Genomic DNA, 44,239 nt, shown 5'->3' with positions numbered 1-44,239 from the left:
CCACGCCAACCTGGCGAGGAACCTACTAGGGCATACAGGGCAATACGCGTATATCAAACGCCCTCTGAAACTCGATCTCAGGCAGCCTCACCTTTGCCCCCGTGTGGTGCGTAATAACAAACCCCATCATTCATCTTCGGCCGTTGGATGACCACGGAATCCCACTGTCGGCTGGCCGGACCAAACAGACTCAAAGCGATCAAGCGGTGAGCGTACGGGCGGGTCCCGAATGTCAGGGGTACTCCTTATGGTGTTGAGATGGCAAATGGGGTGTGGCACACCGGATACGGCATAGAGATCAATCTGTCACTTCCTGATCTTGGTCACCCAGACCGTACTGATCTACTCCGGGAGATCACTTCGAGCGTCGCGGACCGGGACCCGCAACTCCTCGAATGTCTCGCTCACCATGACGGGCGCGAGTGCCTGTCCGAGTCCGGCGGAAAGTCGCCGTGGATGTTCATCCGCCGAGGGCGTATCGGCGGCCGTCGGCCGCTCGTGGCGTCACACCTGCCGATCACGCACAAGGCAACCCCTGCGGAGAGCGCACAGCACAAGGCCACGAAGGAACGGATCGTCGAGACGGCCTCGCGATGCGGGTTGGACGCAGAATCCGAAGTATCCACCGCGAACCGGCGGGCCGTCTCCGATGCCCTCATCACCGGCCCAGCGGGCATACGTATCGGCTGGGAGATCCAGTACCACCACATCAGCCCCAGCAGTGTCCACCGCAGGTCCGTCAATGCCGTACAGCACGAGATCACGCCCCTGTGGGTGGCGAAGGACCGCACGGCCTCGCTGATCGACCGGGTGCCATGGGCCCGCGTGGACGACATGCCGTGGAAAGAGATCTCCGACGGCAGGGAGATGCTGATCCGAGGCGGCTACCGCTACCTCCAGGTCTGGAAGTGTGTGCCCAGCAGCGACCGTCACTGCCCGCTCTCCGATGGAGCGGGCCACTGCGACGGCGTTCATGCCGAGTGGTTCCTGCCTGCGCTGTGTCAGCCGGAGAAGAAGGCGGTCCACCTCGAAGATCTCGTGCTGACGAGCGCCACGGGGGAGAGCGTTCCTGTCTACGTGCCCAACCGGCGAAGCGGCCGGGCTGGGCGGCACATGTGGGTGCCTGCGACCGATTGCGAGCGGTGGCGGGAGCTGGTTGGGGAGAAGGCGCCGCTTCCGGTCGTACCGGAGAAGGAAGAGGACGATGAGATCACCTTCGCCGAGCAGGAGATCGATCGGATGTGCCGCGCCGGCGAGGAGGGATGGTTCGTCAGCGACGCCAGGCCCATCCGCGATCTTGGGCAACCGACCGGCGACTTCACCCTGCCCCGGATGCCGCTGCAGAGGTCTGTGAAACCGACGCTGATCACGTCCGTCGAGCGGGCTGCCGCCTCCGCCGCGCTTGGGTGCCCACCGTGGGAGCTGGGGCTGTGCGCGGAGTGCGGTCAGTTGATGCGCCGATCCGGACGCTATGCGGCCATGTACTGCGCGGTGTGCCGCGTCACACTCAACGGCCTGTAGCCCGGAGTTGTCCTCCAGCGGCAACTGCAACCAAAACTGCAACCAAGAACGTCGAAGGGCCCCACCGCGAACGGTGGGGCCCTTCGACATCGTGCCCGGTGAGGCACTGGCGGAGGATACGAGATTCGAACTCGTGAGGGGTTGCCCCCAACACGCTTTCCAAGCGTGCGCCCTAGGCCTCTAGGCGAATCCTCCGCCGGAAACATTACATGACGGCGGAGGGTGCTTGCGAACTCGTTCGAGGGCGGGTGATCAAGGTGGGGAGGAGGTGGGGGAGGCGGGCGGAGGTGCCCGGGGGATCGGGTAGACTGGGGGCAGCCCCTCACGCGGCGCTATCTGACTGAACTCCCCCAGGGCCGGAAGGCAGCAAGGGTAGGTTGGCTCTGGCGGGTGCGTGGGGGGTCTTGTGCGTTCCCGGTGGCCCGCAAGGTCATGGCGGGGGCGGTCGCTCGGCGGTCCCTGTTGTCAGTGGGCGGCTATAACCTCGTATGCGTGTCGTCTCTCGCGCTGTACCGCCGCTATCGCCCGGAGTCGTTCGCCGAGGTCATCGGGCAGGAGCATGTCACCGACCCGCTGCAGCAGGCGCTGCGGAACAACCGGGTCAATCACGCGTACCTGTTCAGCGGGCCGCGTGGATGCGGTAAGACGACCAGCGCGCGGATTCTCGCCAGGTGTCTGAACTGCGAGCAGGGCCCTGCGCCGACGCCGTGCGGGGAGTGCCAGTCCTGTCAGGACCTCGCGCGGAACGGGCCGGGGTCCATCGACGTCATCGAGATCGACGCCGCTTCGCACGGTGGTGTGGACGACGCCCGTGAGCTGCGGGAGAAGGCCTTCTTCGGGCCTGCGGGCAGCCGGTACAAGATCTACATCATCGACGAGGCCCACATGGTCACGTCGGCCGGTTTCAACGCCCTGCTGAAGGTCGTCGAGGAGCCGCCGGAGCACCTCAAGTTCATCTTCGCGACGACGGAGCCCGAGAAGGTCATCGGGACCATTCGGTCGCGTACACATCATTATCCGTTCCGGCTCGTGCCGCCCGGCACGCTTCGGGACTATCTGGGCGAGGTCTGCGGCAAGGAGAACATCCCCGTCGAGGAGGGAGTTCTGCCGCTGGTCGTGCGCGCCGGGGCCGGCTCCGTGCGTGACTCGATGTCCGTCATGGACCAGCTGCTGGCGGGCGCGACCTCGGACGGTGTGACGTATGCCATGGCCACGTCCCTGCTCGGTTACACGGACGGGTCGTTGCTCGACTCCGTCGTCGAGGCCTTCGCCGCAGGCGACGGGGCCGCGGCCTTCGAGGTCGTGGACCGGGTCATCGAGGGCGGCAACGACCCGCGGCGGTTCGTCGCCGATCTGCTGGAGCGGCTACGGGACCTCGTGATCCTCGCCGCCGTGCCCGACGCCGTCGAGAAGGGGCTCTTCGACGCGCCCGCCGACGTCGTCGAGCGCATGCGGGCACAGGCCGGCGTCTTCGGCGCCGCCGAGCTCAGCCGGGCCGCCGACCTCGTAAATCAGGGATTGACGGAGATGCGGGGTGCCAACTCGCCCCGCCTCCAGCTCGAACTGATCTGCGCGCGCGTGCTGCTGCCCGCGACCTACGGCGACGAACGCTCCGTCATGGCCCGCCTGGACCGCCTGGAGCGAGGGGTGAACTTCTCCGCAGGCGCGGCCGCGCCCGCGATGGGGTACGTGCCCGGGCCTGACGCCCACGGGGCACATGAGGGAGGAGCGGCTGCTGCGGTTCAGCCGGGGAGCGGGCCCGCGGCGGCTCGGGCCGCGGTCCGGGGAGGCGGAGGTCCGGGGGCGCCCGGGGTTCCGGCCGCGGGGATGCCGGGTGCCCGTGGCGGATACGCGCCGGGTCCGGATGCGTACGGTGCCGGGGGCGCCGGTGGCGGAGCGGCGGGCCCGGCCGGGGCGGTGGCTCCCCCCGGGGCCGGTTCGCAAGAGGCGCCTCCGGTGGCCCCTGCCGCCACGCCCGCGCCCACTCCCGCGCAGACCAGCCCCAGCGCCGACACCTCGGCCTCCGCTCCTCCCGCCGCCCCCGGCTCCTGGCCCACCGCGGCTACCGCGGGCAGTGGTCGGCGACCCGGCGGATGGCCGACGGCCGCGCCCGCCGGTGGTGGACCCGCGCCCGGCGGCGGCCCGGGCGCCTCCGCGCCGCCGCCCCCGTCCGCGCATGCCGCCCCGCCCGGCCCGTCGGCGGCGTCGTCCGCCCCCGCCGCCTACAACCCCGCCCCCGGTGGCCTCGACCCGCGTGTGCTGTGGCCGAACGTCCTGGACGCGGTGAAGAACCGCCGCCGGTTCACCTGGATCCTGCTCAGCCAGAACGCGCATGTGGCCGGTTTCGACGGCACGACCCTGCAGATCGGCTTCGTCAACGCGGGCGCGCGGGACAACTTCGCGAGCAGCGGCAGTGAGGACGTACTGCGGGCGGCGCTGGCCGAGCAGTTCAACGTGCACTGGAAGATCGACGCGATCGTCGACACGTCGGGCGGCGGCTCGGCTCCCCCCGTGGGCGCCCCCGGCGGGTACGGGGCTCCCGCCCCGGCCGCCGGTGGCTACGGCGGCGGAGGCGGATACGGCGGCGGTGGGGGCGTCGGCCACGGAGGCGGCGGCGGTTACGGCGGTTCCCCGGCCCCGGCCTCGCATCCCGCCCAGCCCCAGCCATCGGCTCCGGCACCCCGCCCGGCGTCCACGGCACCGGCTGCGCCCCAGTCCGCTCCGGCACCTCCGCCCGTGGCCGCGCCGGCCCCGCCCCCGGCCCCCGAGCCGCCACCCGTCTCCCCCGAGGACGACATCGCCGAGGACGACGACCCCGACCTCGACGAGTCCGCCCTCTCCGGCCACGAACTGATCGTGCGGGAACTGGGGGCGACCGTGGTGGAGGAGATCGCGAACGAGTAGCGGGGCGGACACCCATCTTTCATGCGATCCCACAAATCCCCGCTGTCCCACTCCTCGGAAGCCCGCACAAAGGCACCCCGTCCCGCCGGTTAGGCTGGCTCCGTGAAGGTCCTCGTCATTGGTAGCGGTGCTCGTGAGCACGCGCTGTGCCGTTCCCTGTCCCTCGACTCCGACGTCACCGCGCTCCACTGCGCGCCCGGCAACGCGGGCATCGCGGAGGTGGCCGAGCTGCACTCGGCCGACGCGCTGGACGGCGCCGCCGTGACCGCGCTGGCCACCCGGCTGGAAGCCGACCTGGTGGTCGTGGGCCCGGAGGCCCCGCTGGTCGCGGGTGTCGCCGACGCCGTGCGCGCGGTGGGCATCCCGGTGTTCGGGCCGTCCGGGGAGGCCGCGCAGCTGGAAGGGTCCAAGGCCTTCGCCAAGGAGGTCATGGCCGGAGCGGGCGTGCCCACCGCGCGCTCGTACGTGTGCACGACCGCCGAGGAGATCGACGAGGCCCTGGACGCGTTCGGCGCCCCGTACGTCGTGAAGGACGACGGGCTGGCGGCCGGCAAGGGTGTCGTCGTGACGCCGGACCTCGCCAAGGCCCGTGAGCACGCGCTCGCCTGCGGCCGGGTCGTCATCGAGGAGTTCCTGGACGGCCCCGAGGTCTCCCTCTTCGCGATCACCGACGGCGAGACCGTCCTCCCGCTCCAGCCCGCCCAGGACTTCAAGCGCGCCCTCGACGGCGACGAGGGCCCCAACACCGGCGGCATGGGCGCGTACTCGCCGCTCCCGTGGGCCGACCCGAAGCTGGTCGAGGAGGTGTCGCAGACCGTGCTGCAGCCCACCGTCGACGAGATGCGGCGCCGGGGCACCCCCTTCTCCGGCCTCCTCTACGCGGGCCTGGCGATCACCAGTCGTGGTGTACGGGTCATCGAGTTCAACGCCCGGTTCGGCGACCCGGAGACCCAGGTCGTCCTCGCCCGCCTGAAGACCCCGCTGGCCGGTGTCCTGCTCGCCGCGGCCAACGGCACCCTCGCCGACCTCGAACCCCTCCGCTGGAGCGACGACGCGGCCGTCACCGTGGTCCTGGCCTCGCACAACTACCCCGGCACGCCGCGCACCGGCGACCCCATCACCGGGCTCGACGAGGTGGCCGCCGTGGACGCCCCGCACGCGTACGTCCTGCACGCCGGCACCAAGCGCGACGGCGACGACATCGTCAGCGCCGGTGGCCGCGTCCTGTCCGTCACGGCCACCGGCAAGGACCTCACCCAGGCCCGCGACCGCGCGTACACCGCCGTCGCCCGCATCAACCTCGACGGCTCCCAGCACCGTACGGACATCGCGGCGACGGCGGCAGCCGAGGCGTGACCACCTGACATCAACGGGTACGACCCTCAGGCCCCGGAATCCCTCGGAGGTCCCCAGAAACCCCTGGGAATCCCGGCGGAATCCGGGGCCCGATCCTTGCCCAGCGTCATCCACCTTTCCCCAAAGCCATTCCATCGAGTGAGCGATGGTCCATCCGGCTGACGAGGGTCGAAGCCCCAACTATGGTGCGGCGCAGGTGTTCCGGCACTTGGCCCATCGGCATTGCGATGTCAGTGGTGGGTGCCACAGTGGGGGAGTGAGCAACGCCAGGGCATTCGGCGGCGACCATCGTGACGCACAAGGTCGCGGAGCGCGCCGCACGGGACAGCAGGGGGTGACGTCGGGTCGTGACCGGTATGGCTGGTGGTGAGGAGGCGGGCGCGCAGGCCGCGCGTTCCCGGGCTCTCGCCGTGCTGCGCGTGCGCGGCAGGGCGCTGGCCGTGGCCCTGCTGCCCGCGGCCATCGCCGTGATCCTGCTGGCCGGCGATTCCACCGGGCATCTCACCGGCCCGGGCTGGTCCGCGGCGGGCTGGGCCGTCTCCGCCATCGCCGTCCTCGTCCTGCTCGCCGCCGTCGGCATCGCACTCGTCGTCGCCCGCGCCCGGCCCGCCGTCAGCCCCACCGTGTCGATCACCGAGGAGGCCGCGCCCGACCTCTACCGCCTGGTCCGCGACCTCGCTGACCGCCTCGACGTCCCGCCTCCCTCCGCGATAGCCCTCACCCCCGACTGCGACAGCTGGCTGGAGGACCGCACCCACCCGTCCCACGCCCCGCCGACCACGAGCCCACCGGCGTCCTCGGCCTCCGCGTCCGCCTCCGGAGACGAGATGGCGGGCGCCCGCGGGCTGCCGTCCGGCCTGTCGTCGGGCCCACGGCACCGCGCACCCACCGCACCCGTGCTGGTCATCGGTTCACCGTTCCTGTGGTGGATGCGGGTGGGCGAGCTGAGGGCGGTGCTGGCGCCGGTCGTCGCGGGCACGGGTCCGTCGGCGCACCCGGACATAGCCGCGGCCCGCCGTTTCGTACGGGGGCTGGACGCGGCCGTGGCCGTCACCTCGGCCCCGACCCACGGCCCTCTGGTCCGTACGGTGCTGGGCGGGGCCGGCTGGGTGACCCGGCTGTTGCTGCGCGGTTGCCGGGGGCACGCGGCCGAGATGGAGCGGGGGGTGGCCGCCGCCGCGGCCGAGCGTGCACAGGCTGTGGATTACGGTCTGCGGATCGTCGCCCAGGAGCAGGTGGGCCTGGCCTACGCGGGCTGGGACCGCCTCCTCACCCGGGTCGCGCTGCCCGCGTGGCGGATGGGCCGCTGGCCGTCCCGTCTCGACGCGGGTGTCGTCGCCGCGCTCACGGAGCTGTCCCGCCGCGATCGCCTCGCCGAGGGCTTCGCCTCCCGGCTCGGCGAGCGCCCCGCCTGCGACCTGCTAGAAGAGCCCGGCGCGGTCGACGAGGCCGCCTCTCTCCTCGCCGCGCGCCTCTTCCACGGCGGCCCCGCCGAGCCCGGCCCGGACTGGGCCCCGGTGGACTGGCACGAGTACCCGGACGACGTCGTCGACCGCAAGTGGCGCACCGACGCGGCCCGCCTCCACCGCGTCCTGGACGCGCTCGGCGTCCGCCACGCGACAGCCACGGGCCCGGACGGAACGGGCCCGGTCCCCACGGGCCCGACCCTGGCACAGGTACTGGACCACCTGACGGCCTCGCCGACAGCCGAGCCGACCGACGACGGCCCGCACCACACCGATACCGGCGGCCCCGACGCGGCCTCCGACCCCGACGACCTCGCCCAAGAGGCCGACCCGACGCGCCAAGGCATATCCACCCCCGGGGGCGACGACGACCACCGCAACCGCAGCCCAAGCGAAGAGGACGACGAACCCGTCCTCGCCCACGCCCAGTCCGCCGCGCTCGCCGCGGAGCTGACCGCCGAGTTGGCGCGGGAGGAGGCCTCGGCCCCGGCCGCCGTATCGACCGGACCCGGCGGAGCCGAACCGCAGGGTCCGGACCGGGCCTTGTGGGACGACGGCCTGCTGCCGCTGTTCCCGATGCAACCGCCCCGCACCGGCCGCGAACTCCTGACCGAACACGTCACCGCGATGGTCTGCTGCGCCGCGATGGACACGGCCGGCGCGACCCCCGGCCTCGACTGGCTGGACGGCCCCTCCCTCCTCGTCAACGGCGAACGGGCCGCCGACCTCACCCCCCGAGTCCTCACCCTCGTCGAAGAGGGCGACCCCACCCCCCTCCGCGACTGGCTCCGCCACCTCGGCGTCCGCCCGGAAAAGCCGGTCCGTCTCGTCTGACCCCCAACTCCCCATCCGGAGCCAGTTGTTCCATTCTCATCAATTCGCAACGAACGGTGACGGAGCGCGTGCGTAATGTGATGTGCTGGGACCGATCGCGTACGTAGCAAGGGCTTGCAAAGGCTCACGGGGGACGAGGGAGGGGAGAACTCATGGGCTCGGACCGCTCGAAACAGCCGGACCACACTGACCACACGGACCATGGGGCCCACGGGGACCAAACAGACGCTTCCGGCCGTTCCGATCCTTCCGACTCCTCCAACCCCTCGACCCCTCACATCCCCCGCTGGGAATCAGGCGCCCTCGCCCACGCCGTCACCGACCCCTTCGGTCAGGGCCCCGTCCCCTGGCTACGAGGCGCTGTGACGTACTTCGACGACACGGGCCAGGTCGTCCCCTGGTACGTGGACCAGGCCCTGCCCGAGCCGCAGGCCAAGGCCACCGGCCCGCGCACCCCGGCGAGCCCGCGCTCCGCGGACGACGTGCACCGCCAGATCAAAGGGTTCACATCGACCGGCGCCGCCGCGCCCGGCGAGTCCATCGACTTCCACATCACGGTGGACCCGCCCCAGGAATTCGGCGTCGACATCTACCGCGTCGGCCACTACGGCGGCGACGGCGCCGCGAAGATCACCACCAGCCCCCGCCTCGCCGGCATCGTCCAGCCGCCGCCGCTCACCGCCGACCGCACGGTCTCCTGCCACCACTGGTGGCTGTCCTGGCGCCTGCAGATCCCGAGCTTCTGGAACGTCGGCGCGTACGTGGCGGTCCTCACCACCGCCGACGGCCACCGCTCCCACGTTCCGTTCACCATCCGCGACGACCGCCCCGCCGACCTGCTGCTCCTGCTCCCGGACATCACCTGGCAGGCGTACAACCTGTACCCGGAGGACGGCCGCACGGGCGCCAGCCTCTACCACGCCTGGGACGACGAAGGCCGTCTCCTCGGTGAGTCCGAGGCCGCGACGACCGTCTCCTTCGACCGCCCGTACGCCGGTGCCGGCCTCCCCCTCCACGTCGGCCACGCCTACGACTTCATCCGCTGGGCCGAGCGCTACGGCTACGACCTCGCCTACGCCGACGCCCGTGACCTGCACTCCGGCCGCGTCGACCCCACCCGCTACCGAGGGCTGGTCTTCCCGGGCCACGACGAGTACTGGTCGGCGCCGATGCGCCGCACCGCCGAGCTCGCCCGCGACACCGGCACCTCACTCGTCTTCCTCTCCTCCAACACCATGTACTGGCAGGTGGAGTTGAGCCCGTCGCCGTCCGGAGCCTCCGACCGGCTCCTCACGTGCCGAAAACGCCGGGGTCCCGGAAAACCCGTACTGTGGCGCGAAATCGACCGCCCCGAGCAGCAGTTGATGGGCATCCAGTACGAGGGCCGGGTCCCCGAACCCCACCCCCTGGTCGTGCGCAACGCCGACCACTGGCTCTGGGACGCGACCGGCGCCCAGGAGAACGACGAGCTGAAGGGCATGGTCGCCGGCGAGGCCGACCGTTACTTCCCCCGCACCCCGCTTCCCGAGCACCAGGGCCGCAAACTCCTCGCCCACTCCCCGTACCGGGACACCCGCGGTGCAGTCCGCCACCAGGAGACCTCCCTCTACCGGGCCCCCTCCGGCGCCTGGGTCTTCGCATCCGGAACATTCGCCTGGTCCCCGGCTCTGGACCGCCCCGGCCACGTGGACGCTCGTATCCAACGAGCCACCGCGAACCTCCTGGACCGCATCTGCAAACGAGAGTGAGCCCCCAGCCCTCGCGACCTCCGCCACAATGCTCGCTGCGACACTCGCCACAGCCCCCTCCATGCCCCCTGGCCGGTATCGGTGCTCCCGATACGGGACAATCGAGCCACTTGGACATCACCACGGGGAGGAACCGTGTCCGGATTCGTAGAAAAGCCCGAGCCGATTCAGGTTCCGGGCCTGGTGCATCTGCACACCGGCAAGGTGCGCGAGCTGTACCAGAACGAGGCGGGCGACCTCGTGATGGTCGCCAGCGATCGAACGTCCGCGTTCGACTGGGTACTGCCGACGGAGATCCCCGACAAGGGGCGCGTCCTCACGCAGCTCTCCCTCTGGTGGTTCGACCAGCTCGCCGACCTGGTCCCGAATCACGTCCTGAGCACCGAACTCCCGCCGGGCGCCCCCGCCGACTGGGCGGGCCGCACGCTCGTCTGCAAGTCCCTGCGGATGGTCCCCGTGGAGGCGGTCGCCCGCGGCTATCTCACCGGCTCGGGCCTGCTGGAGTACAACGAGTCCCGTACGGTCTGCGGCCTCGCCCTCCCCGAGGGCCTGGTCGACGGCTCGGAACTCCCCGCGCCGATCTTCACCCCGGCCACCAAGGCCGCCGTCGGCGAGCACGACGAGAACGTGTCGTACGAGGAGGTCGCCCGCCAGGTCGGCGCGGAGACCGCCGCCCAGCTGCGCCAGACGACCCTCGCGGTGTACAGCCGCGCCCGTGACATCGCCCGCGACCGGGGCATCATCCTCGCCGACACCAAGTTCGAGTTCGGCTACGAGGACGACACCCTCGTCCTCGCCGACGAGGTCCTCACCCCCGACTCCTCCCGCTTCTGGCCGGCCGACCAGTGGGAGCCGGGCCACGCCCAGCCGTCCTTCGACAAGCAGTTCGTACGCGACTGGCTGACCTCCACCGCCTCCGGCTGGGACCGCAAGAGCGAGCAGCCCCCGCCGCCGCTCCCCGAGGAGATCATCGCCGCGACCCGCGCGAAGTATGTGGAGGCGTACGAGCGCCTGACGGGTACGAGCTGGGCGTAACGCGTAACGCGAAAAGCCCCCGGTGAGAACCGGGGGCAAGAGCGGCCACGACAAAGCCCCCGGCCGGAACCGGGGGCTCTGATCTGGAGCGGACGACCAGGTTCGAACTGGCGACCTCAACCTTGGCAAGGTTGCGCTCTACCAACTGAGCTACGTCCGCGTTGCGCCGTGGCGCGACGCCTACTATACCCAACCTCGCTCCCGTGCGAGCCGCACTGCCGCATGACGGTTCTCCGCGCCGAGCTTGGACACGGCCGAGGACAGATAGTTCCGTACGGTCCCCTGGGACAGCGCGGCCCGCTCGGCGATCTCCGCTACGGGCGCCCCGTCGGCGGCGAACTCCAGCACCTCGGCCTCCCGCGAGGTGAGCGGCGAGTCCCCGGAGGAGATCGCGTCGGCGGCCAACTCCGGGTCGACGTAACGGTTTCCCGCGTGCACGGTCCGGATGATCTCCGCGAGCTGCTGCGCGCTGACGGTCTTGGGCACGAACCCACGCACACCCGCCTCAAGCGCCCGCTTCAGATGCCCCGGCCGCCCGTGACCGGTGACGATCAGTACCCGGCAGCCGGGCAGCTCGGCGCGCAGCGATGTGGCCACCCTCACACCGTCCGCCCCCGGCATCTGCAGATCCAGCACCGCCACATCGGGCTCGTGCGCCCGAGCCATGGCCAATGCCTCCGGCCCACTGGCCGCCTCCGCGACGACCGCCAGGTCATCCTCCAACGCCAGCAACGCGGCCAGCGCCCCCCGGATCAGATGCTCATCATCAGCAAGCAACAACCGCACGGGTCTCCCGGCCTCCGGTACGGCGCTCATGAGGCGCCCCCAGGCACGACACCCACCACGGCCCCTGCCGCCTCCGCAGTCGAAGCCGAGCTTGAGGCCAAGACCGCCCCCGAACCCGCTCGGCCCCCCGACCCATCCCCCGAGGCCAGCGGCACCCGTGCCACCACCCGGAACGCCTCCCCGTCCACCGGCCCCGCCTCCAGGATCCCGTCCACGACCGCCAGCCGCTCCCGCAGCCCGGCGAGACCGGACCCGGCGCCGACGGAACGTTTCGCGTCGTCGCCCGCCATCGAACCGTCCCCGGCCACCGAACCGTCCCCGTCCCCGCCCCCGGCCACCCCCAGCCCGTCGTTCTCCACGGTCAGCACCACCTGCTCCTCCATCACCCGCAGCGTCACCGCACACTGCCCGGCGTTCCCATGCCGCAGCACATTCGTCGTCCCCTCCCGCACCACCCAGGCGAGCGCCGACTGCACCTCGCCCGGAAGGGCGGCGGCGTCCGCGCCGTCGACCGAGCAGGCGATGCCGGCGGCTTCCAACACGCCTTGCGCACCGGCGAGTTCGACTCCGAGGTCGGCCTCGCGGTACCCCCGTACGACCTCCCGCACCTCGCGCTGCGACTCCTGGGCGATCCGCTGGACCTCGATCATCTGCTCGACGGCCTCGGGGCGCTCCCGGCGGGCCAGCTGGACGGCCAGCTCGCTCTTGAGGGCGATCACCGCGAGGTTCCGGCCGATCACGTCGTGCAGGTCGCGCCCGAAGCGGAGCCGTTCCTCGGCGACGGCGAGCCGGGCGCGGGTCTCGCGGGCAGCGTCGAGTTCGTAGACGGCCTTGATGAGCCAGACGGAGAAGACGGCGGTGAAGGCGAAGAACGAGGTGCCGATCAGGGCGGCGACGGCTGTGGCCAGTGCGTCGGTCACGCCGGCCCCCAGGACGAGGGCCAGGACCCCGGAGCCCACCGAGAAACCCGCCACCAGGTACAGCACACTCCGCCGGCTGCGGATGCCGAGCGAGATCATCCCCACACCGAAGACCATCACGCCTCCGAACACCCCGCCGAGCGCGGTGGCCGTACTGTCGAGGGCTTCGCGATCAGCCAGCACGAACGAGACGATCCCGATCAGCACGCTGGCCGCCCCGACGGCCCACGTCAGCCGAAGCGGCTGTTCACGGCTGCCCCGCACCCAGTCGAGCGCCCGGGCGGCGGTCAGTGCGCCGAGCACGCCATGCGCGCACACCAGCGTGAACAGCCAGCCCGCCTGCGGCATCGGCACATTCCCGAAGAGCGGCACCCCGAACGCTCCGACCTCGATCAACGGGAAGGAGTGGAACGACCACCGCGTGTACGCCTCCACCTTCGCCGGCGTGCTCTTCTCCCGCCACCAGGCCCCCGGCCCCCGCATGGCCCAACTCCCCTCATCGGCGCGGTTCCCAGCGGAACCACCGACGTACAGCAAACACCGCGAGCACGGTCCAGGCCAGCGCGGTGGCGACGGCTCCGAGGGCCTCGTACGCCGTCAGGTCACCGGTCCAGGCGCCGCGCACCAGCGTGATCGCGGGGCTGAGCGGCAGCAGTTCGCAGACGGCGGCCACGCGGTCGGGCAGCACTTCGAGGGGGATGGTCATGCCCGAGCCGAGCACCGACACGAACATGAACGGCAGCGAGGTCACCTGGGCGCTCTCGGCGGTACGGCTGAAGCCGGCCGTGACCGCCGCCAGGGCGACGCACATCACGATCCCCAACAGCACGCCCAGCACGGCGAGTTGGGGCGCGGGCGGGGCCCCGATGTCGAGCAGGACCGTGCTGCCGATCGAGACGAGCACGCACTGCGCGAGCCCGATGCCGACCGCGGGCAGCGCGGCGCCGACCAGGATCTCCGGGTCGCGCAGCTCACCGGTCCGCAGCCGCTTGAGGACCAGTTCCTCGCGGCGTACGACATAGATGCTGGTCAGCGCGGTGTAGATCGCGAAGAGCAGCGAGAAGCCGACGGCCGCCGGCAGCAGCACCGTCCCGAGGCTCAGCCCCACCTTCTCCAGGTCCATCTCCTTCGTCGCCGACTGCACAGTGAGCGGCATCAGCAACGGCACGAGCAGCGCCGTGACCAGCGTGGCCCGGCTGCGCCCCAGCAGGGTCAGCTCGGCGCGGGCGAGGGCGGTCATACGGCTCTTGACGGTGGTCGTACCGGCCGTGGCGCCCGAAGCCGCGCCCGATCCCGTACCCGTCGCCGTACCCGTCTTCGTACCTGCGGTCGTGCTCATGCGGCCACCTCGTCCTTACGGCCCTTACGTCCCATACCGCCCGCTTCCCTACGCCCGGCCTCGGCGGCCGCCGTCTCCCGTGCGATCCGCAGAAACGCCTCCTCCAGCGAGGCCGACCGCACCTCAAGTCGCCCCAGTTCGACCCGGGCCCGCTCGGCCCACACCAGCAGCCCGGTGGCGGCCCGCTGGAGTTCGTTCGTGCGCAGCAGCACCGTGCGGCCGTCGACCTCGTGCCCCGTGACGCCCATCTCGCCCAGCGGCGGCAGGTCGCCGAGGAAGTACCCGTCGGGCAGGTCGAAGGAGATCCGGGACGGCTGGGAGGCGGTCACCTCGGCCGGAGTGCCGGTCGCGGCGACGCCGCCCTCGTGGAGGATGGCGAGCCGGTCGGCGAGGTCCTCCGCCTCTTCCAGGTAGTGCGTGGTGAGCAGCACGGTCGTACCCCCCTCGCGCAACTCCCGTACCAGCTCCCAGGTGTCCCGGCGGCCCTCCGCGTCGAGCCCGGTCGTCGGCTCGTCCAGGAAGAGGACCTCGGGGCGCCCGAGGAGCGCGAGCGCCAGGTCCAAGCGTCGCTTCTCACCCCCGGACAACTGCTTGACCCGTACGCCGGCCCGCCGCCCGAGCCCGACGAACTCCAGCGCCTCTCCTGCCGGCCGTGCCCCGCTCGTGCAGCCGGCCCACATCCGTACCGTCTCCGCGACGGTCAGCTCGGAGGGGAAGCCGCCCTCCTGGAGCATCACCCCGATCCGGGGGCGTACAGCCGCGCGCTCCCGGTAGGGGTCGTGCCCGAGGACCCGCACACGTCCGCCGGACGGCGGTGCGAGACCCTCCAACAGCTCGACCGTCGATGTCTTGCCCGCGCCATTGGTGCCCAGGAGCGCGAAGAGTTCTCCCCGGCCGACGGAGAACGTGATCCCCCGTACGGCCTCGAAACCGCCCCCGTACACGCGCCGCAGGTCGGTGACCTCGATCACGTTCTCGTGACCGTGAGTACTCACGCCGTCGTGCCCGTTCGTTTTCATGACCTCAGTGTCACGGCGGAACGGGCCGGGGGAGCAGTGCGCGCTGTCATCACTCGGCATGACAAATGTCAGGGCGGGAGCCGCAGGAACCCCCTGCACGGCAATGGCAACACGAAGAAGGCCCCGGTCCAGTGGACCGGGGCCTTCTTTCCAGAGCGGACGACGAGGCTCGAACTCGCGACCTCAACCTTGGCAAGGTTGCGCTCTACCAACTGAGCTACGTCCGCATTGCATCCGACCGGCTCCCACCGATCGGCGCGGAGACCACTTTACCTGATCCAGAAGGATACCCGGTAAGCGATCAGAGCGGGTGACAGGAATTGCACACTGCGCCTTCCCCCTGGAAGGGGGTTGTTCTGCTACTAAACTACACCCGCGTGACTCCGGTGAGCCGGGCCTTTCGGCCTTTGCCCCTCGGCGTGCTCCAGACTCTAGCTGACCGGGAGGGGTGCAGCGCAAGTCGGTTGTTCCGAGGGGCGGGTGACCGGCCGTCGAGCGTCAGCTCACTGCGCCTCGGCGAACGCCTCGTAGACCCTCTTCGGAATCCGGCCGCGGGCGGGGACCTCCATCTTGTTGGCCTGGGCCCAGGCGCGGACGGCCGCCGGGTCCGGGGCGACCTGGGTCTGCTTGTACGCCTTGCCCGACTTCGACCGCTTGCGGCCGGCCTCCACGTAGGGCGCGAGCGCCTTGCGTAGTTTCTTGGCATTGGCTTCGTTCAGGTCGATCTCGTACGACTTGCCGTCGAGTCCGAAGGCGATCGTCTCCGCCGCTTCCGAGCCGTCGATGTCGTCGGAGATGGTGACCACGACACGCTGCGCCACGAATATCGGTCCCTTCGTGCGACATCTCTCCCTTGACGTGCCCTTACGTCCAGGGGATGTCGGTTGTCCGGCTGTTATTTGGGCAAAGTATCGACTATTGCCAATTCATTTGTAAAGGGCCCGGCAATGCAAAGTGAAGACCCGACTTAATCCGTCCGTGTGTCCCTCGCGCAATAGGGTTCGGGGATCTTTCCCTGAACTTTTCGCGAGAGGATCACTCGATACCGGATCGTGACCGCCATCACGCGGATTCTCTGTAGTTTCCTACGAATCTACTCGCGTAGAAATTTTGTGCGGGTAGTCTGAAGGAACCTGCTCAGCACCACACACCGGGAGTGCCAGTGGCACGCGTCGTAGTCGACGTCATGCTCAAGCCGGAGATCCTCGACCCCCAGGGCCAGGCGGTGCAGCGCGCGCTGCCGCGTCTCGGTTTCGAGGGCGTCTCCGACGTACGTCAGGGAAAGCGATTCGAACTGGAAGTGGATGGACCGGTGGACGACGCCGCGCTCGCCCGCATCCATGAACTGGCGGAATCCTTCCTCGCCAACACTGTGATCGAGGACTTCACCGTGAAGGTGGAGGAAGTCGTGGAGGCGGGAAAGTGACCGCTCGTATTGGCGTCGTCACTTTTCCGGGCAGCCTCGACGACCGGGACACGCAACGCGCGATCAGGCTCGCCGGTGCGGAGCCCGTGGCGCTCTGGCACAAGGACAAGGACCTCAAGCAGGTCGACGCCGTGGTGCTGCCCGGTGGTTTCAGTTACGGCGACTATCTGCGCGCCGGTGCCATCTCCCGCTTCTCGCCGGTGATGGAGACGGTCATCGAGCAGGCGAAGGCCGGACTGCCGGTCCTCGGTATCTGCAACGGCTTCCAGATCCTCACCGAGGCCCACCTCCTCCCGGGCGGGATGCTCGGCAACGACCACCTCCACTTCATCTGCCGAGACCAGAAGCTGCGGGTGGAGAACGCGGAGACCTGCTGGACGAGTGACTACACCGCCGGCCAGGAGATCAGCATCCCGCTGAAGAACATGGACGGCCGGTACGTCGCCGACCAGTACACGCTGGACAAGCTGGAGGCCGAGGGCCGCGTCGCCTTCCGGTACCTGGCCCGCGGCGAAGCCGCTGATGGATACGGCAATCCGAACGGCTCGCTCAACGACATCGCCGGCATCACCAACGAGGCGGGCAACGTCGTCGGTCTGATGCCGCACCCGGAGCACGCCGTGGAGCCGCTCGTCGGCACCGGCCGCACCGACGGCCTCCCCTTCTTCACCTCGATCCTCAAGAAGCTGGTCAACGTATGAGCCGGACGCCTCTGGACACGGTCGAGCACGCGGCCGCGACCCCCGACGTCGAGCTGCCCTGGGCCGAACTCGGCCTGAAGAAGGACGAGTACGAGAAGGTCGTCGAGATCCTCGGCCGCCGGCCCACCGGTGCCGAGCTCGCCATGTACTCCGTCATGTGGTCCGAGCACTGCTCGTACAAGTCCTCGAAGGTCCACCTCCGCCAGTTCGGCGAGAAGGCGCCCCAATCAGATGCCCTTCTCGTCGGCATCGGCGAGAACGCCGGCGTCGTCGACGTCGGCCAGGGCTACGCCGTGACCTTCAAGGTCGAGTCGCACAACCACCCCTCCTACGTCGAGCCCTACCAGGGCGCGGCCACGGGTGTCGGCGGCATCGTCCGCGACATCATCGCGATGGGTGCGCGCCCGGTCGCCGTGGTTGACCCCCTGCGCTTCGGCGCGGCGGACCACCCGGACACCAAGCGCGTCCTCCCGGGTGTCGTCGCCGGCATCGGCGGCTACGGCAACTGCCTGGGCCTGCCCAACATCGGCGGCGAGGTCGTCTTCGACTCCTGCTACCAGGGGAACCCGCTGGTCAACGCCGGTGCCATCGGCGTCATGCGGCACGAGGACATTCACCTCGCGAAGGCCTCCGGCGCGGGCAACAAGGTCATCCTCTACGGGGCCCGCACGGGCGGCGACGGCATCGGCGGCGCGTCCATCCTGGCGAGTGAGACCTTCGACGACGCCAAGCCCTCCAAGCGTCCCGCCGTCCAGGTCGGCGACCCCTTCCAGGAGAAGCTCCTCATCGAGTGCACTCTGGAGGCGTTCCAGGAGAAGCTGGTCGTCGGCATCCAGGACCTGGGTGCGGCGGGCCTGTCGTGTGCCACGTCCGAGCTGGCCTCGAACGGCTCCGGCGGCATGCGCGTCACCCTCGACGACGTACCGCTGCGCGACTCCACGCTCTCGCCCGAGGAAATCCTCATGAGCGAGTCGCAGGAGCGCATGTGCGCGGTCGTGGAGCCGGAGAAGGTCGACCGGTTCCTGGAGATCTGCGCGAAGTGGGACGTCATCGCCACCGTGATCGGTGAGGTCACGGACGGCGACCGCCTGGAGATCTACTGGCACGGCGGCAAGATCGTCGACGTCGACCCGCGCACGGTCGCGCACGAGGGCCCGGTCTACGAGCGCCCGTACGCCCGCCCGTCCTGGCAGGACGAGCTCCAGGCGGACGACGCGAACAAGCTGCCGCGCCCGGAGACGTCCGCGGAGCTGAAGGACCAGGTCCTGAAGCTGGTGGCGTCCCCGAACCAGGCCTCCAAGTCCTGGATCACCTCCCAGTACGACCACTTCGTGCAGGGCAACACGGTCCTCGCCCAGCCCGAGGACTCCGGCATGATCCGCGTCGACGAGTCGACCGGCCTCGGTGTCGCCATCGCGACGGACGGCAACGGCCGCTACACCAAGCTCGATCCGTACGCGGGCGCGCAGCTGGCGCTGGCGGAGGCGTACCGGAACGTGGCGACGACCGGCGCCAAGCCGCTCGCCGTCTCCGACTGCCTGAACTTCGGCTCCCCCGAGGACCCGGCGGTGATGTGGCAGTTCGCGGAGGCCGTACGCGGTCTCGCGGACGCCTGCCAGCAGCTGGGCACCCCGGTGACCGGCGGCAATGTCTCGCTCTACAACCAGACGGGAGAGGTGGCCATCCACCCCACCCCGGTGGTGGCGGTCCTCGGCGTCATCGACGACGTTGCCCGCCGCACGCCGGTCGCCTTCCAGGAGGAGGGGCAGCTGCTCTACCTCCTGGGCGACACGCGTGAGGAGTTCGGCGGTTCGGCCTGGTCGCAGGTCGTCCACGACCACCTGGGCGGGCTGCCCCCGGCCGTCGATCTGGAGCGCGAGCGCCTGCTGGCCGAGATCCTGATCTCCGCCTCCCGCGACGGCATGATCGACTCCGCGCACGACCTGTCCGACGGCGGCCTCATCCAGGCGGTCGTCGAGTCGGCCCTGCTGGGCGGCAAGGGCGCGCGTCTGATCGTCCCGGACGGCCTGGACGCGTTCACCTTCCTCCTCTCGGAGTCGGCGGGCCGCGCGGTCGTGGCCGTGCCGCGCTCCGAGGAGGTCCGTTTCAACGACATGTGCGGCGCGAGGGGCCTGCCGGCCACGCGCATCGGTGTCGTGGACGGCACTGTGTCTGATTCAAATGCAGTGGTGGACGTCCAGGGCGAGTTCACGCTGACGCTGGATGAGCTGCGCGAGGCGCACGAGGGCACGATCCCGGCGCTGCTGGCGTAAAGCCCGGTCGTAAAACCGGTCGTACGACGGCGAAGGCCGCCGCTCCAGGTATCCCTCGTGTGCCTGGGGCGGCGGCCTCGCGTCATGTGCGGTGGGGCGTCAGCTGACGACCTTGAGTGTGCGGGGGAAGTTGACGCTCTTCGCCTTCTTGTAGACGCTCCGGATGTCCGACGGCTTCAGCTTGATGCAACCGGCCGACTTGTAGTCGCTGTTGCCGTCCCAGCGCGTCGCCTCGGTGTTGCCCGCGTTGCCGTCCTTCTTCATCTCGCTGTGGATGAAGAGTTCGTTGCGCAGGGTGCCGTTGCCGCACCTCTTGTCGGACAGCTGGAAGGCGTAGCCCTTGATGAGGGACCCGTTGTAGTTGGTGTTGTACCGCTTGATCTCGTACGTGCCGTTCGGCAGCCAGCCCTTGTTCTTCTTGCAGCTGTCCGTGCTGACCCCCGAGCCGGCCCGCCACGAGGCGACCTTCTTCGCGGGCTTGCCGGGCTGCGTCTTGACCAGGATGAGACGCGAGTTCGTGTTCGTGCCCTTGTCGAACACGAAGTGGTACTTGATCGCCTGAGCCCCGCTGGGCGCCGCCTGGGCGGGCGTCAGGCCGGCGATGAATCCACCGAGTGCGATGACGCTGCCCGCGACGGCAACTCGCTTGCCCATACGCATAGTTGTTCCTCCCGTTTTGTCGACCGTGTGCAGGTCCGTGCTCATCCGCTCAGCACGAGGTAACGGTCTCAGCGGCCGTGGAGGAGGGGCCACGACTTTCGACGCGCCTCAAAAGACCCTGCTCACCGCGGTCGGAGCCGAGCAGTGCCGCGCCGGTCGGGGTGAGGGTGTGCAGCATGGTGTTGGCGTTGCGGTGGCTGGTGACGAGGCCCGCGTCGCGCAGCACGGTCGTGTGGTGCGTGGCCGTGGCGGGTGAGATGCCCAGGATGCGGGCCAGCTCCGAGGTGGTGGCCCCGCAGGCGAGGGTGCGCAGTACGGCCGCCCTGGTCCGGCCGAGCAGCATGGCCAGGGGTGCGTCGGTTGGGTGTTGAGGTTCGGGCGCCGGTGTGTGGTGCAGCGGGTAGACCAGGACTGGTGGCAGTTCCGGGTTCGCCAGCGAGGTCGGGGTGCTCCAGCAGAAGTAAGAGGGCAGGAGGCGCAGTCCGCGCCCGTCGAGGTACAGGTCGCGGTCGCCGCGGTAGTCGACCTCCAGGACTGGGGGCCGCCAGCGGATTCCGGGCGCGAGGCCGGTGAGCAGGCCGTCGACGCCGCCGTCGAGGAACGCGCGGGTGCGCAGGGCGCGTTCGTTGTCCACGCGGGCCTGGATGGAGTCGAAGTGCGGGGCGAGTACCGCTTCGTAGTAGGCGCGGAGGGCCGCGGTGAACTCCTGGCGGGACTTCGGCTCCGCGAGCCGGGTGACCCACGCGGGCGCCCCGACGACTCGACGGAGGGTCTCCGTCTCGTCCCGCACACGGGAGGGCGGCGTGTCGAGGATGGCCGACAGACCGTCGTCGAGCTCCGCGCTCCCCGCGTGCGGGGTCAGGAAGTCGGGGAAGTAGGCCGCGCGTGGCAGTACGGGTACCAAGAGCTTCTTCACCACCGTCCCCAGCGGGGTGCCGGCCAGCGCGGACCGGGCGTCGTGGAACCAGTGGGCGTAGGCCCGGCGTCCTGTCCTGCTCTGCAGGCGGTGCAGGCTGTGCGTGATTTCCCAGAGCGGGTCGGGCCCCGCTGCCACGCGGAGCCGAGCCAGGTCCTCCGGGCCGAAGTGAATGCGTAGCACGTCGAACGTCCCCCGTCCGTCCCGTGCCGCATGCCTGTGATGTCGGCCAGCCCCCGTGACTGCCCATGCACACGACACCTGTTTCAGGACACAGCATGCGGGCGGCGACAGGGCGGACCAAAGCGGCGCGACAGAGGCCTCGGAACAACGGAACAGGCGTACGGGCGGTTCGTGGATCACAACCGGGTGGGGTTCGCGCTCCAGATGTGCACGGTCCGCTACCTCGGGTTGTTCCTGGAGGACCCCTGGACGTGCCACCCAGCCGACGCCCACGAGGACGCCGCGGAGGAGTGACGGCCGCATTCGTCGAGACCGTGGCCCGGCCTGGTGGTCGCACGGGAAGTGTCGACCACCGAGGTAGGGGCCTGGGCCGCGCTGTCAGCGCGGCCCAGGCCCCTATTTCATCACCGGGTTCAGTCGGCGTACCAGCCGAGAGACTTGGAACTGATGTCCTTGAAGTAGAACTTGTACAGGACGTTGTTCTTGACGTTGCTGGCGACGACCAGCCACTTGTTCGACTTCGGGAGCTTGTAGCTGCTCTGACAGTAGTTGAGGAGGACGTGCATGCCATCCGCGGACTTCTTGTAGAAGCAGACCTTCACTTCCTTGGGAGCCGACATCTTGATGTTGATGTCCGCGCAGTTGGGGCCCGTCAGGTGGTACTTGCCTCCGCCGGGGACGTAGTGCGTGGTGCTGCTCTTCTCATAGCTCGTGGCGCCGCTGTAACAGGTGGCCGCGCTCGCGGACGTGGCACCCACCAGCCCGCCGCCAACCAAAGCACCCGTCATCGCGAGCGTGACGAGCAAACGTGGCGTCCTCATGTTGTCTTCTCCCCCTGAGATCCGAATGGCACGAATGCCACATCGTGACAGCGGATGCCGGAGCGGCGTACCTGCAATCTTCCAGGTGGACACCTGGCCCCGTATGCCGTAGAGACACGCACGCAAGGAGGTTCCGGCGGCGCATACCCTCGCACGTATGACATCCCGCGCCGCCACCCGCCCAGTGGGCACGGTCACCGGCGGGACGGCCAACCCCAACCGGCTGCGCCGCATGGACCGCTGGATCGCGGCGGCCCACGGCGTCGGCCCCGGACTCCTACCTCTGACACCAGGGGACAAGCAACGGGCGAGTATCCCGTCGACCAGCACCGTTTCCGACATTGATCGCCGACACGGGTTGCCGACACTGCCGACCTGCGGAAACGCCGGGCAGGGGTAGTGTCGACAGACCCTCGTTGGTGACCCGGGCCAGGAACTACTCCTTCCCGACACTGGCCCGATCGCCCGCGTCCACGGCCCGCAGGGGTACTCCGCCGTTTCAAGATCGCCACGACGAGGCGGTACTGCGCCGCGTACTCGGTGGTCCGGAGGTGATGCGGGAGCAGTACGAGCACCTGGCGGAACTGGCCGCGCGCGACCATGTCACCGTACAAATCCTGCCGTTGAACCAGCCCGTCTACCGGTGCGGCCAGAACTTCATCCTCATGGAGTTCGAGCCACCGCTGCCCACCGTGGTGAGCGTCGACGGCTTCTCCTCGGTGAACGTCACGGACAAGGACACGGAGATCTGGGCCTACCGCCGCCGGTTCGACGCCATGCGGTCCGAGGCCGGCCGCCCCAGGGAAACCCCCGAATTTCTGAAGTGAGCAGCACGAGAGTTGGAACTGCCGTGAGCACACACCACCACGCCCTCGAACTGGCCGACGAGAGCGCCTGGTTCAAGTCCTCGTACAGCGACCAGACGGGCGGCGGTTGCGTCGAAGTCGCCAACCTCATCCCCACCCACACCCTGGTCGCCGTCCGCGACTCCAAGGTCCCCCAGGGCCCCGCCCTGCTCCTCCACCCCGCCGCCTTCGCCGCTCTCACCGAGCACCTGAAGACGGCCACGGACTGAACCAGCGCCCCAACCCTCCGGCACGGCTGCTAACTTCGGCAGGCCATCGGTGGGAACGGGGAAGGGAAAGCGGTGGAAGTCCCGGACGGGATACGCAAGTCCGTCAACGTGTTGTTGTGTCTGGTCGCTGTCGCTGTCGCTGTCGCTGTCGCTGTCGCTGTCGCCGGCATCGGCTGGAGCGGCAAGGAGATCTGGCAGGTCGGGAACAACCGACGCCAGATCGACGCCGGATGCGCGGGACTCGTCCCGGCCGGACGCGTGCCGGCGCTCTCCCCGGCGGGCGGCGGCATCAGGCACCGCCTGGGCGACGAGGGCACGATCGAACTGGACGCCGGGCTGCCCCAGGACTGCGAGATGTTCAGTACCGAGGCCGGCGAGAAGATCGGCACGCGTACCGGTGAGAGGTGGTTCTTCACAGCAGCGGTGGGCGTCTACCCGGATGAGGCCCCGACGGTTCCGGAGGGCCCCTGGGAGTTCCTCGTCGACCCCTTCGGCAAGCTCAGCTACCCCGCCGAGCCGCTCGGCGGCGGCATCACAGGGATGGTCACGGACTCGGGCGTCATCGTCGAACTTCCCTGCGCCGAGGACGAGTCGGACGGGCGGCCGGTCAAGTCGCTGTGGGCGAGGGCCTCGCTGATGGCCTCGGGTCGGCGTTCTACGACAACGGCCAGCTCACCGACCACGACCGGAACATCCTCGCCGAGACCGCCGTACTCACGGCAAACAACCTCACCGACCGGCTGGGCTGCGCCGACCGGCTGCCCGATCCACCGGAGGACATCCCGGCCCTGACGGAGGGCCCCACCCCGGCCTCCCGGGCGAACGGCACCTGCGCCTGGTACCGCGAGGCCGGCTTCGCCCGCCAGGACAACCTCGCCGACCAGGTGTTCGAGAGCCGTCGGAAGGGCGAGACCTGGGACGAGAGCTGCGCCCTGGTGCTCAGCCGGGGCGAGGCGAACGGCCTCTACCGGTCCCACGCGGACGAGAAGAAGTACGGCTACATCGTCAAGCCTGAGAACCCTGGCCAGTGGTTCGTCTCCTTCCACACCTACGCCGGCGAACTCGCGAAGAACGTCCAGCCCAAGGACGCCTCCGACGACACCCCGACCGTCGTGGCACCGGGCGAGGCGGGCCGCGACGAGCAGGGCCTGGCGGTCTGGTGGGCCTCCTCCGTCTGCGACGGCAAGCCCCGCATCCACACCATGACCATCGCCGTCGGCTACGACAAGCTGACGTCCCTCGCGTACGAGAAGGTCTTCCGCGCGTACGTCACCGACGCCGCCGAACGCCACGACTGCACGGACATCGAGTTCCCCGCGCACAGACGTTCACGGCCTCGTACGCCGAGAAGGCCACGTCATGAGCTTCCCGGACCGCGGCAGCCGCCCGCGCAACGCCTTCAACGAACTCGTGGCCGCCACCGCCGTGCTGGGCATCGGGGCGAGTGGCTGGGGAGTGTGGCTGGAGGTGGAGGAGTACCGGGACCGGCAGGCGAGCCGGGAGCGGATCACCGAGGCCTGTGGGGGGCTCGTCGATCCGGACCGGGTGCTCGGGCTCCACGGGGGGACGGCACGGGTCCGTCCGGGGCAGGGCAGCGAAGACACGTTCACGCTCGATTCGCTCCCCGGCGGCTGCGCCATCTACCGGGTCGAGGATCCCGGCACCGCATACGGGCATTTCGCGCTGTCGGTGTACACGAACCCCGGCGACGATCACCCCAACGTCGTGGACGACAGCCTGAACCCGTTCTTCGCACAGCATCGCGGCGGGGCCGAGGACGTGACCCGTGTGGCCGACCAGTCGCCTGACCATCCCCTCGATTACCCGGCCGAGGACGACGGCCGTCTCGGGCACTACAACGACGACAGCGCCACGTTCAAGGTCACCTGCAAGACTGCCAAGACCGCCAGGGACGATGTGACCTCGGTGAACGTCGTGACGAAGGCTCTCTACGACGACGTCTCGCTCCGGGACCTCCGGACTGTCATCGAGCTGGCCGCAGGCGCCGCCTACAAGGTCGCGGACCACCTCGGCTGCACTCCCGAGGACCAGCACGCCGCGTCCTTCCCCCGGCTCTGGATACCGGACGCCAAGCTCAAGAAGGCCACGGAGGCGAAAGGCTCCTGCCGCTGGTACGCCGAGTTCCTGGGCCAGGAGGGCCTCGGCAGCCTTCCCGACCGGGCCCGGGAGACACCACGCGAGGGCGAGCACAGCTTCAAGCGCTCCTGCCTGCTCGCCGCGAGTCCCGCCCAGGTGAAGCGGGTCTGGCCCGAGCTGCCCGAGCGCTACGGCAGGCTCGAAGGCGTCCTGGGCCACTCCCCGTGGTGGCTGCGGACCGAGTCCTACTTCGGCGACGAGGCCCGCAAGGTCGTCGGCGAGGCGTTCGGCGGCAAGCGGACCCCGCTGACGCCCGGTACGTCGGGCCGCGCCGAACGCGCCGACATCTGGTGGGCCTCCTCCACCTGCGACGGCGAGCCCGCGGTCCACACCCTCACCGTGAGCTACTCCTACGTCACGGCGATCGAACCCCGCCTACGCCCCCTCTTCAAGGCCTACGTCGACCACATCACCGCCGCCCACGACTGCACCGACATCACATTCCCCACCACCTCCGCCCTCCCCTCCGAATAGGCTCGCCCCCATGCCCCCGGCCAGGAAACGCCCCCGCACCTACGACCCCGCCAAGACCCGCAAGGCCGTCCTGGCCCAGTTCGGGAACGTACGGGACGCGGTCCGCACCCTCACCCCCGAGCAGCTCACGGGTCCCACGCGCCTCGGCGACTGGACCGTGCGGGAACTGGCCGCGCATATCGCCATGGCCGTCGAGAGCGTCAGCCGGACCATCGACCTGGAGCCACCCGCGAAGGCCGAACTCGCCCTGCTGGAGTGGCCGTTCGCGACCGCCGCTCTGGCAGCCGCGGGCGCCGGCCGCACCCGCGACTTCGCTCGCGAGCACCCTGACCTCGACGCGCTGTACGCCCGCACCGAGCAGCGGCTGACCGAGCGGCTGGCCGCCACCCCGGGCGAGCGGCTGCTCGCGACCCGTCCCGGTTTCATGACCCTCGCCGACTACCTGGTCACCCGCACCATCGAACTTGTCGTCCACACCGACGACCTGATCGCCGCCGTGCCGGGCCTCGACATCCCGTACGACCGTCAGGCCCTCGCCGCCTGCACCCGCCTGCTCGCGGACGCGCTCGCCGTGAAGGCGCCCGGCGCATCCACGGAGGTGCGGATCCCGCCGTACGCCGTCGTGCAGTGTGTGGAGGGGCCGAGGCACACCCGGGGCACCCCGCCCAACGTCGTCGAGACCGATCCGTTGACATGGATCCGGCTCGCCACGGGCCGCCTGGACTGGGCCACCGCACGGGACGAGGCGAAGGTCAGCGCGAGCGGCGAGCGGGCCGACCTGAGCAAGCTGCTCCCCCTCATGAGCTGAGCACCAGGCCCGAGAAAACCGGTGGAACCGCCCACGCACCCCACCCGTCCCACCGGCATGGACAAGCTGCGACTGACCCGCACCGCCCTCCCCCTGGCGGCCCTGACCCTGTTTCCGCTCCTCGCGGCCTGCGGCACCGAGTCGGCCGGTGGCTCCGGCAGCGGCAAGGTCGGCTCGGGTACGAACACGACGAAGTCATCCGTCACCGGCGTCCGCTGGGCCGTGGACAGCCTCACCGTCGACGGCAAGACCGCCGAGGCTCCCGACGGCGCCTACCTGAAGATCGACGACAAGGGCGAGGTCGACGGCAACTACGGCTGCAACACCTTCGGCTCGACCGCCACCTTCAAGGACGACGGCATCGACTTCGAAACCGTCCGGTCCACCCAGATGGCCTGCGGGGACGCCTCGATGAAGTTCGAGGAGACCTTCGCCCGCGCGCTCGGCACCGGGACCTTCACCCCCGAGAAGACCAACGGCAGGCTCACCCTCACCACCACCGAGGGCGACACCGTGAAACTCAGCGAGGAGAAGCCCGCCGAGCTGTACGGCACCAAGTGGCAGGTCGAGTCGCTCATGGACCACGACGTCGCCTCCTCGCTCCCCGAGGGCGCCGACGGCAAGGCCTGGTTCACCTTCGACGAGAAGGCCGGGACGGTCAGCGGCAGCGCCGGGTGCAACGAGGTCTCCGCGAAGGCGACGGTGAGCGACGGAGAGATCACCCTCGGTCCGCCGCGTACCACCCGGCGGATGTGCTCCGACTCACTCATGGCCGTCGAACGGAGCGTCCTGGAGCTCTTCAAGGGCACGGTGGAATATCGGATCGATCACCGCAGCATCACGCTGACCAGCGAAAACAACACGGGTATCGCCGCTGTCGCCGACAAGTGACGGGCGGCGTCCCGCAGTCGGGGACCGGGTCGGGCGAGATCGGCGGATTCGGACCGGTGCGCGATCTCGCCTACACTCGGTGGCGTGCCACGTGGTGACGGACGACTCAACCACGACCTTCTCCCCGGCGAGAAAGGCCCCCAGGACGCGTGTGGCGTCTTCGGTGTCTGGGCCCCGGGCGAAGAGGTCGCGAAGCTCACGTACTTCGGGCTCTACGCCCTCCAGCATCGGGGCCAGGAATCCGCGGGTATCGCGGTCAGCAACGGCTCCCAGATCCTCGTCTTCAAGGACATGGGCCTCGTTTCCCAGGTCTTCGACGAGACCTCCCTCGGCTCCCTCCAGGGTCACATCGCGGTCGGTCACGCCCGCTACTCGACCACCGGCGCCTCCACCTGGGAGAACGCCCAGCCCACCTTCCGTGCCACCGCGCACGGCTCGATCGCGCTCGGCCACAACGGCAACCTGGTCAACACGGCCCAGCTCGCCGAGATGGTCGCCGACCTGCCCAAGCAGGAGGGCCGTACGCCCCGCGTCGCGGCCACCAACGACACCGACCTGCTCACCGCGCTCCTCGCGGCCCAGGTCGACGAGGACGACAAGCCCCTGACCATCGAAGAGGCCGCCCACGCGGTCCTCCCGCAGGTGCGCGGCGCCTTCTCCCTCGTCTTCATGGACGAGCACACCCTCTACGCGGCCCGTGACCCGCAGGGCATCCGCCCGCTCGTCCTCGGCCGCCTGGAGCGCGGCTGGGTCGTCGCCTCCGAGTCCGCCGCCCTCGACATCTGCGGCGCCGCCTACGTCCGCGAGATCGAGCCGGGCGAGTTCATCGCCATCGATGAGAACGGTCTGCGCAGCTCCCGCTTCGCGGAAGCGAAGCCCAAGGGCTGTGTCTTCGAGTACGTGTACCTGGCCCGCCCGGACACCGACATCGCCGGCCGGAACGTGTACCTCTCCCGCGTGGAGATGGGCCGCAAGCTCGCCAAGGAGGCCCCTGTCGAGGCCGACCTGGTGATAGCGACCCCGGAGTCCGGCACCCCGGCCGCCATCGGCTACGCGGAGGCGTCCGGCATCCCGTTCGGTGCGGGTCTGGTGAAGAACGCCTACGTCGGACGTACGTTCATCCAGCCCTCCCAGACGATCCGCCAGCTCGGCATCCGCCTGAAGCTGAACCCGCTGAAGGAAGTCATCAAGGGCAAGCGCCTGGTGGTCGTCGACGACTCGATCGTCCGCGGCAACACCCAGCGCGCCCTGGTCCGCATGCTCCGCGAGGCGGGCGCGGCGGAGGTCCACATCCGGATTTCCTCTCCCCCCGTCAAGTGGCCCTGCTTCTTCGGCATCGACTTCGCCACCCGCGCCGAGCTCATCGCCAACGGCATGACCATCGACGAGATCGGCACCTCCCTGGGCGCCGACTCCCTGGCGTACATCTCCATCGACGGCATGATCGAGGCGACCACCATCGCCAAGCCGAACCTCTGCCGTGCCTGCTTCGACGGCGAGTACCCGATGGAGCTGCCGGACCCCGAGCTTCTCGGCAAGCAGCTCCTGGAGACCGAGCTGGCCGCCGGGCCCGCCGCCACGGCCGCGACCGACGCGATCCGTCGCCCGTAGTCGGGTCCGCATCACCTGCTTATCTGCAGTACGACACGAAAGTTCTCACCGTCATGTCTGAGACAACTGGTGCCAGCTACGCAGCCGCGGGCGTCGACATCGAGGCGGGCGACCGCGCCGTAGAGCTGATGAAGGAGTGGGTGAAGAAGACCCAGCGCCCCGAGGTCCTCGGCGGCCTCGGCGGTTTCGCCGGCCTCTTCGACGCCTCCGCCCTCAAGCGCTACGAGCGCCCGCTGCTCGCCTCCGCCACGGACGGCGTCGGCACGAAGGTCGACATCGCCCGTCAGCTCGGCGTCTACGACACCATCGGCCACGACCTGGTCGCGATGGTGATGGACGACATCGTGGTCTGCGGCGCCGAACCGCTGTTCATGACCGACTACATCTGCGTCGGCAAGGTCCACCCCGAGCGGGTCGCGGCCATCGTCAAGGGCATCGCCGAGGGCTGTGTCCTCGCCGGCTGCGCCCTCGTCGGCGGCGAGACCGCCGAGCACCCCGGCCTCCTCGGCCCGGACGACTTCGACGTCGCCGGGGCGGGCACGGGCGTGGTCGAGGCGGAGCGCCTGCTGGGCCCGGATCGTATCCGTACGGGTGACGCGGTGATCGCCATGGCGGCCTCCGGCCTTCACTCGAACGGGTACTCGCTGATCCGCCACGTCCTCCTCAACCAGGCCGGCCTCTCCCTGGACACCGAGATCGCCGAACTCGGCCGCACCCTCGGCGCGGAGCTCCTGGAGCCCACCAAGATCTACTCCCTGGACTGCCTGGCGCTCACCCGGACGACGCAAGTACACGCGTTCAGCCACGTGACGGGCGGCGGCCTCGCCGCCAACCTGGCCCGGGTGATCCCCGACACCCTCCACGCCACAGTCGACCGCTCCACCTGGACCCCGGCCCCGATCTTCGACCTGGTCGGCAAGACGGGCCAGGTAGAGCGCTTGGAGCTTGAGAAGACCCTGAACATGGGCGTGGGCATGATCGCGATCGTGCCCCAGGAGTCCGCAGACGTGGCCCTGACCACACTGGCGGACCGCGGCGTGGAGGCCTGGGTGGCAGGCGAAATCACGGACAGGGCCGACCACACGACGGGCGCAGAGTTGGTGGGCGACTACGCGCGCACGTGAGCGGGGAGTACGCCCCTTTAGCGGCGCAGCCGCTAAAGGGGCGCGGGGCTGTGACATTTGCGGCTCCGCCGCGTGGGCGCGAGCAACCACAACGTACCCCGCAGCCGCCAAACCACAGGTACTCCCGAGCTACTAGGCGCCCGGCTCAACCCAGCGGAGCGGCAACGCGCAAAACCCGGTCCGGTGGTGTGAACCACTCGGACCGGGCAAAGCGCAGCGATGCGGCGTCAAGCGCCCCGACGATGCGACGCAGGACCGGACTCGTCGTCCTCATCGTCCTCGTCGTCGTTGTAGAGATCCGCGTACTGGGCGTACGGGTCGTCGTCGTCTTCGTCGTCCTCGAACGGCTCGCCGTTCGGAGGTTGGCTCGAAGTCGATGCGCCCAGCTCGCTGGCCAGACGCGACAGGTCAGTCCCGCCGCTGTTGTACTTCAGCTGGCGGGCGACCTTCGTCTGCTTGGCCTTGGCCCGGCCGCGCCCCATGGCTCGACCCCCTCGGTGACGGGGCTCGACGGCCCCAGAGTCTTGACACGCGTTCATGATCTGGAACGGGCTCTCCGTGGAGAGACCGGTCCGTAGGGCTTCCACGGTACCTGAGCCCGCGCCCATACGGTACGTCGCCCGCAGTACGCGCCTGTGCCCAGAACCTGCGAGGAGCCCTGTCCCCGCTGGTCAACCGCGATTTTAACCGTTTCTCGGCGAGCGACCCGCCGGTCGAAGTGAGAGTTCTCTCCAAATCCACCGGCGGGTACCGGCCCCAGATGTGCGACCCTCGCGCGGAACGAGCGGAACGAGCGGGGAACGCTCAGCGCCCGCGTTTCGCGGCCGCCTCGTGCATCCGCTGCTCGGCGATCCGGTCGGCCGCGGCGGCCGGCGGAACACCATCCGTCTTCGCGCGTGCGAAGATCGCCAGCGTGGTGTCGTAGATCTCCGCGGCCTTCGCCTTGCACCGCTCGAAGTCGAACCCGTGGAGTTCGTCGGCGACCTGGATGACCCCGCCGGCGTTCACGACGTAGTCCGGGGCGTAGAGGATCCCGCGGTCGGCGAGGTCCTTCTCGACACCGGGGTGCGCGAGCTGGTTGTTTGCGGCGCCGCAGACCACCTTGGCGGTGAGCACGGGCACGGAGTCGTCGTTCAGGGCGCCGCCGAGCGCGCAGGGGGCGTAGATGTCGAGCCCCTCCACCCGGATCAGCGCGTCGGTGTCGGCGACGGACGTGACCCCCGCCGGATACCGGTTGAGGATCCGCCGTACGGCCTCCTCGCGGACGTCCGTGATCACGACCTCGGCGCCCTCCGCCCGCAGATGCTCCACGAGGTGGTGCCCCACCTTGCCGACGCCCGCGATGCCGACCGTACGGTCACGCAGCGACGGGTCGCCCCACAGGTGCTGGGCGGAGGCCCGCATGCCCTGGTAGACCCCGAAGGCGGTCAGGACGGACGAGTCGCCGGCGCCGCCGTTCTCGGGGGACCGGCCCGTCGTCCAGCGGCACTCGCGTGCCACGACGTCCATGTCGGCGACGTACGTGCCGACGTCGCACGCGGTGACGTACCGGCCGCCCAGCGAGGCCACGAACCGCCCGTAGGTGAGCAGCAGCTCCTCGGTCTTGTCGCGGTCCGGGTCCCCGATGATCACGGCTTTGCCGCCGCCGTGGCCGAGCCCGGCCATGGCGTTCTTGTACGACATCCCGCGCGCGAGGTTCAGCGCGTCGGCGACGGCCTCGGCCTCGGTCGCGTACGGGTAGAAGCGGGTGCCGCCGAGGGCGGGGCCCAGCGCGGTGGAGTGGATGGCGATGACGGCCTTGAGGCCGCTGGCCCGGTCCTGGCAGAGCACGACTTGCTCGTGACCGCCCTGGTCCGAGTGGAACAGGGTGTGCAGGACGCCGTCAGATACTTCGGTCACGGTGGTGACTCCTGGGTAAGAAGCGGCGGTTGGTGACAGGCTCCCGTACGGGTGGCGGGATCTGTGACCATGAGATTAGAGCCTGCGCCCGCCCGACAGCGGTGCAGCTTCAGGATCACCCACTCCCGGAGTACGGCCGTGGTGCGATCCGTACAGTTTTCCTGCCCGCTCATGTGCGGGTTCGGCAGGTTTCCCCGGTGGCCGGCGGGGGAGGGAGCAGGCGTGCCCAAGGTGTCCTCGGTGATCGTCCCGTACGCGTCCTACCTCCGCGTGTACGAGCCGCTGGCCGCCTTTCCCGAGCCGGAGCGCACCCACTGGGCGCGCTACGCCCGGCGCACCGACCGGCCCTCGTACCAGGACGAGCTGCGCCGCTCGCTGGCCGATCTGCTGCCCACGCCGCCCGTGCCGGTGCCGGTGCACGAGAGCAGCGACGCCTTCGTGCTGGACGCCGACGGCGTGGTCTGCGTCTGCCCCTGGCGCACCCGGCTGCGCGGCTGGCAGGCGCTCGGTGACCTGGCCGAGGAGCTGCCCGCGCCGGTCCTGGACGCGGTGCTGCCGCCGCTGGTGCGCCGGCAGGCGAGCCAGGACTACGAGCGCTGGCTGGTCCGCAACCCCGACGCCCGCCCGTGGATCCGCACCTCCACCTGGCACGTCCCGTTGAACTGGTTCGTCCTCGTCTCGGACGAGGAGCGGACGTACGAGAAGGGCTCGGGTGAGGCCTCGCCCGTGCTGCGCTACCGCACGCCCATGGTGCAGGCCCGGCGGCGCGTGGCGCGCGGGCTGCGGGCGCTGCGGGACACCATCGACGAGGGTCCGCTGATCGACGGTCTGATCGACGTGGGCCGTTGGCTGGAGGAGTTCCACCCGCGCTCGTTCGTCGAGCTGGACTACGGCGGCCTCGTGCATGTGCTGCCCGCCGACGAGCTGGACGGTGATCATTCAGCCGCCGATGTGGCCGAGGGCATCGAGGCACTTCGCAGCGGCGACGGGTTGGCCGCCGGGGAGGCGTACGGGCGTCTGGTCGAGCGGTGGCGGGCGGTACGGGACCGGCGCTCGGCGAACTGAACCGGGCCGACCTGCCATCCGTACCTTCCGGATGAACCGCCCGAACCCGCCATGCGTACTTGTGACTTGTGGGGCAGCTGAGAAGAGGCTTTCCACAAAGGCTGAAGCATGGTGAACTGTCCACCCTTGGCCCAGGCTTGACGCACCGAAGTTCCGTATGGGCGTCATCGTGGGACTTAGGCCCCGATCCGGGCTTTTGTATCAAGGTGGCGCCAAGCGTGACGGATTGCACTTACGTGGGCCTTGCCTCGTACACGCCTCCTCGTGTCAAAATAGGACAAGGAGCCCGGGGGAGGCTCCTTCTGCCCGCCTATGGGCAGAATCTCAGCATTGCACGCTTTGGGGGGTCTGGTGACTCCTGCACGCCACTGTGACTGATCGTCACGGTGGCGTGACTGTCCGCTATGGCATGGTCCATCGGCATCCGTCGCTGATGAACACCTGGGAGGGCAATTCCATCGGTTTGGCCGACGCGGCTGGACAGATGGTGTAGTTGTAGTGCCGAGGACAAGCCGTTCGTCCTATAACCGACTCGACTCGCGTCCGCCATTTCGGGCAACGCGGGTCAAGGTGCAGAATTTAGAGGAAAGAACCGAGAAGGTTCGGTTCTCCCGAGGAGGCCGCTCATGACCGCTCGCACCCCTGATGCCGAGCCGCTGCTGACCCCGGCTGAGGTCGCCACGATGTTCCGCGTCGACCCGAAGACGGTCACGCGGTGGGCGAAGGCCGGCAAGCTCACGTCCATCCGCACGCTCGGCGGACACCGCCGTTACCGCGAGGCTGAGGTCCGCGCACTGCTCGCGGGTATTCCGCAGCAGCGCAGCGAGGCCTGACACAACCGCACAACAGGGCATTTCGGCTGGTCCCCCATCGGCCGAGCCGCCCGAAGCCACAGCTCAACCGCTCAAAGCGACGCGGGCCCTGCCCCAACAGGACCCACGCCCCAGCCATACAGAGCTTTGCGACAAGGGTGCGTCGTAGATCGCGCTGGACTCCGCCGGGTCCAGCGCGATCTTTTTTGTGCCCCGAGGGTGCGCGGCCGGTGATGGTGGGCGGACTCTGGGGAGGGCTGTCGGAGCTCCTGTGTGGGCCTTCGGGGACTGGTGCAATTGCACATATTAAATTGACCAGTTGTAGGAGCCCGGTAAGAGGCGGCGCGCTGAAAACTTATGCGGTGACACCCGTCACATGCCGAGATGCTTGTTTCCGGTGGCTCATCTGCGGTAGTGGGGGCGGGAGTTGAGGAAGAAACGTTCCCCTGTCGAGTCTGTTCCCCGCTCCGCCCGTCTCACGCCTTGGGTCGGATGGAGGGGCTGGAGGGGCTCTCAGGGCCGTCCTCGCCGCCCGCCGCGGGCTCCGACGCCAGCCGCAGCAGCCGGTGGCAGATCGGGCAGCGGCGGGTCACATGGCGATACGAGGAAGCGGCCGACAGGTGAGCGCGTAGCAGTGCGCGGGTCTCATGCCGAGCGGTCGCCGCCATACGCCACCTCCGGGGTCGTGGAGCCCTGATTCCTGAGGTACCGAGGGAATGTGACGCCGTCAAGAGCCCTGACGCTCCGCTGGGGGGCACGGGGGAGCTCGGGTGGGTGGCGTTGTCGAGAGGGTGCAGGTGAGTGGGGGCTGGTCGCGCAGTTCCCCGCGCCCCTGAAAGAACTGGGGGCACCCCCTGGCTTTTAAGGGGCGCGGGGAACTGCGCGAGCAACCCACGACAACCCGCAGTCGCCCGACAACCCCGCAGCCCCGAGCGCTTGGGCGACATGTGCCCACAGCGAGAGGGCCCGCATCCATACCGGATGCGAGCCCTCTCGTAATCACTGCGGTCCTGACGGGATTTGAACCCGCGGCCTCCACCTTGACAGGGTGGCGAGCACTCCAAACTGCTCCACAGGACCAGGTTTCGCAGTCACCACGTTTCCGCGCTGGCCTGCGAGAAGAGACTGTACAGGAGCGGCGGCCCACTGGTCGAACTCACCCAGAGTGCAGGCCCCGTTACCGGCCACCGCCTACGGCACAAGCGCGTCGATGGCCTTCACGATGCGCTTGTCGGAGACGGGGTACGCCGTCCCCAGCGCGTGCGCGAAGTAGCTGACCCGGAGCTCCTCGATCATCCAGCGGATGTCGAGGACGGCGGAGGGGACGGGCCGTCCCTGCGGGAGCTGTTCCAGCAGCCAGGCGTACTCGTCGCGCATCTCGTGGACCTTCTCCATACGGGACGTGTCCCGCTGGACGCCGGTCGGCATCTGCTGGACGCGCCGGTCGGCCGCCACCAGATAGCGCATCAGGTCCGGGAGGCGGCGCAGGCCGGCCTCCGTGACGAAGCCGGGCTTCACGAGGGCGTCCAGCTGCGTCCGTACGTCCGTGAGGTTGGCCAGGAGGGCCGGGCTGCGCGTGGACTTCAGCCGGCGCTCACAGGACTGCCAGGCGGCCAGCACCTGCTGCACCTGGCCGACCGTACGCACCGTCGTGTCGACGATCTCGGCGCGGACCTTGTCGTACATCTTGCGGTACGACGACTCGTCCCAGGCCGGCCCGCCGAAGTCGGCGATCAGCTTGTCCGCCGCGGCCATCGCGCAGTCGTCGAACAGGGCCTGGATCGAACCATGCGGATTCGCCGACAGCGCGAGCTTCTGCGCGTTCGTCAGCTTTTCGCTCGCGAACTTCGCAGGGTTGACCGGAATGTTTCGGAGAATGAGCCTACGGGTGCCCTTCCACATGGCCTCCGTCTGCTCCGCCTCCGTGTCGAAGAGGCGTACGGAGACGGTGTTCGCCTTCGGTCCGTCGTCGACGAGCGCGGGGTACGCCTTCACCGGCTGGCCGGCGCGGCGGGTCTCGAAGACGCGGGTGAGGGAGCCGATCGTCCAGTCCGTCAGGCCCGTCCGTTCGAGGGACTCGCCGCCCTGGCGTTCCGCGGTGGCCGCGGCCGCCTGGGAGAGGGCCTTGCGGGCCTTCGGCCTCAACTGCAGCCGCAGCGCCTCCAGATCCTTGTCCTCGGCCAGCTTCCGGCGCCGTTCGTCGACGATACGGAAGGTGATCTTCAGGTGGTCGGGGATCCGGGACCAGTCGAAGTCCTCGGGTGCCACCGGTACGCCCACCATGCGCTTCAGCTCGCGGGCGAGGGCCACGGTCAGCGGCTCCCGCAGGGGCACCGCCGTGTCCAGGAACCGTTTGGCGAAGTTCGGGGCCGGTACGTAGTTCCTGCGGATCGGCTTGGGGAGGGAACGGATCAGTTCCGTCACCACGTCCTGACGCAGGCCCGGGATCTGCCAGTCGAAGCCCTCGTCCGTGACCTGGTTGAGGACCTGGAGCGGGATGTGGACGGTCACGCCGTCCGCGTCCGCGCCCGGCTCGAACTGGTACGTGACACGGAACTTGAGCTGTCCCTGGCGCCACGAGTCCGGGTAGTCGGCCTTGGTGACCGCCTCCGCCGACTCCCGGATGAGCATCTCCCGCTCGAAGTCCAGGAAGTCGGGCTGCTCGTGCCGCTTGTGCTTCCACCAGGAGTCGAAGTGGGCGCCGGAGACCACGTGTTCGGGGACCCGCTGGTCGTAGAAGTCGAAGAGCGTGTCGTCGTCGACCACGATGTCCCGGCGCCGGGCCCGGTGCTCCAACTCCTCGACCTCGCTGAGGAGTCTGCGGTTGTCGGCGAAGAACTTGTGGTGCGTACGCCAGTCGCCCTCGACGAGTGCGTTGCGGATGAAAAGCTCGCGGCTGGCTTCCGGGTCGATCCGGCCGAAGTTGACCTTCCGCTGGGCGACGATCGGTACGCCGTAGAGCGTGACCTTCTCGTACGCCATCACGGCCGCCTGGTCCTTCTCCCAGTGCGGTTCGCTGTACGTCCGCTTGAGGAGGTGCTCGGCGAGCGGCTCGACCCATTCGGGCTCGATCTTGGCATTGACTCGGGCCCAGAGCCGCGACGTTTCCACCAGCTCGGCGGACATGACGAAGCGCGGGGGCTTCTTGAAGAGGGCCGAACCCGGGAAGACCGCGAACTTGGCGTTCCGGGCGCCCAGATACTCGTTCTTCGCGCCCTCCTTCACGTCCTTCATGCCGATGTGGGAGAGCAGACCGGCGAGGAGCGACACGTGGACCTGCTGCTCCGGGGCGTCGTCCTCATTCAGATGGATGCCCATCTGCTTGGCGACCGTGCGCAGCTGGCTGTAGATGTCCTGCCATTCGCGAATGCGCAGGAAGTTGAGGTACTCCTGCTTGCACATCCGGCGGAACGACGACGAGCCGCGCTCCTTCTGCTGCTCGCGGACGTACCGCCAGAGGTTGAGGAAGGCGAGGAAGTCGGAGGACTCGTCCTTGAAGCGGGCGTGCTGCTGGTCCGCCTGGGTCTGCTTGTCGGCGGGCCGCTCGCGCGGGTCCTGGATGGAGAGCGCGGCGGCGATCACCATGACCTCGCGGGCACAGCCGTTCTTGTCGGCCTCGACGACCATACGGGCCAACCGCGGGTCGACGGGCAGCTGGGAGAGCTTGCGGCCCATCGGGGTCAGGCGCTTGCGTACGTCCTTCTGGGCCGGGTCCAGCGCGCCGAGCTCCTGGAGGAGCTGGACGCCGTCGCGGATGTTGCGGTGGTCCGGCGGGTCGATGAACGGGAACTTCTCGATGTCGCCGAGGCCGGCCGCGGTCATCTGGAGGATGACGGAGGCGAGGTTCGTACGGAGGATCTCCGCGTCGGTGAATTCGGGCCGCGCGTCGAAGTCGTCCTCGCTGTACAGGCGGATGCAGACACCGTCGGACGTACGGCCGCAGCGGCCCTTGCGCTGGTTGGCGCTGGCCTGGGAGATCGCCTCGATGGGCAGCCGCTGGACCTTGGTGCGGTGGCTGTAGCGGGAGATGCGCGCGAAGCCCGGGTCGATGACGTATTTGATGCCGGGGACGGTCAGCGAGGTCTCGGCGACGTTCGTGGCCAGAACGATCCTGCGGCCGGTGTGCGGCTGGAAGACGCGATGCTGCTCCGCGTGCGAGAGCCGGGCGTAGAGGGGCAGGACCTCCGTGAAGCGGTACTGCTTCTTGATCAGCGCGTCGGCCGTGTCGCGGATCTCCCGCTCACCGGAGAGGAAGACGAGGATGTCGCCTTTGCCGTCGGCCTGGAGCTCCTCGACGGCGTCGCAGATCGCGGTGATCTGGTCGCGGTCGGTGTCGTCGGAGCCCTCTTCTAGGAGGGGGCGATAGCGCACCTCGACCGGGTACGTACGGCCGCTGACCTCGACGATCGGGGCGTCGCCGAAGTGCCGGGAGAAGCGCTCGGGGTCGATGGTCGCCGAGGTGATGACGACCTTGAGGTCGGGGCGCTTGGGCAGCAGCTGGGCGAGATAGCCCAGCAGGAAGTCGATGTTGAGGGACCGCTCGTGGGCCTCGTCGATGATGATCGTGTCGTACGCGCGCAGCTCGCGGTCCGTCTGGATCTCGGCGAGCAGGATGCCGTCCGTCATCAGCTTGACGAAGGTGGCGTCCTGGTCGACCTGATCGGTGAACCGGACCTTCCAGCCCACGGCCTCACCGAGGGGCGTCCGCAGCTCCTCCGCCACGCGCTCGGCGACCGTACGGGCGGCGATCCTCCTCGGCTGTGTGTGGCCGATCATGCCGCGCACGCCACGCCCCAGCTCCATACAGATCTTCGGGATCTGGGTGGTCTTCCCGGAGCCGGTCTCACCCGCGACGATAACGACCTGGTGATCACGGATGGCTGCCGCGATGTCGTCCTTCTTCTGGCTGACGGGCAGCTGCTCGGGATACGTGACGGCCGGGACGCGTGCGGCGCGCTCGGCCATGCGGACCTCGCCCTTGGCGACCTCCGCCTCGATCTCGGCGAGCACGGCGGCCCGGGCCTCGGGCTTACGGATCTTGCGCGCGCCTTCGAGCCTGCGCCCGAGCCGGTGCGCATCGCGCAGGGACAGCTCGGCCAGACGGGGGGCGAGGGCGCCGAAGGCGGGGGCAGGTGGCGTAGACATACGGGACCCAGGATCTCATCCCGGCGAAATCCATGGCGAACACTTTTGCTGCGGCCCAGCAAGGCGTACACACAACAAGGCCCCGATCCGGAGAACGGGGCCTTAACTGTGGCTGGGGCCGGGGTCGAACCGGCGACCTATCGCTTTTCAGGCGATCGCTCGTACCAACTGAGCTACCCAGCCGCGAGGTTTCACGTGAAACATGTAACCTCAGCGGTCCTGACGGGATTTGAACCCGCGGCCTCCACCTTGACAGGGTGGCGAGCACTCCAAACTGCTCCACAGGACCAAGCGTGCGTACGACAGTGTCGCACAGGTTGTTGCGTGCCCCCAACGGGATTCGAACCCGTGCTACCGCCTTGAAAGGGCGGCGTCCTAGGCCGCTAGACGATGAGGGCTATCGGCCCGCCTGGGCGCTTCTCAGCGCGTCGGGGACGTGAGAAGCATATGGGATGGCGGGAGGTATCGCCAAAACGGTTTACGGGGCACGGGGGGACACGTCGGTTGACGTGCTCGGAGACCCGTTGGGGGAGCCACTGGGGGGCCTGCCGGTGGGCGTGTTTCCCGTGGGGGACGGGGAACGGTCGTCCTCGGGGGCGGCTCCTGGCTGGTTCTCCTTCGGCAGGTGGCGGCTGACCTCGGCGGTTGTCAGGCCCAGGCCGCCGAGTTTGATCTCGTCCCACGCCTGGAGGCGGTGGGTGTCGCGGTCGAGGTAGAGGACCGAGGTCTCGATCGGGTCGGGGTACTGCCCTTCCAGGGCGCGCAGGCCGCTGCCGCCGGTGGAGCCCTCGATGCGCAGGCGGGTGCCCTTGTCCAGGACCTCCATCTCCGAGTGGTGCAGATGCCCGGCGAGGACGAGGGGGACCTGGCCGTCCGTCTCGCGGGCGGCGTCCGGGTTGTGGGCGATGGCGATGTCCACGGGGGTGCCGGCCGCCTTCTGGGCGCGCAGGGCGTCGGCCAGGCTCTGCCCGGCCACCTCCTCCGAGGGCAGGCTCTCCTTCTCGGCCGAGCGGTCCGGGGTGAACTGCGGATCACCCATCCCCGCGAAGCGCAGGCCGCCCACCGTCACCGCCCTCCCCTCGTCGAGGACGTGGGCGTTGTCGATGCCCTCCAGATACCGCTGGGTCTCCCGGGAGTCGTGGTTGCCGCGCACCCAGACGTACGGCGCCCCGAGGTCGGCGATCGGGTCGAGGAAGCCGTTCTCGGCGGCGGAGCCGTGGTCCATGGTGTCGCCGGAGTCGACGATGACGTTGATCTCGTACTGCTCCACCAGAGAGGCGATGATCTTCCAGCTCGCCGGGTTGAGGTGGATGTCGGAGACGTGCAGGACGCGGATGGTCGTCGGGTCCGGCTGGTACGCGGGGAGGGTGGACGTGGCGTCGTACAGCTTGGTCACGTTCGTCACCAGGCGCGCCAGCTCCTGCTGGTAGACGTCGAACTCGGTGACGATGCTGCGCGCGTTGCCGACGAGGGAGGGCGCGGAGGAGAGCAGCCCGGAGAACTTCGGCTCCAGGACCGAGTTCGGGTTCCAGGTGGCGGCCGCCGCGCCGCCGGAGGCGGTGAGGAGGGCCAGGGCGAGACCGCCGGCGGCCAGGGCGCGGCCGGGGCGGCGGTAGACGGCGAGGCCGAGGGCGGTGGCGCCGGAGACGACGGCGACGACGGAGCGTACGGCCAGGTCCAGGGTGCCGTGCTGGACGTCGGAGGCGATCTCGTCCTGCAGGCCGGAGATCCGTTCCGGGTGGTCGACCAGGGCCTGGGCGCGTGCCGGGTCGAGCTGGTCGACGTTCACGTCCAGGCGTACCGGGGCGTTGTGGCTGCGCAGCTCCAGGGCGCCGAGCGGGGAGACGTTGATCTTCGTGCCGCCGGTGAGGGACGGGCGGAGGGTCATCGTGGTGTTCATGGGGCCGACCGGGGTGCGTACGTTGCCCACGATCAGCAGACCGAGCCAGGCGCCGATCAGCACGACGGTCACCAGGCCCAGGGCGCGGGCCCAGGGGTGGGGGCGGTGGACCAGCTCGGCGGTGGGGTGCGGGTGACGGGAGCGGTAGTGGCGGACCAGGGCACGGAGGGCCATTGGTCCCGTATGCCCAGGGGTGGGGGTGGATATGCGAGGGGGTGGGGTGCGGGAACTTCTCTGGGGTGGGGGACGGGAACGCTCGTACGTGCGTGTCGTGCATGACAATGTCCGTGTGCTGGAGATGACGCGCGAGGAGTTCGAGGAACTGGTCGCCGAGGCGTTGGACCGGATTCCGCCGGAGCTGACACGGCTGATGGACAACGTGGCGGTGTTCGTCGAGGACGAGCCGCCCACCGACGACCCCGAGCTGCTCGGGCTGTACGAGGGGACTCCGCTCACGGATCGCGGGGAGTGGTACGCGGGGGTGCTGCCGGATCGGATCACGATCTACCGGGGGCCGACGCTGCGGATGTGCGAGACGCGGGATGACGTGGTCGCGGAGACCGAGGTGACCGTGGTGCATGAGATCGCGCATCACTTCGGGATCGATGACGCGCGGTTGCATGCGCTCGGGTATGGGTAGTTGGGTGGGTTCACGGTAAGGGCTGCGGGTTTGTCGTAGGGGCTTTAAGGGCTTTTGGGTTGCGGGTTGTGTGTGGTTGCTCGCGCCCCCCTTCAGGGCGCGCGTGTCTTCTTGTGGGTGACGGGAGTTGGGCAGGGGGACTTCCTTTCACGCCCCCTCGGAGGTGGCTGCCGTGCGCGCCTTGTACGTACCTGTCCGTCTGGCCGCCACGGTCATGGCCGTCGCCGCGGCCGCCGGCTGCATAAGCGTGGGAGATGACGAGGTGCGCAAGCCCGGGCCCTCGCCCTCCGCCGCGCAGCGGGGTGGTGAGGCGCCGGACGGGGGTTCCGCGGTGGCGGGCGGCGACGATGCGGGGCACCGGGCCGGGAAGGGCGGGAAGGGGAAGCGGCGTGCTTCCGCCTCGCCCGACGCCTCCGCGTCCGGGACGCCGTCCGCGTCGGCCTCGGCGTCCGGGCGGGCGGAGCCGTCCGGGGAGGCGGTGCCGCCGAAGGGGGGGAACGGGGACGGGAAGGGGCATCAGCGGCCGGAGGCGCCCGAGCCCACGAAGGAGCAGCCGACTCCTACGCCGACTCCCACTCAGCCGGAGCAGCCGCCGCCCTCGAAGCCGGTGGAGTCGCCTACGCCGCCGCCCTCGGCCGAGCCGTCGTCGTCCGCGCCTGGGCAGGGGTCGCAGTTGGTGGAGCGGGAGCCGGCGCCTGCGGCGGGGGATGCGGCGTAGGCCTCCGGCGGGGGGTGTCTGTTCGGTGGGGTGGGGTCGCCCTTGAGGGGTTTCGCCCCCGCCGCCCCTACCCGTTCCCGTTCCCAGGGGCGCTGCCCCTTCGACCCCGTACCGACACGGGGCTCCGCCCCGGACCCCGCCAGGCTGCGCCCCCTGGACCCCCGCTAGGTTTCCGGGCCCGCCCCTGACCTGCGGATACGGGCTCAGTTTGCCTTGGGGGGTGGTGGGTGCGTATGGTGGTAGATCGTTTGATCCCATTTGCCCGGCGCCATCGCAGAGCGCGCCGTGTGGCGCGTACTCTCCCTTGCCGTGGCGGACCGCATAGAGGCGGTCGTGTGCGAATCACGGAGTTGACGGGCGCGTGCCGACGAGACTCCGGAAGGTTTCGCATACGCATGTCCATTTCCAGTACTGATCACGTCGTCGTGCCCGAGAACACGGACGAGACCAGCTCCCCCGAGATCACCTTCGCGGATCTCGGTCTCCCCGAGGGCGTCGTGCGCAAGCTCGCGCAGAACGGCGTGACCGTCCCGTTCCCGATCCAGGCCGCGACCATCCCGGACGCGCTGGCCGGGAAGGACATCCTGGGCCGCGGTCGTACCGGGTCCGGCAAGACGCTGTCGTTCGGTCTGCCGACCCTGGCCACGCTGGCCGGCGGGCGCACCGAGAAGCACAAGCCGCGTGCCGTCATCCTCACGCCGACCCGTGAGCTCGCGATGCAGGTCGCGGACGCGCTGCAGCCGTACGGGGATGTCCTCGGGCTGAAGATGAAGGTCGTGTGCGGCGGTACCTCGATGGGGAACCAGATCTACGCCCTGGAGCGGGGTGTGGACGTTCTCGTCGCCACGCCGGGGCGGCTGCGCGACATCATCAACCGCGGTGCCTGCTCGCTGGAGAACGTCCAGATCGCCGTCCTCGACGAGGCCGACCAGATGTCGGACCTGGGCTTCCTGCCCGAGGTGACCGAGCTGCTCGACCAGATCCCGGCCGGCGGCCAGCGGATGCTGTTCTCCGCGACGATGGAGAACGAGATCTCCACGCTGGTCAAGCGCTACCTGAGCAACCCGGTCACGCACGAGGTCGACGCCGCCCAGGGCGCGGTGACGACCATGTCGCACCACATCCTGATCGTGAAGCCCAAGGACAAGGCGCCGGTCACCGCCGCGATCGCCTCCCGTAAGGGCCGCACCATCATCTTCGTCCGCACTCAGCTCGGTGCCGACCGTATCGCCGAGCAGTTGCGTGACGCCGGTGTGAAGGCGGACGCACTGCACGGCGGTATGACCCAGGGCGCGCGTACCCGCACGCTGGCCGACTTCAAGGACGGTTACGTCAACGCGCTCGTCGCGACCGACGTCGCCGCCCGCGGTATCCACGTCGACGGCATCGACCTGGTGCTCAACGTGGACCCGGCCGGCGACCACAAGGACTACCTGCACCGCGCGGGCCGTACCGCGCGTGCCGGGCGTACGGGCACGGTCGTGTCCCTCTCCCTGCCGCACCAGCGCCGCCAGATCTTCCGGCTGATGGAGGACGCGGGCGTCGACGCCGGGCGTCACATCATCCAGGGCGGTACGACGTTCGACCCCGAGGTCGCCGAGATCACCGGCGCCCGGTCGATGACCGAGGTCCAGGCCGAGTCCGCCGGCAACGCCGCGCAGCAGGCCGAGCGTGAAGTCGCTCACCTCACCAAGCAGTTGGAGCGGGCCACCCGCCGTGCCGCCGAGCTCCGCGACGAGGCCGACCGGCTCACCGCCCGTGCGGCGCGCGAGCGGGGCGAGGACCCGGAGGCGGCCGTCGCGCAGGCGCGGGCCGAGGAGACGGGCGACGCTGCTCCCGCCGAGGCGACCGGCGCGACCGACGCTGCGGTGGTCTCCGAGGTGTCCGTGCCGGAGCAGCCCGGCGCCCAGGATGTCGAGACGATCGAGAAGGCCGCTTCGTCTTCGTCGTCTTCGTCGTCCGCATCTTCTTCGTACGGTCGTTCCTCGTCGTACGAGCGTCGTGAGCGTCGG

36 protein-coding genes, 8 tRNA genes, 1 other RNA gene and 1 pseudogene are annotated in these 44,239 nt (G+C 69.6%); 25 read left to right on the top strand and 21 right to left on the bottom strand.

Features of this window, described 5'->3' with window-relative positions:
• Positions 1-258 precede the first annotated feature (258 nt).
• Complete coding sequence (locus F3T56_RS25560; protein WP_246203839.1) at positions 259-1,521, top strand: competence protein CoiA family protein; 1,263 nt, start codon at positions 259-261, stop codon at positions 1,519-1,521.
• A gap of 107 nt (positions 1,522-1,628) precedes the next feature.
• Here F3T56_RS25560 and F3T56_RS25555 read toward each other — a convergent pair.
• Positions 1,629-1,716 (bottom strand) — tRNA-Ser (locus F3T56_RS25555).
• A gap of 118 nt (positions 1,717-1,834) precedes the next feature.
• Here F3T56_RS25555 and ffs point away from each other — a divergent pair.
• The 6 genes from ffs (at position 1,835) to F3T56_RS25525 (ending at position 10,864) form a co-directional block, all read left to right on the top strand.
• Positions 1,835-1,931: signal recognition particle sRNA small type (gene ffs / locus F3T56_RS25550), an RNA gene on the top strand.
• An 82-nt stretch (positions 1,932-2,013) separates the two neighbouring features.
• Positions 2,014-4,425 carry a DNA polymerase III subunit gamma and tau gene (locus F3T56_RS25545; RefSeq protein WP_149827704.1) on the top strand — a complete coding sequence of 804 codons (2,412 nt, stop codon included), beginning with the start codon at positions 2,014-2,016 and terminating at the stop codon, positions 4,423-4,425.
• 102 nt (positions 4,426-4,527) lie between these two features.
• The gene (gene purD, locus F3T56_RS25540) at positions 4,528-5,781 is read left to right on the top strand and encodes a phosphoribosylamine--glycine ligase (RefSeq protein ID WP_149827703.1); all 1,254 of its coding nucleotides are present in this window, start codon (positions 4,528-4,530) and stop codon (positions 5,779-5,781) included.
• Positions 5,782-6,137: 356 nt separating this feature from the next.
• Positions 6,138-8,081 carry a M48 family metalloprotease gene (locus tag F3T56_RS25535; RefSeq protein WP_149827712.1) on the top strand — a complete coding sequence of 648 codons (1,944 nt, stop codon included), beginning with the start codon at positions 6,138-6,140 and terminating at the stop codon, positions 8,079-8,081.
• 152 nt (positions 8,082-8,233) lie between these two features.
• Positions 8,234-9,829 (top strand): N,N-dimethylformamidase beta subunit family domain-containing protein, encoded by a 1,596-nt coding sequence (locus F3T56_RS25530; protein WP_425473618.1) that lies wholly within the window; start codon positions 8,234-8,236, stop codon positions 9,827-9,829.
• Positions 9,830-9,964: 135 nt separating this feature from the next.
• Positions 9,965-10,864 (top strand): phosphoribosylaminoimidazolesuccinocarboxamide synthase, encoded by a 900-nt coding sequence (locus F3T56_RS25525; RefSeq protein ID WP_149827702.1) that lies wholly within the window; start codon positions 9,965-9,967, stop codon positions 10,862-10,864.
• An 84-nt stretch (positions 10,865-10,948) separates the two neighbouring features.
• Here the strand turns inward: F3T56_RS25525 and F3T56_RS25520 are convergent.
• The 8 genes from F3T56_RS25520 to F3T56_RS25485 all read right to left on the bottom strand — a co-directional run bounded on the left by F3T56_RS25520 (position 10,949) and on the right by F3T56_RS25485 (position 15,749).
• A tRNA-Gly gene (locus F3T56_RS25520) sits at positions 10,949-11,024 on the bottom strand.
• Positions 11,025-11,047: 23 nt separating this feature from the next.
• Positions 11,048-11,680: a response regulator transcription factor gene (locus F3T56_RS25515; RefSeq protein WP_149827701.1), complete on the bottom strand. Its 633-nt coding sequence runs from the start codon at positions 11,678-11,680 to the stop codon at positions 11,048-11,050.
• Entirely contained in the window at positions 11,677-13,053 is a 1,377-nt protein-coding gene (locus F3T56_RS25510) for a sensor histidine kinase (RefSeq protein WP_149827700.1), read from the bottom strand. Before F3T56_RS25510 ends, F3T56_RS25515 begins: the two co-directional genes overlap by 4 nt.
• Before the next feature lie 13 nt (positions 13,054-13,066).
• Complete coding sequence (locus F3T56_RS25505; RefSeq protein WP_149827699.1) at positions 13,067-13,909, bottom strand: ABC transporter permease; 843 nt, start codon at positions 13,907-13,909, stop codon at positions 13,067-13,069.
• Positions 13,906-14,928 (bottom strand): ABC transporter ATP-binding protein, encoded by a 1,023-nt coding sequence (locus tag F3T56_RS25500; protein WP_149827698.1) that lies wholly within the window; start codon positions 14,926-14,928, stop codon positions 13,906-13,908. The genes F3T56_RS25505 and F3T56_RS25500 overlap by 4 nt, the downstream gene beginning before the upstream one ends.
• 154 nt (positions 14,929-15,082) lie before the next feature.
• Positions 15,083-15,155: transfer RNA gene (locus F3T56_RS25495), tRNA-Gly, on the bottom strand.
• A gap of 78 nt (positions 15,156-15,233) precedes the next feature.
• Positions 15,234-15,305, bottom strand: a tRNA-Gly gene (locus F3T56_RS25490).
• Positions 15,306-15,431: 126 nt separating this feature from the next.
• A complete protein-coding gene (locus tag F3T56_RS25485) occupies positions 15,432-15,749 on the bottom strand; it encodes a histone-like nucleoid-structuring protein Lsr2 (protein ID WP_149827697.1) in 318 nt (105 codons plus the stop codon).
• Between the two features lie 341 nt (positions 15,750-16,090).
• On the opposite strand from F3T56_RS25485, the gene purS reads away from it, so the two are divergent.
• Genes purS through purL form a run of 3 tightly spaced genes read left to right on the top strand, consistent with a single transcriptional unit; the run spans position 16,091 to position 19,328 of the window.
• On the top strand, positions 16,091-16,354 hold the full coding sequence (gene purS / locus F3T56_RS25480) for a phosphoribosylformylglycinamidine synthase subunit PurS (RefSeq protein WP_055514060.1): 264 nt from the start codon (positions 16,091-16,093) through the stop codon (positions 16,352-16,354).
• On the top strand, positions 16,351-17,055 hold the full coding sequence (gene purQ / locus F3T56_RS25475) for a phosphoribosylformylglycinamidine synthase subunit PurQ (protein ID WP_149827696.1): 705 nt from the start codon (positions 16,351-16,353) through the stop codon (positions 17,053-17,055). Before purS ends, purQ begins: the two co-directional genes overlap by 4 nt.
• Complete coding sequence (gene purL, locus F3T56_RS25470; protein ID WP_149827695.1) at positions 17,052-19,328, top strand: phosphoribosylformylglycinamidine synthase subunit PurL; 2,277 nt, start codon at positions 17,052-17,054, stop codon at positions 19,326-19,328. Before purQ ends, purL begins: the two co-directional genes overlap by 4 nt.
• Before the next feature lie 99 nt (positions 19,329-19,427).
• On the opposite strand, the gene F3T56_RS25465 is transcribed toward purL, so the two are convergent.
• Positions 19,428-19,982 (bottom strand): L,D-transpeptidase family protein, encoded by a 555-nt coding sequence (locus F3T56_RS25465; protein ID WP_172639132.1) that lies wholly within the window; start codon positions 19,980-19,982, stop codon positions 19,428-19,430.
• Positions 19,983-20,037: 55 nt separating this feature from the next.
• Positions 20,038-21,087, bottom strand: a complete 1,050-nt coding sequence (locus tag F3T56_RS25460; RefSeq protein ID WP_149827693.1) for a helix-turn-helix domain-containing protein — start codon at positions 21,085-21,087, stop codon at positions 20,038-20,040.
• A 171-nt stretch (positions 21,088-21,258) separates the two neighbouring features.
• On the opposite strand from F3T56_RS25460, the gene F3T56_RS46370 reads away from it, so the two are divergent.
• Positions 21,259-21,381, top strand: a complete 123-nt coding sequence (locus F3T56_RS46370) for a DUF4158 domain-containing protein (protein WP_172639131.1) — start codon at positions 21,259-21,261, stop codon at positions 21,379-21,381.
• Between the two features lie 119 nt (positions 21,382-21,500).
• On the opposite strand, the gene F3T56_RS25450 is transcribed toward F3T56_RS46370, so the two are convergent.
• On the bottom strand, positions 21,501-21,908 hold the full coding sequence (locus F3T56_RS25450) for a hypothetical protein (RefSeq protein ID WP_149827691.1): 408 nt from the start codon (positions 21,906-21,908) through the stop codon (positions 21,501-21,503).
• Between the two features lie 157 nt (positions 21,909-22,065).
• On the opposite strand from F3T56_RS25450, the pseudogene F3T56_RS25445 reads away from it, so the two are divergent.
• From F3T56_RS25445 to purM, 9 genes and pseudogenes are all read left to right on the top strand, one after another.
• Positions 22,066-22,170, top strand: a pseudogene (locus tag F3T56_RS25445) (class I SAM-dependent methyltransferase); the annotation flags it as partial.
• Positions 22,171-22,327: 157 nt separating this feature from the next.
• Complete coding sequence (locus F3T56_RS25440) at positions 22,328-22,735, top strand: DUF5753 domain-containing protein (RefSeq protein WP_216373008.1); 408 nt, start codon at positions 22,328-22,330, stop codon at positions 22,733-22,735.
• A gap of 23 nt (positions 22,736-22,758) precedes the next feature.
• Complete coding sequence (locus tag F3T56_RS25435) at positions 22,759-22,983, top strand: DUF397 domain-containing protein (RefSeq protein WP_246203838.1); 225 nt, start codon at positions 22,759-22,761, stop codon at positions 22,981-22,983.
• 72 nt (positions 22,984-23,055) lie between these two features.
• Complete coding sequence (locus F3T56_RS25430; RefSeq protein ID WP_149827690.1) at positions 23,056-23,775, top strand: hypothetical protein; 720 nt, start codon at positions 23,056-23,058, stop codon at positions 23,773-23,775.
• A gap of 567 nt (positions 23,776-24,342) precedes the next feature.
• Positions 24,343-25,614, top strand: a complete 1,272-nt coding sequence (locus F3T56_RS25425; protein WP_149827689.1) for a hypothetical protein — start codon at positions 24,343-24,345, stop codon at positions 25,612-25,614.
• A gap of 10 nt (positions 25,615-25,624) precedes the next feature.
• Positions 25,625-26,422, top strand: a complete 798-nt coding sequence (locus tag F3T56_RS25420) for a maleylpyruvate isomerase family mycothiol-dependent enzyme (RefSeq protein ID WP_149827688.1) — start codon at positions 25,625-25,627, stop codon at positions 26,420-26,422.
• 57 nt (positions 26,423-26,479) lie between these two features.
• Positions 26,480-27,313, top strand: a complete 834-nt coding sequence (locus F3T56_RS25415) for an META domain-containing protein (protein ID WP_149827709.1) — start codon at positions 26,480-26,482, stop codon at positions 27,311-27,313.
• An 84-nt stretch (positions 27,314-27,397) separates the two neighbouring features.
• On the top strand, positions 27,398-28,924 hold the full coding sequence (purF, locus tag F3T56_RS25410) for an amidophosphoribosyltransferase (RefSeq protein WP_149827687.1): 1,527 nt from the start codon (positions 27,398-27,400) through the stop codon (positions 28,922-28,924).
• Between the two features lie 53 nt (positions 28,925-28,977).
• Positions 28,978-30,048, top strand: coding sequence for a phosphoribosylformylglycinamidine cyclo-ligase (gene purM / locus F3T56_RS25405; RefSeq protein WP_149827686.1), 1,071 nt, complete (start codon positions 28,978-28,980; stop codon positions 30,046-30,048).
• A 227-nt stretch (positions 30,049-30,275) separates the two neighbouring features.
• Here the strand turns inward: purM and F3T56_RS25400 are convergent, their stop codons facing one another.
• Both F3T56_RS25400 and F3T56_RS25395 read right to left on the bottom strand, forming a co-directional pair.
• Positions 30,276-30,530: a DUF3073 domain-containing protein gene (locus F3T56_RS25400; protein WP_149827685.1), complete on the bottom strand. Its 255-nt coding sequence runs from the start codon at positions 30,528-30,530 to the stop codon at positions 30,276-30,278.
• Positions 30,531-30,852: 322 nt separating this feature from the next.
• Positions 30,853-31,947, bottom strand: coding sequence for a Leu/Phe/Val dehydrogenase (locus F3T56_RS25395; RefSeq protein WP_149827684.1), 1,095 nt, complete (start codon positions 31,945-31,947; stop codon positions 30,853-30,855).
• 222 nt (positions 31,948-32,169) lie between these two features.
• On the opposite strand from F3T56_RS25395, the gene F3T56_RS25390 reads away from it, so the two are divergent.
• Positions 32,170-33,012, top strand: a complete 843-nt coding sequence (locus F3T56_RS25390; RefSeq protein WP_149827683.1) for a DUF8083 family protein — start codon at positions 32,170-32,172, stop codon at positions 33,010-33,012.
• A gap of 626 nt (positions 33,013-33,638) precedes the next feature.
• A complete protein-coding gene (gene bldC / locus F3T56_RS25385) occupies positions 33,639-33,845 on the top strand; it encodes a developmental transcriptional regulator BldC (RefSeq protein ID WP_003949541.1) in 207 nt (68 codons plus the stop codon).
• A 455-nt stretch (positions 33,846-34,300) separates the two neighbouring features.
• Here bldC and F3T56_RS25380 read toward each other — a convergent pair whose 3' ends face one another.
• From F3T56_RS25380 to F3T56_RS25350, 7 genes are all read right to left on the bottom strand, one after another.
• Positions 34,301-34,492: a DUF6274 family protein gene (locus tag F3T56_RS25380; protein ID WP_149827682.1), complete on the bottom strand. Its 192-nt coding sequence runs from the start codon at positions 34,490-34,492 to the stop codon at positions 34,301-34,303.
• Between the two features lie 337 nt (positions 34,493-34,829).
• Positions 34,830-34,904, bottom strand: a tRNA-Asp gene (locus tag F3T56_RS25375).
• Between the two features lie 111 nt (positions 34,905-35,015).
• Positions 35,016-38,969, bottom strand: coding sequence for an ATP-dependent RNA helicase HrpA (gene hrpA / locus F3T56_RS25370; protein WP_149827681.1), 3,954 nt, complete (start codon positions 38,967-38,969; stop codon positions 35,016-35,018).
• Between the two features lie 109 nt (positions 38,970-39,078).
• Positions 39,079-39,152: transfer RNA gene (locus F3T56_RS25365), tRNA-Phe, on the bottom strand.
• Positions 39,153-39,183: 31 nt separating this feature from the next.
• A tRNA-Asp gene (locus F3T56_RS25360) sits at positions 39,184-39,258 on the bottom strand.
• 36 nt (positions 39,259-39,294) lie between these two features.
• Positions 39,295-39,367 (bottom strand) — tRNA-Glu (locus tag F3T56_RS25355).
• 80 nt (positions 39,368-39,447) lie between these two features.
• Complete coding sequence (locus F3T56_RS25350; RefSeq protein ID WP_149827680.1) at positions 39,448-41,043, bottom strand: metallophosphoesterase family protein; 1,596 nt, start codon at positions 41,041-41,043, stop codon at positions 39,448-39,450.
• Positions 41,044-41,158: 115 nt separating this feature from the next.
• On the opposite strand from F3T56_RS25350, the gene F3T56_RS25345 reads away from it, so the two are divergent.
• From F3T56_RS25345 to F3T56_RS25335, 3 genes are all read left to right on the top strand, one after another.
• Positions 41,159-41,509, top strand: coding sequence for a metallopeptidase family protein (locus tag F3T56_RS25345; RefSeq protein WP_149827679.1), 351 nt, complete (start codon positions 41,159-41,161; stop codon positions 41,507-41,509).
• Between the two features lie 172 nt (positions 41,510-41,681).
• Entirely contained in the window at positions 41,682-42,227 is a 546-nt protein-coding gene (locus F3T56_RS25340; protein ID WP_149827678.1) for a hypothetical protein, read from the top strand.
• 395 nt (positions 42,228-42,622) lie between these two features.
• Positions 42,623-44,239: DEAD/DEAH box helicase (locus tag F3T56_RS25335; RefSeq protein ID WP_246203836.1), on the top strand; the 1,617-nt coding region annotated here is incomplete at its 3' end.

Origin of the sequence: Streptomyces tailanensis (genome assembly GCF_008386495.1) — a bacterium.
Lineage (GTDB): Bacteria > Actinomycetota > Actinomycetes > Streptomycetales > Streptomycetaceae > Streptomyces > Streptomyces tailanensis.
Note: the sequence above shows the minus strand (reverse complement) of the source record. Positions and strands in the feature narration are given on the sequence as shown.

What these genes read in the sequence shown, in the direction of transcription:
- F3T56_RS25560 (WP_246203839.1), top strand. Translation starts at nt 259, where the DNA reads ATGGCAAATGGGGTGTGGCACACCGGATACGGCATAGAGATCAATCTG.
- F3T56_RS25535 (WP_149827712.1), top strand. Translation starts at nt 6,138, where the DNA reads ATGGCTGGTGGTGAGGAGGCGGGCGCGCAGGCCGCGCGTTCCCGGGCT.
- F3T56_RS25530 (WP_425473618.1), top strand. Translation starts at nt 8,234, where the DNA reads ATGGGCTCGGACCGCTCGAAACAGCCGGACCACACTGACCACACGGAC.
- F3T56_RS25515 (WP_149827701.1), bottom strand. Translation starts at nt 11,680, where the DNA reads ATGAGCGCCGTACCGGAGGCCGGGAGACCCGTGCGGTTGTTGCTTGCT.
- F3T56_RS25510 (WP_149827700.1), bottom strand. Translation starts at nt 13,053, where the DNA reads ATGCGGGGGCCGGGGGCCTGGTGGCGGGAGAAGAGCACGCCGGCGAAG.
- F3T56_RS25505 (WP_149827699.1), bottom strand. Translation starts at nt 13,909, where the DNA reads ATGAGCACGACCGCAGGTACGAAGACGGGTACGGCGACGGGTACGGGA.
- F3T56_RS25500 (WP_149827698.1), bottom strand. Translation starts at nt 14,928, where the DNA reads ATGAAAACGAACGGGCACGACGGCGTGAGTACTCACGGTCACGAGAAC.
- purL (WP_149827695.1), top strand. Translation starts at nt 17,052, where the DNA reads ATGAGCCGGACGCCTCTGGACACGGTCGAGCACGCGGCCGCGACCCCC.
- F3T56_RS25465 (WP_172639132.1), bottom strand. Translation starts at nt 19,982, where the DNA reads ATGGGCAAGCGAGTTGCCGTCGCGGGCAGCGTCATCGCACTCGGTGGA.
- F3T56_RS25450 (WP_149827691.1), bottom strand. Translation starts at nt 21,908, where the DNA reads ATGAGGACGCCACGTTTGCTCGTCACGCTCGCGATGACGGGTGCTTTG.
- F3T56_RS25425 (WP_149827689.1), top strand. Translation starts at nt 24,343, where the DNA reads ATGAGCTTCCCGGACCGCGGCAGCCGCCCGCGCAACGCCTTCAACGAA.
- F3T56_RS25420 (WP_149827688.1), top strand. Translation starts at nt 25,625, where the DNA reads ATGCCCCCGGCCAGGAAACGCCCCCGCACCTACGACCCCGCCAAGACC.
- F3T56_RS25415 (WP_149827709.1), top strand. Translation starts at nt 26,480, where the DNA reads ATGGACAAGCTGCGACTGACCCGCACCGCCCTCCCCCTGGCGGCCCTG.
- purM (WP_149827686.1), top strand. Translation starts at nt 28,978, where the DNA reads ATGTCTGAGACAACTGGTGCCAGCTACGCAGCCGCGGGCGTCGACATC.
- F3T56_RS25400 (WP_149827685.1), bottom strand. Translation starts at nt 30,530, where the DNA reads ATGGGGCGCGGCCGGGCCAAGGCCAAGCAGACGAAGGTCGCCCGCCAG.
- bldC (WP_003949541.1), top strand. Translation starts at nt 33,639, where the DNA reads ATGACCGCTCGCACCCCTGATGCCGAGCCGCTGCTGACCCCGGCTGAG.
- F3T56_RS25380 (WP_149827682.1), bottom strand. Translation starts at nt 34,492, where the DNA reads ATGGCGGCGACCGCTCGGCATGAGACCCGCGCACTGCTACGCGCTCAC.
- hrpA (WP_149827681.1), bottom strand. Translation starts at nt 38,969, where the DNA reads ATGTCTACGCCACCTGCCCCCGCCTTCGGCGCCCTCGCCCCCCGTCTG.
- F3T56_RS25350 (WP_149827680.1), bottom strand. Translation starts at nt 41,043, where the DNA reads ATGGCCCTCCGTGCCCTGGTCCGCCACTACCGCTCCCGTCACCCGCAC.